Below are 57671 nucleotides of genomic sequence, written 5' to 3'. Positions count from 1 at the left end.
GGAATGGAGGTAATTTTACTAAAGGGTTTGTTTCCTCAAGCCTCATGTTTTGCGTAGGGGCGATGGCCATCATGGGTGCTTTAGAAAGCGGTCTCAAGGGAGTGCATGATATTCTCTATGCTAAATCCATGCTGGACGGGATTTCATCTATAGTGTTAGCATCATCCATGGGGATAGGGGTACTGGTATCTGCGATACCTGTTTTTCTATACCAAGGGGGAATAACGGTGTCTGCGACGCTTCTCCAAGGAGTTCTCTCCGAACCGGTTATAGCCGAAATGAGTGCAACGGGTGGATTGCTGATTGTTGGTATAGGGGTAAACTTACTTGAAATTAAAGAAATTAAAGTGGGCAATCTATTACCAGGAATATTTGTCGCTATTCCTTTGACTATGTTTTTCGCACAAGTGATGTAGAATAATTTGATACTGATTTGATTGAGGGGGAGACTATGAACTTAGAACAAATTATGCCGCTATCCTACTGGGCTATAGCTGTTGTGGGGTTTCTATGCATCATCGAGTTTATATTGATTTTTATGTTGAATAGTAAGATGAGAAAGTTTCAGAATGCATACCTTTCCTTACAAACCTTCGTCGATGGTAGCTCCTTAGATCAAGAGCTAAAAACGTATCGCGAAGAGGTAAAGGAAAATAGAACAGACATAAAGCAAATTCGGGAGAGGGTAGAAAGAACAGAAAGGAAACTTCGGATAGCTACAGATCGAGCTGAATTGGTCCGCTTTAGTGCCTTTGAAAATATGGGTAGCGATTTGAGCTTTTCCTTGGCGCTCCTCAATCAAGAAGGGAGTGGCGTTGTTATATCTTCGATCAACAATCGTGATGAATCCAGAGTCTATGCCAAACCCATTGTTCAAGGTGAATCAACGTACCATCTTTCTGAAGAAGAGCGACAAGCCATAAATAAAACCAAAGATACGCTAAAAGTATAAGAAGAGAATAGTATTAGAATAAGTAATTAGTATAAACACAAATAGAAATATAATAATAGGGCATAACAAGAAAAAATATGAGTGCCAAGTTTGTACAAAGTCGATATAATCAAAATATGAGGAGACGATTACTACTGTAAAAGTAGGCAATCGTCTCCTCATCTCATTTTAACAACGGTACAAAGAGAGGAAGGTGCTACTTGAGATTAAGAAACTCTCGTCTTAATATAGGCATTAGCCAACAGATCGCTAAGAGCCTCGGACATCTTCCAAACTAACCCGAGACGTGTGTTTTGTAAAACCATGTACTCCATAAAACCTCCAACATTAACAATGCCGGTTAAGTGGACCTCACCGACTGCAGGGAGCTCTTTATGGACCCCTGCCCCTGGCTTAAGCGGTCCGTTAGCTAAAGTAATATTACCAACAGAGTCCATCTTTCCAAGGCAAGCATCAATAGCAACAATAAAAGGGTTATGATAGGTACTCTGGATGTATTGAATATTCTCGTTTAGGTTAGTGGCATGCACTGGCTGTTCTAAAGTACCTAGGACAGTAAGCTTAGGTAGTCCCAATCGACTGAGATAGGTCCCGGTAAGTGGACCAAGGGCATCCCCGGTAGAACGGTCAGTACCGATGCAGAGGATAACTAATGGACGATGGCGTTCCCCGTAAAGAACATCGATAAGCCTAGCCTCCATTTTTTGCGTTCCTATCTTATCATCAAAATGTGCTTTGAATTTATGAGATTCTGTAAAAACAGAAAGAATGCTCATCACTTACCCCCCCGCAAATATAAAAAGATATACTCCATTATTCTTCCCCTAAAGGAGAGAATTTATGCATGGGACGAAGGAAGAAACCATATGCATGAGGCAGGAGGGGTGTATTCATGCATATAAAAATTGCTTTTCAAGTTGCAGCAACCTATATAGGGGCTGTGATGGGTGCTGGATTTGCCTCTGGACAAGAAATTCAGCAATTCTTCGCAAACTTTGGTGGTAAAGGAATATTTGGTATTTTGATTAGCGCTGCTCTATTCTCAATCTTGGGTTGGATGATGATCGACCTCCAAAGACGGTGGAAGGTGTCCTCCTATATGGAATTTTTTGCGCGGCTTTTTGGGGAAAAATGGGGAGCTCGCATGGAAATTTTGATTAGTCTTCTTTTATTTATAGGGATGACAGCAATGATGTCAGGGGCGGGGGCTGTATTTCAACAGTACTTTGAACTTTCTTCTTGGGTAGGAATAATACTGACTGCACTAGTTATTGCTATTGCTCTATGGTTTAGGGGTGAAGGAATCCTTTGGATTAATACGATGTTAATACCCCTCAAATTTATTTTTTGTCTGGGAATAGCTCTTTTGGCCATTCTCTTTGCTGAAGGAACCAAGGGTGTGAATGTTGAAATCGTATCGAATCCCATGATCCAAAGTTGGGTATTTTCAGGTGTCCTTTATGTGTCATTCAATTTAACCTTAGCTATGGTCGTTTTTGCTTCTTTAGGGAAAGAAATACAAAAGCCAGAAGCACGCATCGGTGCAGTTTTCGGTGGTATGGCACTGGGTGTCTTTGCTCTGGTTATTTATATGGCCCTTTTAAGGTTTCCGGAGGTTAGAGGCTACGAAATTCCCATGGTCGCAGTAGCAGGTAGGTTAGGATCTTGGGCGGCCTTCTTCTATGTGGTTGTCCTATGGCTGGCCATGTTGACAGCTGCCATCGGTAATGGCTTTAGTCTAGTCAACAATATTGAGAAGAAATATAAAATAAATTATAGGACTTCCATTATATTCCTTTTATTAATTATCATTCCCCTCTCGGGCGTGCAATTTTCATTTATCGTCAAGACGGTCTATCCCCTATTCGGTTATTTGGGTTTGATATTTATTCCCGTACTGATTTGGAAGTATAGAAAAACATAATCTCTCACTTGTCCAAGGGCAATATTTGGGATAAGATAGAAACAAATTATAGCTGGAAGGCAAGGAGTGATTAGGTGCACGAGATGTCTTTGATGGGGGGAGTATTCGAGGTCATAGAAAGGACTTTGGCTCAACATCATGTAAAAAAAGTGACCTTAGTGAAGCTGAAAATAGGGAAGCTCACCAATGCGGAGCCGGAAGCTCTCCAGATGGCCTTTGAGGCGTATGCTAAAGGAACGGTCAGTGAGGGTGCAGAGCTCCAGATTGAGTCAATCCCTGTTAAGGGCCGCTGTAAAGGCTGTGGCGATGAATTTCTGGTTGGCGGCCTTTTATTTGCTTGCCCCACCTGTCAACATATGGTTATTGACATCGTAGAGGGAGAGGAATTACTTCTGGAAAGTTTGGAGGTAGAAGAATGAGCTCGCAACGTGAAATAGCCGTGATGGCTAATTTGCTACAGAATAACGATATTCAGGCAGAAATCAATCGGAAGCATTTTCAGAAAAACAATTGCTTAGCTATTAATATTATGGGTTCCCCTGGAGCAGGAAAAACGACCCTCTTAGAACGCACACTCTCCAACTTGAAGAACAAACATCATGTGGCCGTCATAGAAGGAGATATTTTTACAAGCAAGGACGCAGATCGAATCGCACAACATGATATTCCGGTGATACAAATCAATACCGGTGGTGGATGTCATTTGGATTCTAAAATGGTCGAAAGAGTTTTGCCGGAGTTCCAATGGGATCAACTGAATCTCATGATCATCGAGAATGTTGGGAATTTAGTATGTCCCGCTGATTTTGATTTGGGGGAAGATTTCAAGGTAGTTGTTCTTAGCGTGGTGGAGGGGGATGACAAGCCTTCAAAATATCCGGTTATATTCCGCAGTTCGAAAGTTGCCATCTTAAATAAGATGGATTTATTACCTTTGGTTGAGACAGATCTCAAAATAATGAGGGAAGACATCCTGAAGATTAATCCAGAGATAATCATTTTTGAGGTTTCTTGTCGTACAGGGGAGGGACTCCAAGAGTGGGCGGATTGGCTTGATGAGCAAGTACAGCAAACAAAGGGAAAAACCAATGAGCAATAGCTATTTCCAACAAGGATTAGACCATCTTGAGGCTGAACGACTTCAAGAAGCCGAAGAGGACTTCCTACGCTATTTAGATGAATGTCCGGAGGATGCGATGGGACATAATAAGTTAGGCGTAGTTTATGGTAAATTTCATGACTTTACACGTGCCAAAGCTTGTTTTATGAATGCCATCGAGTTGGATGAGCACTGTACACATGCTTGGAATAACTTAGGCAACATTGCTCGACAGGATGGAGAGTTGGAGCAAGCCATTCGCTATTATCAAAGGGCTGTAGAGATCGACCCACTTAATCCTATTCCCGCTAAGAATCTAAAAACTGTACAACGCCAAGCGACGTGGTCCCCTTCGAGAATTAAGGGCTTTTTTCGTAGAAATAAAACGTAATAGGAATTATAATGGTGAATAGTAACGATACAAATCTAAAGGGCTCCCTCACTTGGTTTAGAGGAAGTTCAAGGGTGAAAGTCGAATACTCATAGCAGGACTAGAGTGTTAGGAAGAGGTGATTTTCATGTATGTAAAGCAATTTATGACATCTCGTGTATTCACAGTCAGCCCGGAGGATAATATTGCGGATACCATGGCTCTTATGAGAGAGCAAAAAATTAACCGTTTGCCTGTCGTAGAAAAAGGAAGACTGGTCGGTATTGTTACGGATGGAGATCTTCGTGAGGTCTCTCCCTCCCCGGCGACAACACTCAGTATTTTTGAACTCAATTATCTGGTGGGGAAAACCCCCATTCGAGAGGTAGCCGTTAAAAAGGTAATCACCTGTACTCCAGATACAAAAATAGAGGATGCGGCCCTTTTAATGAGGGAAAACGGGATTGGAGCCTTGCCGGTTATTGAGAACGGTAAATTAGTAGGAATCGTTACCGAGTCAGATATTTTTGATACGTTCTTGGATATTATGGGATTTAGAAGCCCCGGACATCGCTTCGTCATTGAGACTAAGGATGAAGTGGGTGTGATGGTAGATTTGGCGTCTACTATGCAAGAACATGATGTCAATATCACCAGCTTAGCTGTTTATCATCTTAGAGATAACCGTGTACAGATTCTTGCTCGTCTCAGTGGAGATCGGGTGGATGAAGTTAAAGCTAGCCTCATTGCCAAGGGATATGAGTTAAGCCATTAGCAGCATAATTGTGCAACCATGGAGTATAGTAGCTGATAGCAAGTTAGCACCCTCGGGGTGCTTTTTTCTTTCCTATCTTGTTTGAAGCTTATCGGAAGATACTGTTACGCAACTTAGTAGGTGGCATCGTCTATGACTCGACATCGACCAAGTTTTGTTTATTCTTTTAGGGCGCATGAAGTATAATAGAGGGAACCAAGGTTTTAGGAGGAGAATCATGAATAGCTTCGATATTCTCATTCTCGCAATTGTCCTTATTGGGGCAATTCAAGGGTATCGCAAGGGTCTCATTTCCGGGTTCATTAGTTTGGGTGGAAATCTGGTCGCCTTAATTCTTGCTGCGCAAAACTATCGGATTCTGTTGCAGTGGTTGGATCAGAATCTTCCTTTAAGGGGATGGCTAGAAGCTGCGATTTACAAGCGAATACTTCCGAACGTGGAGTCCAAAGCAGCACAAGTTGAGGAGCAGACCGTTGAAAAGTTTTTATCGATTTTCCCGGAGGAGTTCAGGAGCGTTTTAGGAGGATCGAACCTTCCAGATGTAGAGCTATATACGGATAGTGCTTTGCAGTCCATTACTCAAAATTTTGCCCAAGCCCTTTCGGATAACGCAATGAAAATTATCGCCTTTGGCTTGGTGTATTTTGGGGTAATCCTTGTCATAGAGATTATTTCAGCACTCCTGTTAGCTCCCTTAGGTTTTTTGTCGGGTACCATCAACGGCGGTGGGGGCTTGTTAGTGGGAGGACTGGCCACGTTTCTGGGTCTTGCAGTTTTTTTCGGGTTGTTCTCTCCGCTCTTTACTATTGCTAACGCGGGAGAGACGATTGGATTTATAGAGGGCTCTACTTTGCATCCCTATTTGCTACAGGCCTATAGCTTTCTTGGGGATATCCTTCGTTTGAATTTTGAACAAGGCTTTCGCTTACCAATAGACCTTGAAAATCTAACCTTACCTAATCCGAGCTTACCCGATCCGAACTCCATCAATCTATAAGGTAAAAGGATGTTTCCTAAAGTTGTAATCGAATAAAGTGACCCGGGAGGAGAAATCCTTATCATTAGATGATGTATGAGCATTGAGATTGGAGTAAGAGAAGTAGTAAAGGGGGTAAGTTCTATGATTCCTTTGCAAGTGGGAGATACTATCCGCCTGCGCAAGCCTCATCCCTGTGGGAGCCATGATTGGAAGGTTATGCGAACCGGCATGGATTTTCGTATTCAGTGCTTGGGCTGCCAACATCAGGCTTGGATTCCTCGAGTCAAGCTTGAACGACAGTTGAAGGAGATTCTGCAAAAAACGGATTCAGCGGAGTTGTAAGAAGGGAAAGCTTGCGGTTTGGCCAAGATTCCCATATAATCTTAAAGGTTAATACTATTGATAACCAAAGTACTATTTCCTGAAATAAGCTGGAGGTTTTTTTAAAATGACATTACATGCAGGGATTGTTGGTTTACCGAATGTAGGAAAATCAACCCTATTTAATGCTATAACACAAGCGGGTGCAGAGGCCGCCAATTATCCTTTCTGTACGATTGATCCCAACGTAGGAATTGTGCAGGTACCCGATTCCCGAATGCAGGTTCTTGCGGGAATGGTTAAACCTGATAAAATTGTCCCTGCTACAGTGGAATTTGTGGATATTGCCGGATTGGTCAAGGGAGCCAGCAAGGGTGAGGGATTGGGGAATAAGTTCTTATCCCACATTCGAGAAGTGGATGCCATTGTTCATGTGGTTCGTTGCTTTGAGGATAGCAATGTAGTTCATGTCGAAGGTAGTGTGGACCCCAAAAGAGACATCGACACCATCCAGCTGGAATTAGTTCTCGCGGATTTAGAGAGTGTCGAGAAACGCCTAGAACGTTCTGCAAAACTTTTAAAATCAGGAGAGAAGAAGGCTCAGCTTGAGGTTGCCCTTCTTAATCGCTTAAAAGAGGTCTTGGATGAGGGTCAGGCTGCGAGAAGTTTAGACTTCAGTGACGAGGAGCTGGAACTCTTAAAATCTTTCCCTCTCTTGAGTATGAAGCCAGTTCTCTACGCGGCTAATGTTAGTGAAGAGGACATTGCCCACCCGGATGATAATGCATATGTCCAGAAGGTTCGAGAGATTGCAGCATTTGAAAATTCCGAAGTGGTTGTGGTTTGCGCGAAGATCGAGGCTGAGATTTCAGAACTAGAAGAAGAAGAAAAAAAGGCCTTTCTTGAAGATCTAGGTCTTGTGGACTCGGGTTTGGATCGTCTGATTCGAGCGGCTTTCCACTTACTGGGGCTCATGACGTATTTTACTGCCGGACAGATCGAAGTAAGGGCTTGGGAAATTCGCCAAGGTACCAAAGCACCTCAAGCTGCCGGGGTTATTCATACTGATTTCGAACGGGGTTTTATCCGCGCTGAAGTGGTTGCTTACAAAGACTTTGTCGAACACGGGGGCCTGAGCGGGGCAAAAGAAAAGGGTTTGGTTCGTTTAGAAGGCAAAGAATATGTGATGAATGATGGGGATATTGTTCATTTCCGTTTTAACGTCTAATAATATTTTCCGTTAAGAATTTTCCGTTTGCATACCTTTTCAATACGTGCTATAATCTTAAATTGGTAGTCTTTAATAAATAGTCTTGCTAGACTATGTATCCCTGCCCCTGTCGTGGGGGCCGCAAGTCCGAGGGGAGGTGCAATTATGAAAGCGTACGAAGTACTTTATGTCATCCGTCCAGATTTGGATGATGAGGCTGTTGCCGCAGCAGTGGACAAGTTCTCCGAAGTTGTAACCAATAACGGTGGAGCAGATGTCGCTGTTGACAAATGGGGCAAACGCCGCCTAGCTTACGAGATTAATGATTATCGGGAAGGTTTTTACGTCCTGATGAACTTTAATGGCGAAGCTCGTACAGCACAAGAGGTTGAGCGGATCATGAAGATCTCCGATACCGTTGTGCGTTTCTTGACCACAAAGAAAGAAGATTAGTAGGGAGGGGTTACTATGTTGAATCGCGTCGTTTTAATAGGCCGTTTAACGAAAGACCCCGAGTTACGTTATACCCCGAATGGGGTTGCTGTAGCCAGCTTTACACTTGCTGTTGATCGCAACTTCAAGAATGCTAGCGGGGAACGGGAAGCGGATTTTATTCCATGTGTGGTATATAGACAGCTGGCTGAGCTGTGTGCGAATTATCTTTCCAAAGGGAAATTAGCAGCTGTCGACGGGCGGTTGCAGGTTCGTACCTATGATGGTCAAGATGGACAGCGTCGTTGGGTTTATGAGATTGTTGCTGAAAATGTACGATTCCTCAGCCCTAAAGACGGAAATTCCGGACATGGATCATCCTCAGGTTCCAGTGATGTTGGGACATATGGTCATGAAGTAAGCTTAGATGACGATATCCCATTTTAAACAAAAAAACTCCGAAGGAAATACCTTCTAAAACGGGAAGGGTGTGAATTGAATGAAGCGTGAGCGCGGACGCAGACCAAGGAAACGTGTATGTAGCTTCTGTGTTGATAAAGTAGAGTCCATCGATTATAAAGAGACTCATAAAGTTCGCAAATATATTACGGAACGCGGCAAGATTTTGCCTCGCCGTATTTCTGGCAACTGTGCAAAGCATCAACGTCAAGTGACTGTTGCGATTAAAAGAGCACGCCACATTGCGTTATTGCCTTATATCGTAGATTAAAGAAGGGGGAGCATGGCTCCCCTTTTTTGCACTCTTGCAGGAGATTGATGTTGGATTAGCGAACATTTTTTAGTATAGAGATGATCAAGGTATTATAAATATGACGGGAGGGGCCCCCGTGGTTGAAGTCGATGTTATCAAAGGGCTAAAGGCTATTGAAGAGCTTAAGGTAGAGATGTTAAAAGCACAGTGGGAGTTTCAGGAAGGGTCCATACATGGCTCGGAAGGTGAAATGCTACAGGGCTTAGCGGATCTTGTAGCTTTAAGCTATTTATTAACGCGCCGCATGGGATTTGATTATTCACGTCTGGACCGCACCCTGTTGCAGCGGTTAGAGGAATGGAAAGAAAACGACCACCATAAATTAGAAACCCAATGGGGTGACCTCGGATTATTGTTAAGCTATTTAGCCCCAGAAGATTGAACAAGACTAACCCTAACCTTCAGTGAGACCACTGAAGGTTAGTCAAGTCCATACTAGTCCAGTAATAGATTGGAGCATCAGAATGTACATCAGTGACCAAAAAACCACCAATATGTTAGCTATTCTCGTTTTAGTAGCCGGACCTTGGCTGGGGGTATCGAAGCAGGCTTGGGGTTGGACGTTGGATATCCTCTTGCTACTAGCACTTTTATGGGTGGGAAGAAGTGATCGAGAACATGGCTTGCGCTTTGGGACGATTTTTTTGTTTTCAGGATATGGACTTGCAGTGCTCCTTAACGGATTTCCCTCTTACACCTCGTTTAGCTTTGTTCCTTGGGCGGGATTAGTGACGATTTGGGGTATGAGAGCTCCCATTACTCATCGTGCTGTTGTTTTTTGGAGCTTAGTAGCAGCCGGTGTTACTGGAATAATTCCGACACTAGGTATGTTGTTACAGGGTGTAGCTCAAGACAGCGTTCAAGTTTTGGTTCAAAGTCTTATGGATCAATATACCCAAGCCGGAATGTTGGAGAATCTCAAATCTCAAGGAGTAACAGAGAGAGAACTTCTGACCTTATTTGAGCAGATCGCTAATACAATGATTACGTTGACTCCGGGCCTTGTCGCCCTTACGTCACTCGCCAAATGGGGGGCAGTTTATTATTTCTTTGTGCGCTGGTTTCCTTTCCCCGAGCGAGCTTATCAACCCTTTACCGAATGGCGCTTGCCTTGGTATGCAGTATGGGGGATGAACCTAGCTATAGCGAGTTACCTCGTGGGGGATCTATTGCAATGGTTAACCGTTAAACATATTGGTCTTAATTTGATGCTAGTCTATGGAGTTGTCGCTCTCATTTTAGGAAGTGCTATCTTTGTCTCCTTCCTGAAAAAACCAATGTTATCCGTCTTTGTTAAGTTCATTTTGCTCTTCGCGAGTTTTCTCTATATTCAAGTGACGGCTCCCGTATTGATTATCATGGGATTGCTGGATTTGGTGTTTGATTTTCGCCGGAGATCTACCCCTAAGAAAAAAGAATAGCGCCACTGGCAAGAAAGCAATTGAGTGCAGAATGGAGGATTTGGCATGAAAGTTATATTGAATCAAGATGTCAAAGCATTAGGAAAGAAAGGTCAGGTCTTTGAAGTTTCTGATGGATACGCTAGGAATTTTCTTTTCCCTAAAGGCTTAGCAGTTGAAGCGACCTCGGGCAACCTTAGTGATCTCGCTTCGAAAAAGGCGAATGAAGATAAGAAAAAGGAAAAAGAAAAAGAAGATGCGCAAGCGCTTGCGGCAAAGCTGAATTCTATAACTGTAGAAGTACAGACGAAGAGCGGAGAAGGCGGACGACTTTTTGGTTCAGTTACCAATAAAGAAGTCGCCGAAGCCTTAAAGGCAAAGTACAAAATTGAAGTGGATCGTCGTAAATTAGAGATTAAAGAACCGATTAAGGCTCTCGGCACCTTTAATGTGCAGGCTAAGCTGCATCCTGAAGTCATAGCACAATTTCAAGTTCTCGTAAAAGCAACATGATCAGGCAATCGTGAAAGGGGTCCCTTATGAAAGGGTTATATACAAAGTGGTTTACTCAAGTTAAGAATGAATCGAAAGACTCACGGACTGAGGAAAGCGACGAGCTAATCCAAGCCGAAGCACCAGATAACGGAGATTCTCTAGAAGAAAAAGAGGCGTTACGGGAATTAAATGAAAAATGGCATCATGAAGTGGATGCCCTCTATACTCTTCTTGCCAATTTTTATGGAAGTGACAAATTGGTCCTGAAGGCTACTCGTCTTGGGGCTATTCATCTTATTCAATCTGAAGACATTCAAGAGCGAACAGCTGGACTGCTCAAGCTTGTTTTAGATGACCCGACCGATCGAGCACTGCCCAATCGAGAAGGGATTTCACAAATTCTTTTGGAGATAGAAGATCATCTAGCAGAGCTGATTGCTCGGCGCGCTATGGAAGAGCGCTTGGACAAAGCTGTAGCCGATAAAATGCAGGAGCGACATGAAGACTATGTCAAAGAAATAAAAAGTCAACTTGTTAAAGAGAATTCCGGTCCGGATAATGCCCAAACATTAAAAAAGTTAGCCCATATTGAGAAGATGAATCAAGTAAAGCTGGCTAACTCTGTCTCGGAGGTTTTACGCCCCCTAACAGTGGAGGAAATAATCGGTCAACAGATTCCCATGCAGTTTCTTTTAGCTAAGTTGGCTACACCCTACCCACAACATCTTCTAATTTATGGCCCCCCTGGAGTGGGAAAGACCTCTGCTGCCCGAGTGGCTTTAGAAGCAGTAAAGAACACTACTCATACACCCTTTACAGAAAAGTCTCCTTTCATCGAAGTAGACGGGACGACCTTGCGTTGGGATCCACGGGATATTACGAACCCTTTATTGGGATCTGTTCATGACCCTATCTATCAGGGAGCTAAGCGAGATTTAGCAGAAACGGGGATACCCGAGCCGAAGATGGGGTTAGTCAGTGATGCCCATGGGGGGATATTATTTATCGACGAAATCGGTGAGATGGACTCTATACTTTTGAATAAACTTCTCAAAGTATTAGAGGATAAGCGTGTTTTTTTCGAATCCGCCTATTACGATCCCAATGACCCACAAGTTCCACTTTATATTAAGAAACTCTTTGAAGAAGGAGCTCCTGCAGACTTTGTGTTGATTGGAGCAACCACACGAGATCCGCGCGAAATCAATCCGGCTTTAAGGTCGCGCTGCGCTGAAATATATTTTAATCCTCTCGAGCCTAAGGATATTCGACACATTGTTGTCCAAGCCGCTCAGAAGTTAGGTGCAACCTTAGAGGAACAGGTTCCAGAGATTATCAGCGACTACGTTTTCGAAGGTCGCAAAGCAAATACAATCCTTAGTGATACTTATGGGCTTGCTCGCTATCGTCGCCCTCATCAAGAAGAAGTTATTGTAAAGGCTGAGGAAGTCTATGAGGTGTTGCGTTCAGCGCGACTTACCCCCTATATTTCTCATAAAGCCATTGAGGAGGGTGAGGTAGGGAGAATTCTAGGTCTCGGTGTCCTTGGTTTCGTGGGTTCCGTCCTGGAGATTGAGGCAATCGTCTTTCCGGGTAGAGAAGGAAAGGGAGCTATTCGCTTTAATGAAACAGCAGGAAGTATGGCGCGGGATGCCGTATTTAATGCCACAGCGGTCCTGCGAACCCTGACCGGAGCAGATCTGAAGGATTACGATGTCCATGTCAATGTAGTGGGCGGTGGAAATATTGATGGGCCTTCCGCAGGTTGTGCTACCACCTTAGCTATCTACAGTGCTCTGAAAAGTGCGCCTTTGCGCCAAGATGTCGCTGTGACCGGAGAAATATCCATTCAAGGGAGAGTACGTCCGGTCGGTGGTATTGCAGAAAAAATATTTGGTGCCAAGCAAGCCGGAGTCAAAACTGTGCTCATACCCAAAGCTAACCATGCAGATGTCCCATCCGATCTCCAAGGCATCGAAGTGATTGCGATCGAGACAATCCAGGAAGCATTGGAGCATGCGTTATTCATGAACAAAATTGAACGGCATTTAGGAGGAGAGAAACATGGAACTGACCAAAGTTCCACCCCATAATTTAGAGGCGGAACAATCGGTTTTAGGTGCTTTAATGCTAGAACCGGAAGTGGGAAGTTCCGTATTTGAAGTATTACAGCCTGAGGACTTTTATCGGGATAACCATCGACAGATTTTCCTAACCATACGGAATCTTTTTGAACAGGGAGACCCTGTGGATTTGGTGTCAGTCGCCGAGGGCCTCCGTCAAAGCGGACGGCTAGAGCAAATCGGCGGTATCGCTACCATATCGCAGATCGCTCGCTCGGTTCCATCGGCAGTGAATTGTGAGTATTATGCACGCATCGTGGCCGAGAAGTCATTATTGCGCCAGCTCATTCGAGCTACCGGCCAAATTTCTGAAAGAGGCTACGAACCGGGAGAAGAAGCCACCGCTTTGTTGGAAGAAGCGGAAAAGATGGTCATGGATCTTTCTCAGAGGCAAGTGAAAGATGGCTTTGAGTCCATACGCAATATTTTATTGCATACTTTTGAAAAAATCGAAACACTTTATGCTAATAAGGGGAACCTAACTGGGGTTCCTACCTATTTTTCGGAATTGGATAGGATGACCTCCGGTTGGCAGCCTTCTGATCTGATTATCATTGCAGCTCGTCCCTCTATGGGAAAAACGGCATTTGTTTTGAATATGGCTCAAAACGCTGCGATAAGAGCGAATGTCTCGGTGGCTTTGTTCAGCTTGGAAATGTCAAAGGAACAATTAGTCCAGCGGATGCTCTGTTCAGAAGCCATGGTGGACCAACAGCGGGTCCGTACGGGAGATCTATTAGATACGGACTGGCCTAAGCTCACCCGAGCGGTCGGCCCCCTCTCCGATGCTTCTATTTATATCGATGATACAGTAGGAATTACTTTAGCGGAGCTACGCTCAAAGGCAAGACGCCTTAAGATGGAAAATGGTTTAGGGTTAATTGTCATCGATTATCTACAATTGATGTCTTTGGGAAGACGGGCAGAAAGCCGTCAGCAAGAGGTTGCCCAGATCTCGCGGGGTTTAAAGGGGATTGCCCGGGAGTTGAAGGTTCCTGTCATAGCTCTTTCCCAGCTTAATCGAGGTGTTGAACAGCGTCAGGATAAGCACCCGATTATGTCTGACTTGTTAGAGTCTGGTTCGATCGAGGCCGATGCCGATGTCATTTCGTTTATTTACCGAGATGAGTACTATAATCCCGAATCAGATAAAAAGGGAATTGCGGAAATAATTATCGCCAAGCACCGGAATGGCCCGGTGGGCTCAGTAGAATTAGGGTATCTTAAGGAATTTACGAAATTTGTGAATCTAGATCGTCAACATATCTCTGCCTAAGGACAAATCGTCCTTAGGTCTTTTTTTATGGTTTCACACATAAGAACAAAGTGATTAAGTCGAATGATTTTAAAAAAAAAGTGCCCAACGTTCGTATTTTGCGTTGACAAGAATACTCACTGACTGCTAAGATAAATTGAATTTACGAATGTTTTTCTGGAGATAGGGCAAAAATAATGAAAATTACACAGATTTGGAATATTGCTGGGAACATTCGGATAAACCGCAATTATTAGCACTAATAAAAGGGCGATTTTTAAGCAATTCGCTTTACAGGTCACGAAGAAAGATCGGGGGAATTAGGAATGGCATCTGTTGTGTTGATTGGTACCCAATGGGGCGATGAAGGAAAAGGTAAGGTGACGGATTTTCTCGCCGAAAAGGCGGATTTAGTCGTTCGCTATCAAGGAGGAAACAATGCTGGTCACACTGTGGTGGTTAAGGGTGAGGAGTTTAAACTTCACTTGATTCCTTCAGGTATTCTCTATGAAGATAAGACCTGCGTAATCGGTAATGGAGTAGTGGTTGACCCCAAGGTATTGTTGGATGAGTTGGATTATCTTGCCGAGCGGCAGGTGAAGACAGGAAGACTCCTGATCAGTTCTAACGCTCATATCATCATGCCCTATCACCGTTTGCTGGATGCCTTGGAAGAGGATTCTCGAGGGGAGCATAAAATTGGCACTACCAAGCGAGGAATCGGCCCTGCCTATATGGATAAAACCAGTCGTATTGGAATTCGCATTTTGGATTTGATGGATGCAGAGGAATTTGCTCAAAAGCTTCGCCGTAACCTAATTGAAAAGAATAATATCTTAACCAAGATATATGGTGTTGAGCCACTAGATTATGAAGCTATTTACACTGAATACTCTGGCTATGCTCAGAGGATTCGGGGTTTAGTCGCAGATAGCTCCTTAGTTATTGATGAATCCTTAAAGGCCGGGGAAAAGGTTTTATTTGAAGGAGCTCAAGGGACCCTACTGGACTTGGATCACGGTACCTATCCTTATGTAACTTCATCCCATCCTATTGCTGGGGGCGCCTGTATCGGTGCTGGAGTGGGACCGACACGCATTAATCGTGTAGTGGGAGTCATTAAAGCCTATACTACAAGAGTCGGTGAAGGACCATTCCCTACCGAGCTTTTGGACGAAACCGGGGAACGCATGCGTCAAAATGGCCATGAATTCGGTACCACTACAGGCCGAGCTCGTCGTTGTGGTTGGTTTGATGCGGTAATCGCTCGCTATTCTGTTCGGGTGAGCGGAATCTCCGATTTTGCTTTGATGAAGCTGGATGTTTTATCTGGTTTTGAGAGGATAAAGATATGTGTTGGCTATCGAGTCAATAACGAAGTGATTTATGAATTCCCACAAAGTCAGAAAATATTCAAAGCCTGTGAACCCGTTTATGAGGAAGTTGAAGGTTGGCGGGAGGATATTACAGGCGTGACTCGCTTTGCTGATCTGCCTAGGGCGGCCCAAGACTACGTGAAACGCATTGAGCTTCTCACGGAAACCCAGGTTACCCTGATTGCTGTGGGGCCTGGTCGGGAGCAGACGATCGTTCGCGGAGAGATTTTCTAAGATCTTTTGTATGTTCAGAATGTAACTTCGTACAAAGCTCGACGTAGCAACAAGTGCGAAAACAGTTCTTTCGGGGTTTTCTTTATCAAAAATATTGACAAGTTGTCGATGTTCCTGTAAAATACGTATTCGTTAGTGAGTTTTGAGCCATTAGCTCAGTCGGTAGAGCACCTGACTTTTAATCAGGGTGTCCCGCGTTCGAGTCGCGGATGGCTCACCATTATTAATTAAAACGCTTGTGTTCTTAGGAATGCAAGTTTTTTTGTGTTTGTATAGGATAAGACACCATGAATTTCTAATAGACACCATGCATAGTATTTATCTACCACAATCTGTTACATAATAATATTTATCTGTTACATAATATTTACCTTGACAGCCAGACCCCTGAAGGCTAAAATTATTTTAATCTTGGTTATTTTGGGGGTCTAGAAGTGCTGACTGCTGTAGTCGCAAATCGCCTCAAGAGAGTATGCACTGTTTTTTTGCCGGCATATTCGCAGACTCGAAATAATCATAAAATTAAGTTATAAGGGGAATGTATAATGAAAAGAATGTTTAGTATCGCAGTCTCTCTCGTCTTGACCATTGGTCTTCTGACCGGTTGCGGAGGCACGGATAAAGCTCCTGCCGGGCAACCCGACGCAGGCGGCAAAGAACCGGCCGCATCCGCCTTTAAGATTGGCGGCACCGGTCCTCTGACCGGCGGTGCAGCCATATACGGCAACGCTGCCAAGCAGGGTGCCGAGATTGCTGTGGAAGAGATTAATGCCCTGGGCGGCATTCAGTTCGAACTCAAATATGAAGACGATGAGCATGACGCCGAGAAGGCCGTTAATGCTTACAATAAGCTCAAGGACTGGGGCATACAGATGTCCCTCGGCTCCGTGACCAGCACCCCCGGTGTGGCCACCAGTGCTGAAACCTTTAGCGACCGGATCTTTGCCCTGACTCCCTCCGCCTCCGCCCCCGCTGTCATTGAGGGTAAGGATAATGTGTATCAGATGTGCTTCTCCGACCCCAACCAGGGTTCAGCTTCCGCTCAGTATATCGTTGACAAAAAGCTTGGCACAAAAATTGCGATTATATACAAGAATGACGATGTATATTCCAAGGGAATCTATAATACTTTCGTCAGCAAAGCCAAAGAACTGAACCTAGCGGTCGTCTCCACAACCACCTTCACCGAGGACAGCCAGACCGACTTTTCCGTTCAATTGGCTGACGCCAAGAAAAATGGTGCCGACTTAATCTTCCTGCCTATGTATTATACCCCGGCCTCTCTGGTACTCCAGCAGGCTAAGTCTATGGACTACTCCCCCAAATACTTCGGTGTAGACGGTATGGACGGTATCCTGACTCTGGAGAACTTTGACGCATCTTTGGCCGAGGGCGTTATGCTGTTGACCCCCTTCAGTGCTGACGCTACCGATGAGCGCACTGTCAACTTCGTTAAAAAATACCAAGAACTCTATAAAGAGACTCCCAACCAATTCGCAGCCGACGGTTATGACGTCGTGTATGCCTACAAGAAAGCCATTGAGACTGCCGGCATCACCCCTGACATGAGCGCCGCAGATATCTGTGAGAAACTGGTCCAAGTATTCCCTACTATTTCTGTTGACGGACTTACCGGTGAGAAAATGACATGGGCTGCTACCGGTGAAGTTTCCAAGACCCCTAAGGGCATGGTCATTGAAAAGGGTACTTACGTCGGTATGGATTAAGAGTATAATGCCCTTTCGAATGGTTTGTTGAGAGGGCTGCCGAGCACAAACTCGGCAGCCCTTTATCCTATCTGTGCACTTCTCCGAATATGTTCAAACTAAATGAAGGTGTGTGAGTTATGACCTTTCTCTCCTTTCTGATCAGCGGACTCAGTCTTGGTAGCGTCTATGCCATCATTGCTCTGGGCTATACAATGGTCTACGGCATTGCAAAAATGCTGAACTTTGCCCATGGCGATGTTATCATGGTCGGTGCCTATATTTCATTCTTCGCTAGCACTCGGTGGAACCTGCCCCCGGTCGTCGGCGTACTCTTGGCCGTGGTGGTATGTACTATCCTAGGGGTGGTCATAGAGCGCCTGGCCTACAAGCCGCTGAGAGCAGCCACCTCCTTGGCTGTGCTTATCACTGCTATTGGTGTCAGCTATTTTCTGCAGAATGCGGCTCTGCTACTTTGGTCGTCTAACCCTAAGGTGTTCACTTCCGTAGTAGGAAATGCCTCCCTGAAGCTTTTCGATGGTCGGCTAACTATCTCCGTCATCGCTATCGTCACTGTAGTCGCCTGCCTGATTATTATGGCCGCCCTGACGTGGTTTACTGGAAAGACCAAAATGGGTAAGGCTATGCGGGCCTGCTCTGAGGACAAGGGAGCGGCTCAACTGATGGGCATCAACGTTAACTTCACCATCTCCGTCACCTTTGCCATCGGCTCTGCTCTAGCGGCGATTGCCGGTGTTCTTCTTTGCTCCGCTTATCCTACCTTGATGCCCACCACGGGCTCCATGCCTGGGATCAAGGCTTTTACTGCCGCCGTGCTTGGCGGAATCGGCTCCATACCTGGCGCTATGATCGGTGGTATACTGCTCGGCATCATAGAGATATTCGGTAAGGGTTATATCTCGACGCAGCTGTCCGATGCCATCGTGTTCTCCGTCCTTATTCTTACTTTGTTGGTCAAGCCCACCGGTCTTCTGGGCAAACAGATCAACGAGAAGGTATGAGGTAGATGTTATGATAATGAAAAAAACTACACGTAACAACCTCTATACGTACGCTTTAGTTATCGTGTCTTTTATTATCGTCCAATTGCTTATAAGCGGCGGCAATATCACCTCATCCCTTAAAGGGCAGCTAGTTCCAATCTGCGCCTATGTAATCTTGGCGATTTCACTCAACCTGACCGTAGGCATACTGGGTGAGTTGTCTTTAGGCCACGCGGGTTTCATGAGCATCGGTGCCTTTGCGGGTGTCGTGGCTGCTATAAGCTTGGAGCAGATTATACCCATCACGCTCCTGCGCTTGATTGTAGCTCTAATTATAGGTGCTTTTTTCGCCGGAGTAGCTGGTTTTCTTATTGGGATACCTGTACTACGTCTTAAAGGCGACTATTTGGCCATCGTCACTCTGGCTTTCGGGGAAATTATAAAGAATATTATCAACATCCTTTATGTAGGGAAAGATAAAGAAGGGCTTCACTTTAGCTTTCTTACCGACTCCAATGCTCTGAACCTTGGTGAAGGCGGCAGAGTCATTATCGACGGCCCCCTAGGAATCACGGGTATACCCAAGCTTGCCACTTTCACCATGGGCGTTGTCCTCATCCTGATTACTTTGTTTATCGTTCTTAATCTGATTGACAGCCGTTCGGGACGGGCAATTATGGCCTTACGAGACAACCGCATTGCAGCGGAGAGTGTGGGTATTCACATCACTAAGTATAAGCTTATGGCTTTTGTCACCTCCGCCGCCCTGGCCGGTGCCGCAGGTACGTTGTTCGCCATGAATTATTCCACCATCATTGCCTCTAAGTTCGGCTTCAATACCTCGATCCTGATTCTTGTTTTCGTGGTCTTGGGAGGTTTGGGTAATATTCGGGGCTCGATTATCGCCGCCACCCTACTTACCATACTTCCTGAGATGTTGCGTCAGTTCAACAGCTACCGCATGCTTTTATATGCAATCGTTCTTATCCTTATCATGCTGGCCACCAACAGCGATGAATTTAAGAACCATCTGCGTGGTTTAAAGGAAAGGTTGCTTCCCAGAAAAGGAAAGAGAGGTGCGGAAGATGGACAAAGCTAATAGTACTGAGACAAAGATGATTTCCGTGCCCTCCACCAACCCTGTTTCTGAGGGTGACGTGGATATGCTGCCGGTGCTGGAAGCCCGCAACCTAGGGATAAACTTTGGTGGACTTATGGCTGTTAATGGCTTTAACATGACCATCAACCGAACGGAGATAGCCGGACTCATTGGCCCCAACGGTGCAGGAAAGACGACTGTGTTTAACCTGCTTACCAAAGTCTATCAGCCTACCCACGGTAATATCTTGCTGGATGGCCATGACACGCAGAATATGACCACAGTACAAATTAACAAAGCCGGTATCGCCCGGACCTTTCAAAACATACGCCTTTTTTCGAATTTAACGGTTGAGGACAATGTAAAACTTGGCATGCATAATCATATCAACTATGGTATGTGGAATGGCATTCTTCGCCTTCCCGCTTACTGGAAAGGCGAGAAGCAGGCACATGAGAAGGCCATGGAGCTTTTGTCTATCTTCGATATGCAGAGCTTGGCGGGGAAACGGGCTGGATCGCTACCTTATGGCGCTCAACGCAGACTTGAGATAGTCCGTGCCTTAGCTACGAAACCCATGCTGCTGCTACTGGATGAACCTGCCGCCGGGATGAACCCTTCCGAGACAGCCGAATTAATGGATAATATCGTAAAAATCCGTGATACCTTCCAGATCGCAATTATGCTTATAGAGCACGACATGAATCTGGTCATGGGCATCTGCGAGAAAATAAGTGTGCTTAATTTTGGTAAAATCATCGCCAAAGGAACCCCCAGCGAGATCCGAAACAACCCTCAGGTCATCGAAGCTTATTTAGGCAAGAAGAGGGAGGGCTGACCACTATGTTGAAAGTCAATGACATAAACGTCTTTTATGGTGCTATACACGCCATAAAGGGTATCTCCCTGGAGGTCAACGAAGGTGAGATAGTGACTCTAATCGGGGCCAACGGAGCCGGAAAGAGTACTGTCCTGAAAACTATTTCCGGCTTGCTGCGCACCAAGACTGGCGGAATAAGCTTCTTAGGAGAGGACATTACTTCCACGGCACCCCACAAGATCGTGGAACGCGGTTTAGCTCATGTCCCTGAGGGACGGCGCATTTTTCTGCAGATGACCGTCCAGGAAAATCTGGATATGGGTGCTTACACTTGTCCTTCCGGCGGTATTGAGGCCGAAATGGATAAGGTCTACGCTCTTTTCCCACGGCTTTTGGAACGCCGCAAACAGATTGCGGGCACACTCTCCGGAGGCGAGCAGCAGATGCTGGCCATAGGCCGGGCGCTTATGAGCAAGCCCAAACTTCTGATGTTAGATGAGCCCTCCATGGGCCTTGCTCCTATACTGGTCGAGCAAATCTTCACTATTATCCAGGAGATGAACAAGGCTGGAACCACTGTACTTCTTGTCGAGCAGAATGCCCAGATGGCCCTATCCATCGCTGATAGAGCCTATGTGCTGGAGACTGGCTCCATCTCAATTTCCGGCACCGGACAGGAACTGTCAGAGAGCGATGAGATCCGCAAGGCCTATCTGGGAGGCTGAGCAGCTTCCCATTTCAGCAAGAGTGGTTGAATTTCAAAGTAAGTTCCACTTTATCGAGGTAAATTCCACTGAAAGTCACCCATTCTTGTTTGTAGAAAAGAAAAGGGTGACTTTTTTTCAGTTTTGGATTAAAATAGGGCCAAATCCGGTGTAAAAGCAGCTGAAAAAGGGCGCAGGTATCTGCGAGTGGAATTTAGTAGACTTTTTCGCATAGTAAATTCCACCCGGTTTAATGGGGTATGAAGCTGCTTCCCGGTAGTGTCATGACAGGAAGAAATTAACGGGTGAGGTTAATTTTTTTCTGTCATTTCTTTGCGTTGTTCTTCAATAGCCCGATAGGCATCAAGATAACTGGTCTCCCGTCCTGACTCATCGGTATAACCCCATGGATTGCCTAGACAATGGACGGCAGTCTCCTTAAAAAGAGAGGAATTCATGATGACCTCATTGGGCGGAATTTTGTGACACCCCAATGCCTTAAGAAGATCTTCCCCATAGAGGAAAGCCAACATGTCATAAGGGCATTTATTCCCCAAGCTTTGTCGACTGTAGGAATTGATGTTGTCCATCATGCGGCTGATGTCGACCTGGGTAAACTCATCCATACGGGTGCCTTTAGGAATAAAATAGCGGATCAGCTCGTGATTCCTCTCGGCAGAGCCTTTCTGCCCAGGTGAAGAGGCATCGCAGTAGAACAGATGAGTTCTGCGGTTTTGTTGTTGGTCAAACTCCAAGGCATTTGGGTTAGAGAACTCAGAACCATTGTCCGTCAGCAAAATCGGCATAACCCTCATAAAGATGTCTTGGCCAAGGTTGAGTTGAAGGTCTTCCAGGATAGTGATGACGGATTGAGAATCGTTGGTTTGCCGTAAAAAGGCAAGCATGAATTCTGCCTTCACGAAATGAAGGGTAAGAAGAACCTTGCCCCCTTTACGACCTTCTACGGTGTCCATTTCCACAAGAGGTAGGTGGGGATTCTCGTTGAGGAAATGCTGAAAGTCATTGTAGGTTCTACCGATTCGGCAAGCCTTGTCGACCTTGAGCTGTCTTTTTATCTTGCGCTTAGCATAGCGTACTTTCCGTGGCATATCGATGTTTCTTGCGGTGAAAATATTAAAGTCAATTAGACGATAGAGGGTGCTTTTGCTAACCATGAGGGAATCCTTATTGTTGGCACAGATATGATTCAGGGATTGCCCCTTTTTGATGAGAGGGGAAATGATGGAGTCGAGGTGTTTTACCTCATCTTCCGAGAGAGATATACCCTGTCTGGCTTCGGAAAGAACTGCCTGATATTCGGTATGGGCTGGTGCAGCATGGTAAAAGCGTTTCTCCAAAGTGCACTTATTAAGCTTATCGCATCCGTTGCAAACATAAGGCGGTTTGGCATGTCGTGGGCAGAGTTGACACTCAAAAGACGGGCACATAGCATTGCATAATTTGCAGCGGCGGCAAAAGCTGGGCCGGTGCGAATAATGACAGGGTGTGCAGAGCAGCCTATGATCGCAAGTATAGCGGTGGCGGCAAGCATTGTAAGCATTGCCTTGACAGCCTATCCGTTTGAAGATGATATGGCGGCGAACCTCTTTGGAGATGGTGGTGCAATCCTTATCTAATTCTTTAGCGATTGCCTTAAAAGAGTAGGTTTTATCCAAAAGCGAAGAGATGGTCACCCGTTCATCAAAGGTTAAATGTTTTTGGTTAGCCATGTCAGTCCCTCTTTCTTTCTACCGGGACACAGCTATCCCAATATAACCTATTTGTCTGAGTGAATTCCACCCTTTAATCTTTCCAAATTAAATTCCACTTTCCCAAGTGAAGGGGTGGAACTTAGTTTGGAAATTAAGTTTTCAGCAAGAGTATAATGATTTATAGAAAAACTATTTGACAAGTAAAGCTAGTCCATGTATTATAGTTATTGCGCTACGGCCCATTGGTCAAGCGGCCTAAGACACCGCCCTTTCACGGCGGTAACACGGGTTCGAATCCCGTATGGGTCACCAATATATTTGCCTTGGTAGCTCAGTCGGTAGAGCAGAGGACTGAAAATCCTCGTGTCGGCGGTTCGATTCCGTCCTAAGGCACCATTTCCGAATTTTAAGAAGACTCTTCTTTTGAGCTACACTGTCTTAGACAGTGTAGCTCTTCAGTTCTCTAGGTACCCCGAGCTCAAAGGTAAAGAGTAAAGAATAAAGAATTTTGTTGGAATTTGTATAGGACGTTGCTTTGCTGTCGTACTATTATTAAACTATTGTCAATAGACATAAAATAAGCTAAACTATAAAAGCTGATAAATTTACACGTTGCTCAGAACTCAGATATTTTTTGTTACTGGAGGAAACCCTGTGAAACTTAAAAAACTACTGGTTTACGCTATAATTTTAGCGACCATGTTAGTGAGTGGTTGTGGCTCCCTTGAAGAGGCTGTTCAAGAGGCTAAAAAGGTAGTTCCAGGTGATTGGGAGGTAATCCATACCCAAGAGGTTCAAAATGAGGCGAATATTGTCTTTTATATTAATAATGACGAACTCGGCTCAGGCCTGTTTCAAAAAGATGCTTTTGGCTGGAAATGGCTGGGAACTGAGGGAGGGTCATTAGTCACCCACCCGAAGGGATTATCATGGCGCTATGCAAGCTTAGGCGATAAAACGACAAAATACTATCTCTATTACGGTTTTGTCGAAGAACCTAAAATTAGTGAGATAGAAGTAAAGACCACCTGGGGTGAGGTTACTAAAGCAAAGATCGTACAATCAGGCGATTATCGCCTCTGGTATAGTTTGATTAGCAAGGATCAGGTTCCCTCAGTTGATGCGGATATTACCGGATACTCTAAAGAGGGAAAAGCGATCTATTTATTCAGTCAGCCCAAACAAGGAAGCAGCAAATGATTAATTACATTTTGCACTTCAACTCGTCCCCATGGTATAATAAGTGACGAATTCTGATGTGTTTGAGAGGAGGTTACGAGGATGGCAAAACATATTCAAACAGTTGTGAAAGCGAATCTAAGCGAAACCTTAAAGACAGGTGGTTGCGGAGAATGCCAAACTTCCTGTCAATCTGCCTGCAAAACATCCTGTACGGTAGGCAACCAAGTTTGCGTAAAGTAAATTTGTCAATCTGAGCGAAATAAGACATAGGCCAAGATGAAGTGAAGATTGAACATAGGTTATCAAGAACCCACCTGATTCAGGCGGGTTCTGTTTATATTTACTAGAGAGAAGGGAATAACCACGATGTTTCTTGAAGGATACGAGATTAGACGAAATGTCCACACTTATCGACAAGGTGACCTGAATATTGCTTATGATGTTAATTCAGGCTCTTTGCATATATTAGATGACTTGACATTTGCCATTGTGAAGGTTTTGGAAAAGCTACAAGAGAAAGGAAAGCCCTTAGATAATGAAGATGTCATGAATCAACTGCAGACAACTGAATTTAACCTATCTCATGAGGAAGTAAAGGAAATCCTCAGCGAAATGGAACAACTTCAAAAGGAAGGTATTCTGTTCTCTAAGGAAGCAGAAGAAAAAGGTCCTTCCTACCCAGCCAAGCCTATAGTCAAAGCCATCTGTCTTCATGTAGCCCATGACTGTAATCTGCGCTGCAATTATTGCTTCGCGGGTACAGGAGCTTTCGGAGGTCAGCGCGGGCTTATGGATTGGGAAACCGGCAAGAAGGCAATCGATTTTGTTTTAGAAGCCTCTGCTCACCGCAAGCATTGTGAGGTAGACTTTTTCGGTGGGGAACCTCTTCTGAATTTTCAAGTGGTGAAGGATCTTGTTGATTATGGCAAGAAAGCGGCTCAAGCTAAAGGCAAGACGATTAAGTTTACCCTAACTACCAATGCCGTACTATTAACTGAGGATATCCAAAACTTCCTTGAGGAAGAAGATATAAGTGTTGTGCTGAGCATTGACGGCCGGCCCGAGGTCCATGATCGCATGCGTCCTTATGCCAATGGTCGAGGTAGCTATGATCAGGTAGCCCCACGCCTACAGCAGTTCGCAAAGAAACGACCGGATAGCTCGCCCTATGCCGTGGGTACATATTATTATGCACGAGGAACCTATACCCATTATAATTTGGACTTCGATGAAGACGTGACCCATCTATTGGATTTGGGTATGAAGCAGATTTCTTTAGAGCCTGTGGTCGCTCAGCCCAGTGATCCTTATGCTTTTCAAGAAGGGGATTTACCAGAGATTTTAAAGACCTATGATCGGCTAGGGGAAGAGTTGCTTGAGCGGCGGAAAAAAGGTGAGGATTTTAGCTTTTTTCACTTTAATGTAGCTTTAGATAAAGGCCCTTGTCTGCCCAAACGGTTATCCGGCTGTGGAGCTGGTCATGAGTACGTGGCTATTTCACCCGAAGGAGATCTCTATCCTTGTCATCAATTCGTAGGCCAAGAGGAATTCAAAATGGGCTCCTTGAATGAAGAAAAGCCCAGTCTAAATCTAGGAATTGTCGATAAGTTTCGCTCGGCCCATGTCTATAGTAAATCCAGCTGTCGTCAGTGTTGGGCTCGTTTTTCCTGTAGTGGCGGCTGTCACTCGGCTAATCAGGCCTTTAGTGGTCATCTTAACGATATCTATGAATTAGGCTGTGAATTACAGAAGAAGCGTCTTGAAGTAGCTTTGTACATGAAGATTAAAGAGGCATCACTGATTGCCCAACAATAGTTATCTAGTGAGTATTATCTGCTAGGAGGGGATAAAGATGGCCATTCTGCGCTCGGCATGCCCGTTGAACTGTCCGGATAGCTGCGGCTTTATTGTTGAGTATAGTGAGGATAAGGGCTTACGGGTTCAAGGGGATAAGGAACATCCTCTTACCAAAGGATTTATCTGCTCAAAAGCCCAGGCCCAAGCTCAATGGGTCTTCTCGGCAGAAAGGCTTCGTTTTCCTCTTCTTAAAGATCAAGGAACATTTCGGCGGATCTCCTGGGATGAAGCCTACACCCTCTTAGTTGATAAAATCAGGGAGACTCTTAAGGAAGTGGGATCTTGGGGGATCCTTCATCATTATGATTATGGCCACAATGGGACCTTAAGAGAGCTGGATAGGCGTTTCTTTCAAGCTCTGGGAGGAGTCACGGAACCGAGAGGAAGTATGTGCTGGGGAGCAGGATTAAGGGCACAGGAGATTGACTTTGGTGGGGCTTATGCCAATGATTGGGCACAAGTGACCCAGGCCAAGCTCATTATTCTTTGGGGTAGGGATCCAGCAGTTACAAATTTGCATATGGTTCCTTTTCTGCTCGAGGCCAAGAAGGCTGGTGCCACTATCCTCGTGATCAATCCAGTGCGAGTGAAGAGTGGGGATTTTGCCCAGGATTACATTCAGGTTAACCCAGGTAGTGATGGGGTCCTCGCCATGGGTATCGCTCACATTATCTTGCGGGAGGGCTGGCTAAATTGGGAATTCGTTCGCCAGTCTGTCCATGGACTAGAGGCCTTTGCCTTACGGGCGAAGGAGTACGAGCCAGAAAGAGTTGCCCAGCTGACCGGTGTATCTGTGGAGAAACAAGAGGAATTAGCTTACAAAATAAGTCACATGGGACCGATGACTATTTTGTCTGGATACGGGTTGCAACGTTATAGCGGCGGGGGCAATACCTTGCGCGCTATCGACGCGCTGATAGCCCTTACAGGTAATATAGGCAAGCCCGGCGCGGGTATCCAGTACGGCTATCTATATCATCGAGGGTATCTAAATCACGTTAAGTTAGATTCCAGCCGTTATCAGTCCCGGACCTTCCCCCATTCCTTTTTCGCTGAAGAAATCGAAAAAGCGCATCCCCCTGTCCAGCTTGCCGTGGTGACTCGTTCTAATCCCTTGGTGCAGCAACCGAATTCTTTGCTCTGGCGGGAAGTCTGGCGGGAGATTCCCTTTAAAGTGACCTTCGATACCACCCTGACCGAGACTGCCCGTCAGTCGGATTTAGTCCTTCCCGTGACCACGGCCTTCGAAGACGAGGACTTAATTGCAACCTCCTGGAGTCCCATCCTTCAGCTTACTCAGAAGATTGTTGAGCCCCAGGGAGAAGCCAGATCGGAAGCCCTTGTTTTTACGGAGTTGGCACAACGCCTAGGCTTAGGAGACGACTTTTCTTATACCCCAGAGCAATGGCTGGACTATGTACTCTCCCCCCTTAATAGGTATGGCATCACTTTGGAGAGCTTAAGGCAAGGACCCATTCGAGCACCCTATATTCCGGAGGTGGCTTGGAGCGATTTACAGTTCAAGACTCCTAGTGGGAAGATCGAACTAGCTTCAGAGATAGCGCTGGCTGTGTATGGGGATGCTGTGGCAGATCCCTTGCTTAGCCACTCTAAGGAAGATCTGCAAAGGCATCAGGAGTTCTCCAAGACCCAAAATCAATCGGAATACCCCTGGTATCTTATTACTCCTCATCCTCATCATGCTCTACACTCCCAATTCCAGGAGACTGAGGATTTCCATCTCTATATACATCCTCAACTAGCTGAGAAGTATTATTTATCTACTGGGGATCGGGCCTTAGTCGAGACTGAACATGGACAGCTTCTAGCCTGGGTCTCTGTATCGGAAGATGTACACCCTCAAGCAGTGGTCATACCTGAAGGGGGTGCCGTGGACGGATTTGGGGTCAATCAGCTTCTCATCGGGAAACCTTCCGATTTTGGTGAAAGTACACCCTACTATGAAGCAAGATGTCAACTTCGCAAATGGCTGGTAGATTAACGACTATTCGTTTTGCAAATAAAAAACCCGTGTGGACTAACCTCCAACGAGATGATAAAATTAAATAGTTACTTTGGATTAGGGAGATGTGAGTCGGTGCGTAAAAAATCTCAAAAGGTTACCGTCTATGTGATAGTGGCATTATTAGTAATAAGCTTGGTGGGTTCTTCCTTTGTCATGTTCTTTGGGGATACAGGAAATGCCCCTGTAGCCGGGAGCAATGAAAGTCAAATTGATAGTCTTAACAAAGCGTTAGAGGCTAATCCACAGGATGCTCAAACCCGTTTAATTCTTGCTAATAGCTACTATGATTGGGCTTTCCAGACCTTAGGAGGAAACACTCCTGAGAAAGCGGGGGCTATTTTCCAACAGGCAGTAGTGGAATACCAAGAAGTTATTAAATCGGAAAAGAATGTGAATATCTTAGTTGATATGGCTACGGCAGCCTTTTATGGGGGTCAAGATGAGCTAGCAGAACAGACTTTCCAAGAGGCATTGCAGATGGATCCTAAGTTTCTTAATGGTCTGTATAATTACGGTATTTTCCTCATGTATGCCAAGGAAGATTACGGGGCAGCCATTGCCCAATGGGAAAAAGCCTTAACTATTGAAAATCTTTCTGAAGAGAATAAACAGCGTCTCGAAAGCAGTATTAAGCTGGCCCAGGATAAAATTATTGAGAACTTTGAGAAAACGGGTAGCGTAGATCAATCCGAATCGATCTCTGGGGCTAAATAGCCTCAGTTTTTTTCTTGTACTCTAGGTTGATTTCACTGTTATCAGCCTAGTTTTGTTTAAGAGAAGGATTTGGTATAATACACTTGTAAAAGGGAAGAGGGAATTGATGTGCATCTAGCAACCCTGGCAAGTGGGAGCTCCGGTAATGCGATTGTGGTTGGACAAGAGAAGAGGAATCTTCTTGTGGATTGCGGTATCAGCCTAAAGGCAACCCTACATAATCTATCTATGCTGGATATATCCCCCATGGAGGTTGAAGGAATCTTTATTACCCATGAACATTCGGATCATGTAAAGGGAGTTGGGGCAGTCGCTCGGAAACTTAAGATTCCCATCTATGCCTCAGCTAAGATCTGGGATGAGCTCAACCCCACGATTGGGAAGCTCAAGGACGAACAACGAGTGGTTGTCAAGGATTCCTTTACTTGTGCCGGTCTGCAAGTGCAAGTCTTTCCGACCTCTCATGACAGTAAGGAAAGCTTTGGTGTGCGCATCGAGGCGGAGCAGGCTACTTGTGGCCGTCAAGCAATTGGAATTGCTACGGACACAGGAATCATTACGGAAGATATGCACCGAGCCTTAAAAGGCTGCGATGCCCTAGTTGTTGAAGCTAATCATGATCAGGAAATGCTTTGGCAAGGTAGTTATCCTTGGTATCTTAAAAAACGAATCAGCGGTAATTTTGGGCACTTGGAGAATAGTCAGCTGGCGGAAGGGCTTCTCCAATGGATCGAAGGGAATACTAAGCGGATTGTTTTATCGCATTTAAGCGAAGAAAACAATACACCGGAACTAGCCCTATCGACCATTCTGCGCATCCTCAAGGAATCCCGAATAGCAAAAGAGAACCCGGACGTGAGATTAAGGGTAGCTCCCCGATACACACCGCATGAACTAATAGTTTTAGAAGAATACTAAAGCTGTGAGGAGGTAATTGCATGGGCTATTATGACCAAAATGACTATCAGAATTATCCAGATAAGAGACAAAGGCCGCGGTTTTTCTCAACGATTGCTTTGGCGTTGATTAGTGCCATCATCGGTGGCTTAATTTCCGTAGCCTTAGTCCCTTCTCTTTATGGAAATCAAGCACCCGTCCCCAAAGAGGTTATTTTAGGCCAGGGTTCATCCACCCCGCCTGTAAGCATTACGAATCCGACTGGCTTTCCGGTGGTGGAGGTGGCCAAAACGGTGGGACCTGCAGTTGTGGGCATAGCCAATTTTCAGTCTCGGGGCAGTATCTTCGGTGGTACGGGTTTGACGGAAGCGGGGACTGGATCAGGTTTTATCATCGATGCCGATTACGGCTATATTGTCACTAACTACCATGTGATTGCAGATGCCTCACGATTGATGGTTAGCTTAGCGGACGGAAGAAATGCGGAAGCCACTTTGGTCGGCCAAGACCCACGAACTGACTTAGCTGTAATTAAGATTGCTCCTGAGAAACTGACAGCGACACAACTCGGCAATTCCGATCAACTTCAAGTCGGAGAACCTGTAGTGGCCATCGGCAACCCTGGAGGAGAGGAATTTGCTCGTTCTGTCACCCAGGGTGTGGTTTCCGCCAAGAATCGGATTCTTTTGATCGAGGGAGAGTCCAGCTTTAATCTAATTCAGACCGATGCAGCGATCAACCCGGGGAACAGTGGCGGACCTTTGGTCAATTATAACGGTCAAGTCGTTGGGATTAACTCTGCTAAAAATGCTGAGATAGGCTTTGAAGGGATGGGCTTTGCGATTCCTATTACGGATGCCATTCCCGTCATCCAGCAACTGATTGAGAAGGGCTACTTTAGCCATCCCGGTCTCTTGGTCTCTATTGACACGCGCTATAGTCCGGAATGGGCTGCTCAAAAAGGTTGGCCGGCAGGTGCCTATGTCTCCGATATAGATGCCAGAGGACCAGCGGGTCAAGCCGGCATTCAGCCCGGAGATATCTTAGTGAAGATCAACGGTATAACCGTGAAGAGTTCCTTAGAATTAACCCATGAGTTGTTTAAGTTTAAACCCGGAGACACGGTCACGGTGACATATTTCCGTAATAGTAAAAACACGGATGTGCAAGTGAAGTTGGTTGAGATTAACCCATAACCCATAGTTGGAGTAAGGCTATAGGCGGTAATTACTGAACTGATTGTTATTAGAGGAGTCTATCAATGCTGCAGATCAAGGTTATTGCCGTAGGAAAAATCCGCGAAAAATTTCTTGTTGATGGTATTAAGGAATATACCAAGCGCCTAAACACCTCGATTCATTTGGAGATTGTCGAGATAGCCGATGAGCCCTGTCCGGAGCGGCTCTCTTTTGCCGATGAAGAACGGGTAAAGAGCAAAGAGGGAGAAAGGATCCTGAAAGGGATTGGCCCTCAGGAGCATGTCATTCTACTCGATTTGCAAGGGAAAGGGTTTTCTTCGACGGGACTATCTGAATATCTTGATCAGCTGGTCTTAAAAGGGCAGTATAGCAGTACCTTTATTATTGGCGGTTCATTGGGTGTTTCAGGCGAAGTACGACATAGAGCCGATTATCGCTGGTCTTTTTCACCCTTGACCTTTCCCCATCCTCTAATGCGACTGATGGTGCTGGAACAAATCTATCGTGCGGTTATAATAAACAAACCATAAATGAAAGAGGATGACTTCGAAAAGTCATCCTCTTTCATTTATGGTAAGGCTGATTATTAATAATGCGGTAGGATCGATAAATCTGTTCATAGAGAACGGTTGCTTGGAGTCCTAAGGCCATCTCCGCGGAGCTAAGGGCAAGCACTTCATCATGCGGAAGGGTAGTGCCAATAATGATGGCGATATCAGCTATGCCGGATAGTCCCCATTCACTTATTTTGCTCGCGAGCCCTTCAGAGGTTATTTTTTCGCCGTTCACTGAGATCAAGAGTCGATGTGCCTTGTCAGGAATGAGTTTAATCAGTTGCTCATCACTTTTATATCTCACAACCTGAATCTTACAGTACCGGCCCAAGCGCTTTTCATATTCTTTGATAGCATCTCGATAGAAATTCTCGATTTTATTATTAGGTAGATAGATTCTAAAGTTCATAAAAATCCCTTAATGAAATCCCCGATGAGCTTATTCACTTTCAAGGGCTTTTCGTTTGGAATCATATGCCCGGTTCCAAGAAGATGATAAAGAATCCCCCTCTTTACCTGCTTTTCCAGAAACTCCGCATATTTGGGAGGGGTCATCTTATCCTCCTGACCGGAGATAATTAATAAAGGATGTTCTATTTTTTCCACCCGTTGGAGCACGTCAAAGCTGTGGCAAGCTGTAAAATCTGCCGCAGTAACCTCCGGCGGACAGGACATGATAAGCTGGGATATTTCCTGAACAGCTTCAGGTTTAGCTGAAGGGGAAAAGGCCAGCCGTCCCATTAAAGCCACAAAACCAGCATAATCCTTAGCTATAGTTTGAAAGATCAACGGGGCCACATTTAAGCGAGCACCTGCCCCCATGGCAATTCCCGCCACTGCTGAATCAGGATAATCCAGTAAATATTGCAGGACAATAGCGCTACCCATGCTGAGTCCGCAGAGTATGGGTCTTGTGGCCTTAATTTCCTGCAGAAAAGCCCTCACCGCTTCTGCTAAAGCAGGAATACTATCTAGGGCAGGGCCTTCACTGCCGCCATGCCCCGGTAAATCGATAGCTATTGTATTGGCCACCGTAGCTAGCCCTGAAAGCTGCGGCTGCCAAGCTTTTGCTTGACAACCCGCTCCGTGCAAAAAAACCAAAGTCGGTAAATCTTCCTTTAGAGGCCAGTTTGCGCTTAAATAATTGATTATCTCAATCATCCTTAAACAATAAATACCGTTTACTTTGTATAATTATCAAAATACCCCTTAATATAGACGATGGGGGTTCCCTTATCGCCACTGCCGGAGGTCAAATCGGAGAGGGAACCGATGAGATCCGTAAGCTTGCGGGGGGTAGTCCCTTGTGCTTCCATGGCACCGACCAGATCATCGCATTTATTCTCAATATATTTCGATATGGCTTGATGCTGTTCTTCACCGCTTAGGTGACAGAAATTGTTATCTGCCAAATATTTCAGTTTCACTTCGTTAGGAATACCTTCGAGCCCGCCAGTGTAGGCCGGTGATACGACTGGGTCCGCCAATTCCCAAATCTTCCCGACGGGATCTTTGAAGGCCCCATCGCCGTAAACCATAACTTCAACGGTTTGGCCAGTTAATTCCTTGATTTTAGCTTGAATGCCATCAACGATGGGTTGACAGTTGTTGGGGAATAATTTCACGCTTTCTTCAGTGGCTTTATTTGAGCCGAGTAGACCATAGTTATCGTTAAAGCCGCTACCATTGATGGATTTCGCCAGTACATCGTCTAAGCCATAGATTTTATCCACTCCACTGCCCTTTAAGATGCGCTTGGTTCGAAAACGAGAGTGTATATCACAAGTCAACACGTTCTTGGTGTAGTCTAGAATAGTTTTGGGATTGTTAGAAAAAATGACTTGGCAGGTAACACCTTCAGCCTCGATTAGTTTTTTGTAGTAGTCGATATAGTCAACTCCAGTGAAGGGATGCTTGCAATCCCCGAAATGTTCGCGGAATTCATCCTCAGTCAAGACATCGGTCCATGGATTGATACCTTTGGCATCCAGTTCATCAATGCTCACAAGATGATTGCCTACTTCATCGGAAGGATAGTTCAACATCAGGACCACATTCTTAACACCTTTAGCAATACCCCGTAAACAGACTGCAAACCGATTGCGACTGAGAATCGGAAAGATAATGCCGACAGTCTCATCGCCGAATTTGGCTTTGATGTCCGTAGCAATATCGTTAATTGTTGCGTAATTGCCTTGGGCACGTGCTACAATGGATTCAGTGATCGATACTATATCGCGATCCTCAATAGAAAAGCTTTCGACCTTTGCAGCGTTTAAAACGGTATCAACGACTATTTGCTCTATGTTATCCCCATTATTAATTATCGGTCCACGAAGTCCACGTACTACGGTGCCAACGACTCTTTTCACTATAATCTCTCCTCTATAAGAGTATTTACTCGCCTAAGTTTTGCAAAATTACAACCACTCTATACTATACTATTTTATAATGATAGAAGTAAAGTTATTAATAATAATATCTCCTTAAAAAAGATCGATAGACTGAGCTAGTCGACTTATAGGGGATATTCAACATAGTTAATTGACCAGATAAAGGAGGCCTTTAATGAGCTATGCAATAAATCTATATTTTAATGAAGAGGCGGAAAAGTCCATTATCAATATCTGGGAAACCTTGTCCCTTTTAGGGATTGGCAAGTGCATGTCCTGTCTAAATGGCAGACCCCATATTACCTTAGCCATATTTGATGAGCTGGATTTAGCCCAAGCGAGAGAGCAGTTAATGCATCTTGCCGAGACAGTGCCAGTTTTTTCGCTAAAGCTACTGCAAGTGGGGATGTTTCCTCATAATAAGGGAGCGATCTTCTTGGCACCTAACTTACCGGATAAGCTTTTCCAGATCCACAGAGATTTACACAAAATGCTGGGGGCATGGGATGAGCATAGCTGGGATTATTATAAACCCCAAGACTGGTACCCCCATTGCACTCTTTCCTTAGAGACTCCAATAGGGGAGATTCCAGAGGTTCTGAGAGAGCTTCTCAAGATTTTTCAGCCTATTGATATAACCATCGAAGCGATTGGGATGGTATCCTTAGAACCCATCGACTACCTATGTGAGTTTTCTTTGCATCAACACATGGATAATTAAATTGTAAAAATCTGATTAGGTTGGGTTATGGTGAGGATATGGGTGGGTGAAGAGGCTAATTTTTGGGCGAAAATTTGAAGGGGTTCATACTGATCCCAAAAGTGCATGGGGACAAGAATGTGAGGCTTAAGCTCCTGAATAAAATACTCAGCACCAATGGAGTAATACTGCTCTAATCTGGGGTCGACCGGGAAGAAGGCTAAATCAATGGACTCACCTTTTATTTTGGCGATTTCTTCTTTGAATATCCTCTCGGCGTTTTCAATAGCTTCCGGAGGCTCTCCCCACCAATGCCACCAGTTGAGGTCCCCAGCATGAAAGATACGGAACCCCTCTGGGTCAACATGTTCCACGAGAAAAGAAATCCCTGCATCGGTGGAGCCATAGGCCTTAATTCTAAGATCATCTAAACGGGTCTCATCATAGGGTGAAAGGAAGGTAATGTTTTCGGTAGAGGGGGGAAGATTAGGATTCCCCTTGATGTCCGAGCTCAAAATATAGTGGATATGGGGATGCTCTTTCTGCCATAGGAATATTTCCGGATTGAAATGGTCCTGATGGACATGGGACGTAAAGACATAGATTTTTTTAGTCGCTGGGAATTGGATGGGACCTTCATAATAGTCAAAGACCAGAAGGGACTGGTCTGACTCCACTATGAAACCACTGTGACGGATATATTCAATGGTTAAGCCAAAGCTTTTTACAGGAGTTTTCATGAGACGCCTCCGTTCCTTAGATATTAAAAAGATGTTTGTGTTCTCTCTTAAAAATTACTACACTATGGATGAGGGTGCAATATGAAGATAAGTCAACATGAAAAAAGGGGGATTATGCTATGAAGTTTAAATTTACCCACAATAATTTTAATGTGCTGAATCTCGAGAAAAGCCTAGCTTTCTATCAAGAAGCCCTAGGATTCAAGGAAGTAAGGAGAATTGCCCCGGAAAGCGGTGAATTTATCCTCGTCTACTTAGGTGACGGAGTAAGTACCCATACCCTGGAACTTACTTGGCTAAGAGACCGGAATGAACCCTATAATCTTGGTGAAAATGAATTTCATCTCGCCCTCATGGTGGATGATTACGAAGCTGCTCATGAGCATCATCAAAAGATGGGCTGCATCTGTTACGAAAATGAAGCGATGGGGATATATTTTATTAACGATCCCGACAATTATTGGCTAGAGATTTTGCCGGGTTCCAAGACCTAATGAGCAATTGTCTGACCTCACCGATGGAGAATTAAAAGCGAAAGGGTCCTGATTTACACTAGGTAAATCAGGACCCTTCTTTGTTAGAATCAGAACTATTTTCAGTGATTATTTATTCTCGATGACAGGGATAGGCTCCTTTGAGATTTCATCCAAACAATCTTCCCAGAGATACTTCTTCGTCTCTGATACAATCACACCGCTTAAAAGCAAGAGGGCTATAAGGTTTGGAATGGCCATCATTGCGTTCATGGCATCAGCAAGATCCCAGACGAATTGGAGGGTGACAATCGAGCCCAGGAAGACGGCTAGTACCCAGAGAAGGCGATAAGGAAGAATACCCTTTTTGCCCAAGAGGTATTCAACGGCTCGTTCACCATAATAAGACCAACCGAGGATTGTCGAAAATACGAAGGTTAAGAGTCCAAAGGTTAAAACGATTGAACCAACGACAGGAATCTCATTAAAGGCCATCGTTGTTAAATCGCCACCCTTTAACCCTTCTGCAGCGGTTGGATTTTTGATGATACTGCTGACGACAACCAGACCGGTCATTAAGCACACGACAACGGTATCCCAAAAGGTTCCCGTAGCCGAGACGAGAGCTTGACGAACTGGGTTTCTCGTTTGAGCAGCTGCGGCCACGATGGGAGCGGAACCTAAACCGGATTCATTAGAGAAAAGACCGCGGGCGATACCATAACGAGCGGCCATGATGACACTGGCACCGACGAAGCCGCCGCCGGCAGCGGTCGGAGTAAAGGCGGATTCACAAATCAAAGTAACGGCAGGCCATACGTATTGGGAATTCATAATCAGAATGATGATACAACCTAGGACGTAGGCAATCGCCATAAAGGGGACGAACTTTTCACAGACGCGAGCGATGGATTTTACCCCGCCAATGATGACAATTCCTGTCAGGGAAGCTAAGAAAATGCCCGTAATAATGGGATTGATCTGGAATTGGTTATCCAGCATACCGGAGATAGAATTAGCTTGAGTCATATTACCAATACCAAAGGCAGCAATGGATGTAAAGATGCTGAACAGAACCGCGAGCCATTTCATGCCCAGGCCTCTTTCTAGGGCATACATAGGACCGCCGAGCATAGTGCCATCCGATGTTTTGACCCGATATTTTACAGCAAGTAAGGCCTCGCCATATTTGGTGGCAATACCGAATACCCCAGTCAGCCAGCACCAAAGCACAGCGCCGGGGCCACCCAGGGCAACTGCCGTTGCTACGCCGACGATATTACCGGTACCGATGGTTGCCGCCAGAGCAGTCGTCAGGGCCCCGAATTGGCTGACATCTCCAGCAGCATCTGGGTCCTTCGTGAGAGAAAGTTTAATCCCTTTGAAAATATACCTCTGTATGAAACGAGTACGGAAGGTGAGGAATAAGTGCGTACCAAACAGCAAAACAAGAATCGGTGGTCCCCAGAGGTAGCCGTTCAACCAGATGATAAAGTTATGCAAGGCCTCCATAGTTTTTTCTCCTCCTTTAATCTAGGTATCTGCCCCTGCAACCACCAAACGGGGTTGCGCTTTCTATATAAAAAAGAGCCAATCGTAGTGATTGACTCTGAGTAGGCGGATGATGGGTGCAAAATAGGAGAATGCTTAATAGCAATCCCTAGTTAACCTCTGTCCTTTTGCCTGAGAGATTTACAACACATCATTGTATTGCCCCTTCGGCGCCCTTAATTGAGTCTCTCCAGAGTGCTGTCAATTTCCGGTCTTCGACAGGTTCCTGTCACCTGAAAGTTTTGCTTCTTCGGCGGGCGTGAGCCCTTCTCCCGTAAATCTCATCCAGCAAATATTAAGTTAATGATTATCTGACTTTTCTGATTTGTTCAGCATCTTTAAGGAGATATTTATTATTATAAATAAACTATCCATTTTATTCAAGATATTTTAAGAAGAAGAGCTGTAAGTAAAAAATAATTTTTCGAGTGCATCCTAACTCGATGACTTGCCTGAAATCCACAGAAGGATGCCAATAAACCATGGAGGTAGCATAGAGGAAGTAGATATTGCGACTACAGATATTTACTTATTTTAGGAAATAGTATATACTAAGGACAGTGTGTAATCCCTTTTTTTCGAAATTCATAACCATTATTAGCGGCTATCTGGCGATAGTCGCTCTATATTTATCACAAGAAAAGGAAGGTTCAGGAGAAATGAGAAGGAAAATTAGTATCACAGCCGTTGATCAGGAGCGTCTCTTAAAACTTATCAATAAGGAGAGAGAGTTTGGCAGCGCTAAAAACCAGGATTACCTAAAAAATCTTGAGCAGGAATTGAATAATGCGGATGTGGTATCCTCTGCAGAAATTCCTCGTGATGCCATTACTATGAATACCCAAGTAATGCTTAAGGATATGGAGTCAGGAGAAGAAACTACATATACCTTGGTTTATCCTGAGGATGCTGATTTATTGGAGGATAAGATTTCCGTCCTTGCCCCTGTAGGGACAGCTATACTTGGTTATCGTCAAGGGGATACCATTGACTGGAAAGTCCCTGATGGCGTGGTTCGCCTCAAAGTCGAAAAGATTGTTTATCAACCTGAGGCTGCCGGAGACTATGATTTATAGGCCTTAGAACATTCTACAGGAAAGGTTGATATCCATGGACAACGAAAACAAATCTTCCAATTTTCTACGTCATATAATTCTTGAGGATCTGCGGTCAGGAAAAGTAGATCATATCTATACACGGTTCCCCCCCGAACCTAATGGGTATTTACATATTGGACATGCAAAATCCATCTGTTTAAATTTTGGCTTGGGTGACGAATTTAAAGGGAAAACAAACTTGCGTTTTGATGATACTAACCCGGTCAAGGAAGATACGGAATACGTCGAGTCAATTAAAGAAGATGTAAAGTGGCTGGGATTTGAATGGGATAATCTTTTCTTCGCCTCTGATTATTTTGAGGAGATGCATAAAAGGGCAGTGCTCTTGATTAAGAAGGGTAAGGCTTATGTTTGCGATTTAACAGCTGAAGAGATGCGTAAAAGCCGTGGTACCCTGACGGAAGCTGGTCAAGAAAGTCCTTATCGGAACCGAAGCGTGGAAGAGAACCTCGACCTATTTGCAAGAATGAGGCAAGGAGAATTTAAGGACGGAGAAAAGATTCTGCGGGCGAAAATTGATATGTCCTCACCGAATATCAACCTGCGTGATCCGGCGTTGTATCGGATTGCCCATGCAAGCCATCATAATACAGGGGATACCTGGTGTATTTATCCCATGTACGATTTTGCCCATCCTTTGGAAGACGCTATCGAAGGAATAACTCATTCCATTTGCACCTTAGAGTTTGAGGATCATCGTCCTCTCTATGACTGGGTGGTAAGGGAATGTGAGATGGAAAATACCCCGCATCAATATGAATTTGCCCGCTTGAATATGACCAATACAGTTATGAGCAAGCGTAAACTAAAACAGCTGGTGGATGAGAAAGTTGTGGATGGGTGGGATGATCCTAGGATGCCGACCATCTCAGGATTGCGACGTCGGGGCTATACCCCAGAGGCCATTCGTGCCTTTGCTCAAGCCATCGGTGTGGCCAGATCAGAAAGTTTAGTTGATTCAAAAATGTTGGAGCACTTTATTCGTGAGGACCTGAAGCTCAGAGTACCTCGACCCATGGCGGTGATCAGACCCTTGAAAATCGTCATCACCAATTACCCAGAGGGTCAAGTGGAGATGCTGGATGCCGATAATAATAAAGAGAATCCAGAGATGGGCAAACGCCAGATTCCTTTCTCTCGCGAAATCTTCATAGAACAAGATGATTTTATGGAAACACCTCCGCCAAAATACCATCGACTTTATCCGGGTAACGAGGTGCGCTTAATTGATGCTTACTTCATTAAGTGTGAAGAGGTCATTAAGGATGAAGTGGGTACTATTGTAGAGATTCATTGTACTTATGATCCGGAAACTAAAAGTGGCACCGGATTCACCGGGCGTAAGGTAAAGGGAACTATTCATTGGGTAGAAGCTACTCAGGCAGTTCCTGCTGAGTTTCGCCTTTATGATGCGTTAATCCTTGATGATAGGGAAGAAGAGGAAGGGAAAACCTTCTTGGATTATCTCAACCCCAACTCTTTGGAAATCTTACAAGGATTTGTCGAACCCCATATGAGAGCGGCAAGACCACAGGATAAGTTCCAATTCCCCCGTCATGGTTACTTTAACGTTGATCCAAAATATACGACTCCTGAAAAGTTAGTGTTTAACCTAATTGTTTCTCTGAAGAGCTCCTTTGTCATCAAATAAGGCGGCAATGTGAGCATTAATATGGGATAGTCGGTGTAACTCATTGAACTTCAATGGAAATAGAAGAGGCGTTGCCCACGAAGGATTCTTCGTGAGGCAACGCCTCTTTGTGCATTCTTATTTCTCTTTATAGAGGATCAGAACGTAATGCTCCAAGAAGGCTTTCCATTGAATCTCAAGAATTTCAATCTTGCCCTCATTCTCTTGCAAAAAGTGGTTTAGTTTCTTTTCCAGTCCACCTTGCCGAAAGGCTTGGATGATCTTAACCTTCATTGCACTATCCTCCCCTTAGGTACTGCTCTACAGCTTTTATTTAGTCTAAAGTAGCAAAATGCGCAATTGCACCTACTTGTCCTTGTGTGGCTTTAAGCAAATCTTGGGCGCGAACATAGATTTGCAGTCCCCGTGTCCCTGCGCTGATGGCGATTTTCTCGTGCATCAAGATATCTTCCTGAAAAAATACGGGATACTTCTTCTTGGTACCTAAGGGTGATACACCACCTCGGATATAACCGGTCAAAGGCTGTACTTCTTTGAGTGCAACAACTTCAACCTTTTTGTTGCCACTAACCTGCGCTAAAGCTTTAAGATTAAGCTCATAATGAGCAGGGATGCAAGCCACAAGAATACCTGTTTTATCCCCTCGTGTGACGAGTGTTTTATAGATTAGCTCTGGAGGCATGCCAACCTTCTGGGCAACAGTGGTGGCAGAGAGGTCCGCTTCATCCACTTCATAAGGCATCAGTTCATAAGGTATGCGGGCTTGGTCGAGAATCCGAGCGGCATTGGTTTTCTGGGCCATACATTTCACCTTTCTTTTAATGGAAAAAAATCTTCTGCACTTACTATAGGAAAAGCTGTGGATGGTTGTCAAGTGATGAGTGACCTTCGACTAGACAAGCTAACCATTTCTCGTTATGATAGCTACGATAATCAAAAAAGTTATCTGGGTTGAAGAAGGTGTTGATTTGGAGTTGTTATCCTTAGAATTATGGCTGATGATGTTCGGAATTGTTTTCTGTGCGACCTTCACTCAAGTCTTAACTGGTTTTGGCTTCGGACTGATTGCAGTTCCTCTTCTCTTATTTATCTTACCAAGTCAACAAGCACTCATAGCGGGAATGATCTTATCGATGCTATCGTCTGCCTTGCAAGGGGTTCAAATGCGTCACTTAGCTCGCTGGGATTTGATTTTCCGTCTATTATTTTTCAGTATTCCGGGTCTCGCCCTGGGTGTTATATTAAGTGAGTATATGAACGGGCTATATATTAAGGGAATCGTAGGTAGTGTCCTCATAGGCTATGTAGGGTGGCAGTGGTTTAGAATTAAAGCGTCTCCTTCGGAAGTTGTTGCTGTAGACGAATCGGAAGGAGTAGATCAAGGCCTCAAGACCTTTTCCATCTTATTTATACTCGTTGCCTTCTCTTCGGGACTTCTTAACGGCTTGGCAGCTATTCCCGGGCCTCCTATCGTAGCGCTGCTTATAAATCATCTGAAAAAGGATGCTTTCCAAGCCACGACTGTCAACTTTTTCTTTTTGCAATATGCCGTGACAACGGTCTCCAAGTCAGTTCTTTTTGATGGGAATTTTGATTTCCCCTTTGCTGTCTTGCTGTTTAGCATGATGCTGGCTATTGCCCTGGGCTATCTAATTGGGCAGCCTGTTAGAAAACGAATCAATGAAGATCAATTTAAGAAAGTTGTTTACGGACTGCTTCTGATCATCGGCTTAACATCGGTTAGCGAACCAATTCTCCTATTATTGAATTAACGCTGAATGCTATTGACAGTTGATGAGTCTTGTTCCATAATATAGAGATAATTCATAAATTAAATGATAGAGGTGCAGTGAATTAAGAGTAATTACCCCGAGCAGGCCAGGCTATGACGGGTAATGAAAGGAATCATTGCCGAAGCATAGGGTCAAGGATAAAGGACCTTTTGCTGGTCTTCCATTGAAAAAATGTAAGACTGTCACCGGAATCTCGGTGGAGTGCTATCTCGTGAAGTTAGAGGTGAAAGCGAATCCTTTTACCTTTAGAAACGGTTACGAGCGGACTCGTAACCTTTTTTTGCACTATCAGACTCCCATGCAGCTAAGGCTACACGACTTGATGAAGTGAAAAATCCTGTCTAGTTCGAGTAGCTCATCTATCATAGGTAACAATGTAGTAACGCCCATATACTAAGACTAGGAGGGTTGTCAGATGGCAGTGAAGAATTTGCCTTTTTCCCAAGAACAGTTAATGAAGATTATCCAGCAGTTTGGCACGCCTTTTCATATTTATGACGAGCAGGCCATTCGACTAAATGCCCGGAGACTACAGGCAGCTTTTGCTTGGGCTCCAGAGTTTAAAGAGTACTTTGCAGTGAAGGCTCTCCCCAATCCACATATCCTCAAAATTCTCCGGGAAGAAGGCTTTGGAGCAGATTGCAGTTCCATGGCTGAGCTGATTTTAGCTGAGGCGGCTAGAATTACTGAGGAGAATATCATGTTCACCTCCAATAACACTCCCGCTGAAGAATATATAAAGGCTAGGGAATTATGGGCGATTATTAACCTAGACGACATCACCCACATTGATTATCTGGAAAAGCATGCGGGTATACCGGAAGTGATTTCTTTCCGCTATAACCCCGGGTCATTACGAGCAGGTAATGCTATTATTGGGAATCCCGAGGACTCCAAGTATGGCTTGACGAAGGAGCAATTGTTCCAAGCTTATAAAATTGTTCGTGATAAGGGTGCGAAGCGTTTTGGCCTGCATACCATGATTATTTCGAACGAACTCAAGCCAGAATTTTTTATTGAGACAGCAGAAATGATGTTTGACTTAGCGATTGAATTGAAAGAGAAGTTGGGTATCCGTTTGGAGTTTGTAAACTTTGGTGGCGGTATTGGCATCCCCTATCGTCCTGAGCAAGAACCAGTTGATTTGGGGTATATCGGCGAGGGGGTACGGAAAGCTTACGAAGAAAGGATTATCCCCAATGACTTAGATCCCTTGCGCATTTGTTTGGAATGCGGGCGGATGGTGACAGGACCCTATGGTTATCTGGTAACACGGGTATTGCATAAGAAGCAGATTTATAAGGATTATGTGGGTGTGGATGCCAGCATGTCGGACCTTATGCGTCCAGGTATGTATGGAGCCTATCATCATATTTCCGTTGTGGGAAAAGAGGATCTACCCAGAGATCATATCTACGATGTGGCAGGTGCCCTATGTGAGAATAACGATAAGTTTGCTGTGGATCGTGAACTCCCTCGAGTGGATATTGGAGATATTATTGTCATCCATGATACAGGTGCCCACGGGCATGCGATGGGTTTTAACTATAACGGTAAGCTTCGTCATGCAGAATTGTTGCTGCAGCCTGACGGTAGTGTGAGAATAATTCGCCGGGCTGAGACTCTGGATGATTATTTTGCCACCTTGGACTTTAGCGATCTATAATAAAAGTACTGAGCATAAAATAGAAATAACCTGCTTCAAGGAGTTAGTACTCCTCATGAAGCAGGTTTTCTGTAAGGAACAACCACTGTGTTGTTTCTTTTTTGTAATTATTTATACAGCCCCTTGAGCCTTCATTGCTTCGGCGACCTTCAAAAAGCCTGCGATATTGGCTCCGGCCACTAAGTTACCTTCAAAGCCATATTCGGCAGCCGCTTTGCTGGCAGTATGGTAAATGTTGACCATAATGCCTTTCAATTTGGCATCCACTTCTTCAAAGGTCCAAGAATATCTCATGCTGTTTTGGGACATTTCCAGAGCGGACACAGCGACCCCACCGGCATTGGATGCTTTACCCGGCGCAAAGATAACTTTGTTTTCATGAAAAGCATCAACCGCTTCCGGAGTTGAAGGCATATTAGCCCCCTCGCCCACGGCATAGCAACCATTTTTAATCAGAAGCTGGGCAGCTTGTCCATCCAATTCATTCTGGGTGGCACAAGGTAGAGCCACATCACAAGGAATAGACCAGATGCCGGCACAACCCTCATGGTATTCTGCCGAAGGATGATGGGATACATAGTCTTTAATTCGCTTCCGGTCTACTTCTTTCAACTGGCGAACCGTATCAAGATGGATACCGTCTCGATCATAAATATAGCCGTTGGAATCACTCATGGCGATGACCTTAGCCCCGAGCTGGTTGAGCTTTTGCACGGCGTAGATGGCAACATTACCCGAACCGGAGACAACCACGGTGGTACCGGCAAAGGTTTTATGGACGGCTTTGAGGGCCTCTTCCATTAAATAGACTAAGCCATAGCCTGTTGCTTCTGTGCGGGCTAAGCTGCCGCCAAAGGTTAGCCCTTTGCCGGTGAGAACACCTTCGTATTTATTGGTAATCCGTTTATATTGTCCGAACATATAACCTACTTCGCGGCCGCCGACACCGATATCCCCGGCAGGTACGTCAGTATCTGCGCCGAGATAACGATAAAGCTCAGTCATGAAACTTTGGCAGAATCTCATGATTTCTCCTTCGGATTTCCCCTTCGGATCGAAATCACTACCTCCTTTACCTCCGCCAATAGGTAAACCAGTTAGGGAGTTTTTAAAGATTTGCTCAAAACCTAAGAATTTGATGATGCCTAGGTAAACTGAGGGATGAAAGCGGAGTCCACCCTTGTAAGGGCCGATAGCACTGTTAAACTCAACACGGAAACCACGATTTACTTGAATCTTGCCTTGGTCATCTAACCAAGGAACTCGGAATAAAATTTGACGCTCAGGCTCAACGATCCGTTCTAAAATGCCTGCTTCTTGAAGATCAGGGCGCTTTTCAAAAACGGGTTCGAGGGATTCTAGAACCTCTTTAAGAGCTTGGTGAAATTCAACTTCACCGGGGTTGCGTTTAATGGCTTGATTGAGAACTTCTTGTACGTAGGACATATTAAATTTTCCCCCTAAACATCTTTGTTTAGATTTTTCTTCTGTCTATTAATGTAACAGAAGTAATGTTGAAATATTCTCTGTGATCGAGTAAATCCCTTTTTGTTCTAAGCGTGTGTATTGTATTCATGAAGATAAAGGATTATCCTACAAATACGTAGAATAAATCGGGTATAATAATTGCTATGAAATCTCGTTGAGTTATCCACTGAGTGGATACGGGATAGCAGGATAGGAAGGGAGATTGTCCAGCAATGGAAAATGCCTTAGTCAAATCGATTTATCGTGACCCCGGCCCTTATCTCAAAAAAGAGATTCAGATTTCGGGATGGGTGCGAACACTCAGGGTATCTAAAACCTTTGGTTTTATCGAAATCAACGATGGTTCCTTTTTTAAGAATATCCAAGTGGTCTTTGAGGAAACCTTAAGTAACTTTGAAGAGATAGCCAAAGTTACCACGGGCAGTTCCCTGATCATAAAAGGGCAACTTGTAGAATCCCCCGGGGCCAAACAGCCTTTTGAACTCAAGGCACAAGCTATTGAGATTGAGGGAACCTGCGCGGCGGATTATCCTTTGCAGAAAAAACGTCACTCCTTTGAATATTTGCGGACAATCGCTCATTTGCGGCCACGGACCAATACCTTTTCTGCTGTATTTCGGGTTCGTTCTTTGGTTGCCTACGCGATTCATAGATTCTTCCAGGAGAAAGGCTTCGTGTATGTCCATACTCCTATCATCACCGGTAGTGATGCTGAAGGAGCCGGAGAAATGTTTCGGGTCACCACCCTTGATCTGGAGGCTTTGCCGCGAACTGAAGAAGGTCAGTTGGATTTCGCCAAGGACTTCTTTGGCAAAGAAACCAACCTAACCGTGAGTGGTCAGTTGAATGCAGAGACCTACAGCATGGCATTCCGTAATGTCTATACCTTCGGACCCACCTTTCGCGCTGAGAACTCCAATACCGCTCGCCATGCTGCCGAATTCTGGATGATTGAACCGGAGATTGCTTTTGCTGATTTAGAAGACGATATGGAACTTGCAGAAGAAATGATGAAGTATTTAGTCACCTATGTCTTGGAAAATGCGCCGGAAGAGATGGCTTTCTTCAATGAATTTGTCGATAAAACTCTCTTGAGTCGTTTGGAGAACATTGTAAATTCTGATTTCGGACGTGTGACCTACACAGAGGCTATTGAAATCCTGAAAAAGGAGCACGATCGGTTTGAATATCCTGTCGAGTGGGGAGCCGATCTACAAACGGAGCACGAACGATTCCTAACCGAGCATATTTATAAGAAGCCTGTCTTTGTCATCGATTATCCTAAAGATATCAAAGCCTTCTACATGCGCCTTAATGATGATCAAAAGACCGTAGCGGCCATGGACCTGCTCGTTCCCGGCGTTGGCGAAATCATCGGAGGCAGTCAGCGTGAAGAACGGTTAGAAGCTTTAGAAAAGAGAATGGTAGAGTTAGGCCTTCGTCAAGAGGACTATAGCTGGTACCTAGATTTGCGTAAATATGGAGGCACTCGTCATGCCGGCTATGGATTAGGCTTTGAACGGGTGATTATGTATCTTACGGGAGTTGCCAATATTCGTGATGTCATTGCCTTCCCGAGAACAGTGCATAATGCTGATTTTTAATGAGGAGGAGTGATTATAATGGAAGTATCCAAAAATGCAGGTGCTTACAATATGGCAGATGAGTCGGGCGTCCTTGCCAAAGCTAGTCTTGTAATAGACATGGACAAATGTGCCGCCAACTATAAAGTAAGACTTAATATGGGCGGGGATATTATTAAGCGGTTAATGTCAGCTGAAAATACAAGGAAATTGCTGGAATGGGCCTCTGATATGGACAATGAAAAGACTTACATGGTGCTAACAAGTGCAATGTACGGTAATTTCCAAATGATTAAGCACAGTGCAATTCTCGATATTTTAGTAACCGAAGAAGATGTAGTTTGAAAAACATAATTCAAATCCTTTAATAATTCATGGCGCTTTAAGGGGTAACCCATAGGGCGCCTTCCGTTTACCCGATTTCTTAATATTTTTTAGCAGTGGAATATATGGTATTTCTCATGTATACAATGTTTTTGGCTGGAAGAGGCAGGAGAATCGCCTCTGATATAGAACACTTATGGATTCACAGGGTATGTTCAATAGTTCTCAATAGTAGTTGCAATGATAATTTTCGATAGATTAGGAATAATACTGTCGTGAATAAAAGGAGGATGACCCCATGCCAAATCAAGAAATGCTTCTCATACCCGGACCGACACCGGTTGTGGATGAAATATATGAAGCATTAGCCCAAGAGACCTATGCCCACACTGATCCACGGTTGGTCAAACGATTCAAGAACAGTCTGGATATGCTCAAACGTCTTTTTAATACAAAGGGCGAGGCATTTATTGTGGCAGGTTCCGGAACTCTATCCATGGAGATGGCCATTGTTAATACGGTGGCACCGGGAGAGAAACTACTGGTAATTAGTCATGGTTTTTTTGGCGATCGCTTTATCCCCGTTGCCCAGGCCCATGGCATTCAGGTGGAAGTATTACAACCAGAATGGGGACAACACATCGAGATTTCTGCCGTAGAGGAAAAGCTTGCTCAAGGTGGTTATAAAGCAGTCACTGTAACTCATGTGGACACCTCTACCGGAGTTATCTCTAATCTGGAAAAGCTGGTCCCCGCAGTGAAAAAGCACGGCGTTCTTTTTATCCTAGACGGAGTATGTGCATCAGCTGCCGTTGAAGAGGATATGAGTAAGGAATATGGACATCCTGATTACACTATCGACTTGGTCTTGACAGGATCCCAAAAAGCCATTGGCGTTCCGCCGGGATTAGCGATAGTCGCCTTTGGACCTAAGGCCTTAAAAGCCAGGGAAGCAATGGACAAAGTGGCTGCATACTACATGGATATCCTCCGTTGGTTGCCGACGATGCAGGATCCGGGAAAATACTATGCTACTCACCCCGTCAACATGATTTATGCCTTAGAAAAAGGGATGGAAATAGTGATGGCTGAAGGTCTGGAAGCTCGGTACAAGCGCCATGCTTCTTTAGGAAGAGCGGTCCGGGCAGGGCTTGCCGAGTATGGCATGAAGGCTCTGGCTGCAGAAGAAGTTGCTGCTCCGACCTTAAGCTGCATACTTTATCCTGAAGGGGTCAATGACGCAGAATTCCGTTCCAAACTGGCGGCAAAAGGGATGGTCATTGCCGGCTCTCTAGCAGCTTTAGCCGGAAAGGCTTTCCGGATCGGCCATATGGGCAATGTGACCGAAGAAATGTTCGTGAAGGCCATGGAGCTTGTGGGTGAAACCCTTACCGAAATGGGCTTCAAGGCAGATACAGCGAAAGCGGTTGAGACATTTAAGACAGTCTATAGATTGGGCTTGGCTGAGTAAAGCAAAGATTATAAAGCAAGAGGCGGTTGATGGTCTGAGAATGATCATATCGCCTCTTTTTGTATTCTAATTATATTTCTATCCGGGAAAATCCACATTATCTGGATAATAATCCATTTCCTCAGACACACTAAGAAGGAAAATCTAGGTGTGAGGTGAGCGTGATGATCGCAAAAAAGAGAGTGTGGTTAGGGGTAATCACTTTAAGCATTGCCCTAATCCTTGCCGGCGTGGCCTATGGAGCCCTAGGTGATCGTACCCTAAGTCAGGGGTCGAGAGGTCCTGAAGTGACCGAGCTTCAAAAACGCTTGGCTTCCTTAGGGTATGTCGTCGGAAAGGTCGATGGTATCTATGGTACTAAAACCAAGGCTGCAGTCACTCGTTTCCAAAGGGAGCGTGGCTTAAAAGTGGATGGTATGGCCGGTGCTCAGACCATCAAGGAGCTCAAGTTAATGACCGGGAATAGTACCAATGCCTCCGGGAAATCCGTCGGGCCAAAAAATGTAGATGTCCAATTATTGGCCCGTTGTGTCAGTGCGGAGGCTAGAGGGGAGCCCTATGTAGGGCAGGTAGCGGTAGCCGCCGTTCTGCTCAATCGTTTGGAAGACCCGGCCTTTCCGAATACGATTGCGGATATCATTTATCAGCCCCTGGCCTTTTCGAGTGTCGCCGATGGTCAGATTAACATGGCACCCACTTCTTCAGCTGTGAAAGCAGCCCAGGAAGCGGTATCTGGGGTGGATCCCACTGGAGGGGCTATTTACTTCTTTAATCCCGCAAAGACCAAAAACAAATTCATTTGGTCGAGACCACAAATAATGCAAATCGGAAATCATATGTTTACTCGTTAGGAGGGGATTGCATGAGAAATCTCTGGATTGGTATTCTAGGAACCGCTTTCGTCCTCTCCCTGGCTTGGGGGTTTACTGAGTATCGACAAGCGGAACAATTTGAAAGAGTCAATGTCAATCAATATCAGCGTTCCCTAAGGGATTTGGCCAGTAACTTGGATCAGTTAGAAACGGATTTGGCCAAAGGTCGTGTAGCGGCTACCTCAAGTCAAAAGGTGCTCTACCTTGGCCAAGCGGGTACGATTAGTGAATCTGCAGTAAAGGATTTGGCACAGCTCCCGGCAGAGGAGAATGGCCTAAGCTATATTAGTGAGTTTTTAAATCGCACAGGAGATTTTACAAGGAGTCTGGCTTATCAAATATCCGTGGGACACATACCGACGACTGAAGAGGACAAGACCCTCACTGAAGTCCATGAGCGTCTTTTGACAGTCAATCAAAACGTTCAGGATATAGTTCAGCGTGTCGACACGGAAGGTTTGGCTTGGGTAGATAATCCATCCGTCTGGAATCGGGTGGCCGGACTTTGGCGGACAGAAACTGCGGAAGCCGCCGCGGCAGCCACTGATGGACCCTCAAGTTCGGTACGTTCCGGTCTCGACCAGCTCAATGCCAGCCTGCAAAAACTCCCGCCATTTTCCTATGTGGGAGAATATGATTCCCGTTCCGTAAGAGAACCCCTAGCTTTACCAAAGCAAGAGGTTGATAGGGATGTCGCCTTAAAAGCAGCCAAGAGTTTTTTAAGTAAAGTGGGTTATCCCTCCAGTGGTCTGGAGTTTAGTGGCGTCAGTCAAGGAGCTTTAGGGGTATATATTTTTAAGCAGGGCAATCTCTTTATGACCGTCAGTAAACGAGGGGGAAAGGTGATTAACTATCGGGATCAGCGGGAGTTTACTGAGAGAACCCTGAGTCCCGACCAGGCCAAGGATAAAGTAGCTCAGACCTTAAAAGCTTTGGAATGGGATCTCGTTCTGACTTCGACTGAGGACTATGGCGGTTATCTACAGCTCGAATACGTTCAAGATGAAAATGGCATTCGCTATTATCCCGATAAGCTGCGCATTACTGTAGCCTTAGATAATGGCCAGATTATCGGCTATGATTCTACTCCCTACTACGCCTATCATCAAAAACGCAACTTTACAAAAAAACTTACCCTCGAGCAAGCCAAGACCAAACTGAGAAAGGGCTTCCAAATCAAGGAGAACCGGATGGCTGTTATTCCCGTCATGGGAAATCGTGAGGTCATGGCCTACGAATTTCGAGGTAAGTATCAGGATGAGGAATATTTAGTATATATCAATGCTGTAAACGGTATTGAAGAAAGAATTCAACGGATTATTAAGACACCAAAGGGTGAGTACCTGCAGTAATAAAGTATCTATGACGACAGTGCTTCGTTGAAGTCATGCCAAAATAGGGTATACTAGAAGACAAGGTGATAATGATTAGGCATTATCACCTTGTTGATTTATCGGAAGTTTTAATCACACAGAGAGTAGAGATTAATATATAATAGAACTTATATATTATTGAGCTTAAGAAAATGTGTTTAAATGTCGAAGTACTAGTATGTCTTAGTACATTAAGATGGGCTAAGAAAGGAGATCCCCGTGACTGATAAGGTATTGATTCAGGTCAGTAGTACCCAACATTATCCGGAGGGTCATAATGATCACATGGAGTTCACCACAGTAGGCACTTTTCATCATCGTGCCGGAGCCTATTACATCATTTACCGTGATACTGAAATAACGGGGATGGACGGAGTGACAACTTCACTTAAAATTGAGCCTACCCGAGTGTCTCTGAACCGAATGGGGGCTATCGATCATAAGCAGATCTTTGAACGAGGGATACGCCATGGCTCATCTTACGTTACTCCTCAGGGGTCTTTGTTTTTGGAAGTGGAGACGAAGGAAATGGAGATTCACTTGACAGAGCTGGAAGGAAATATTACTCTAAAATATGATCTTTTTTCTGGCGACCAGTTAGTCAGTCACAATAGATTGCGAATTAATATAAAGGAGGACGCTCCTCAATGAGTTTGTTCATTACTATTAAAGACACCATCTACGCTAATTTAGCAAAGGCTGCAGAGACAGCTCGAAAAAATGGGGAACTTAACTTTGAAAGCCTACCTAGCTATGTTTTGGAAGAACCCCGAGAAAAGCAACATGGGGATTGGGCCACAAATCTAGCCATGGTTTTAACTAAGCAAGCCCGGAAGGCCCCCCGCGACATTGCTACTATTCTAATTAAGAATCTGGATACAGAAGGAACTTATATTACTTCATGTGAAATTGCCGGTCCGGGGTTCATTAATCTCCGTTTAGATCCTAATTGGTTGACAGGGGTCATTCCAGAGGTTCTTAACCAAGGTGTAGATTATGGAAGAGTCAACCTAGGTCAAGGGAAGAAAGTTCAAGTGGAATTCGTCAGTGCCAACCCCACAGGACTACTTCACATGGGCAACGCCCGGGGTGCAGCCTTAGGGGATAGTTTAGCTTCTCTGTTGAACATGGCTGGTTATGAAGTCAGCCGGGAATTTTATATTAACGATGCAGGGAACCAAATTCATAACTTTGCTTTATCTCTAGAAGCCCGCTATCTCCAACTTCTGGGTCATGACGTGCCCTTCCCTGAAGGGGGCTATCATGGGGAAGACTTAGTTGATACGGTCAAAGGACTAATTGATAAGGTCGGAGATAAATATGGCAATGTGGAAGAGGACCTCCGTCGGGAATTCCTAGTTCGCTATGCCTTGGAGGAGAAACTTACCGATATCCGGGAAACCCTCACCGATATGGGTGTTCATTATGACGTCTGGTTTAGTGAGCAATCCCTTCATGATTCTGGCTTTGTCAAAGATACAATGGAGAAGCTGGAGCAAAAAGGCTATATCTATGAAAAGGAAGGTGCCCAATGGCTAAAGTCCACCTTGTTCGGGGATGAGAAGGATGAGGTTGTGGTTCGTACCAATGGGACGCCCACTTATTTTGCTGCTGACATTGCCTATCATCGGAATAAATATGAGCGGGGATTTGACCAGGTTATCAATATATGGGGTGCTGACCATCACGGCCATGTCGCACGGATGAAAGGAGCTATGTCTGCTTTAGGGTATGATCCGGATAATCTCCAGATTATCCTTATGCAGCTGGTTCGTTTGATTCAAGAAGGCGAAGTCGTGCGTATGTCCAAACGCTCTGGACAATACATCACCTTAAGAGAATTGATGGATGAAGTGGGCAAGGACGCAGCTCGATTCTTCTTTATCATGCGGGATCCTGATTCTACCGTAGAGTTTGACTTGGATTTAGCAAAAGCAGAGTCCTCCGATAATCCAGTGTATTATGTCCAATACGCCCATGCCCGGCTTTGCAGCATTCTGCGCCAAGCAGCTGAGCTTGGCTACACTACTGAGGGAATGCCCCAAGCGAACAACCTTAAGAGTCTAGACAGCACAGAAGAGCGAGAGCTTTTAAAGAAGATTGCCGAACTCCCTAATGAAATAGAAGTAGCTGCCCGTTTGACCGAGCCCCATCGTTTGGCGCGCTATGTTTTAGACCTTGCAGCACTTTTCCACTCCTTTTACAACAGTCAAAGAGTCCTAGTGGAAGATGAAGGATTAAGAGAGGCCCGTTTGGGTCTGGTACATTCAACAAAGTACGTTATAGCCAATGTCTTGGGCATTCTCGGCGTGACGGCACCAGAAAGAATGTAATATAAATAAAGCTTAGCAGGAAATAATTAGGGGTGGGTCGAATATACTGTCTAACTATTCAGAGATTGAAGAAGGGCGGTGTTACATTGACCCATTCCCTACCACAGAAACTAAAGCCATCAGATGAAGATATAGCGGTCAAGATTCTTGCAGCACAAGGTCGTCCCATGTATTATCAAGACTTTATCGTCGAAGTATTGAGCCAACAAGAGCAACCTCAGCATCCAGCGGCAATCTCCAGGGTGTTAACTCAGATTAATTTGGATGCCCGGTTTACCTATGTTGGTAATGGAGAATGGGGACTAAAAGTATGGGCCCCCGGCAAGAGCACACGCAAAGTTCCGACGATTACCTTGTTAAACAAAAGAACAGCCGATGATTATGGAAATGATGAGGTAGACTTAGATGTCGAGTTAGATTTGGATAAGGAATTGCTTTTCGACGATGTAGAGGAAGATGTCGAAGAAATAGTGGATACAGAGGCGGAAGAGGTTTCATATCAAAAAGATAATTCTTGGCGATGACAATAAATGAGTGGAATTGGAATAAACTATGCTAAAACCTGTAGAATCGCCTTGACAGCCCTTTGAAATCTGGCTAGAATAAGTATAAATGGTAAAAATAAAGCTAGTGCGTCTTGCGGACTAGCTTTTTTTATGTGCATGCGTTCGGCTTATTCGATGATAATTCATCATTTTACTGCTGTGCGGAAACCTTCATAAACACTGAAAGAAGAATTTGGTCGAAGAAAGGATGGGGAAAAATGACGAAATTTATTTTTGTCACAGGTGGAGTTGTATCCTCCTTGGGGAAGGGAATCACGGCGTCCGCTTTGGGATGTTTGCTGAAAAATCGAGGTTTAAGTGTAGCAATACAAAAATTCGATCCTTATATTAACATTGACCCAGGAACCATGAGCCCTTACCAACATGGGGAAGTATTTGTAACAGATGACGGAGCAGAAACGGACTTAGACTTGGGGCACTATGAGCGTTTTATTGATGTGCCTGTCTCTAAAAATAGCAATGTGACTACGGGGAAAATCTATTGGTCTGTTTTAAATAAGGAAAGACGCGGGGATTACTTAGGTGGCACGGTACAAGTCATTCCCCATATTACCAATGAAATTAAGGAGCGGATTTACCGAGTAGCTCGGGAGAACCATCCGGACATTGTTATTACGGAAATCGGGGGAACAGTGGGTGATATTGAATCCCTGCCCTTCCTTGAAGCCATTCGCCAAATGCGTAGCGATATCGGCAAAGATAATGTTCTCTACCTTCATGTCACTCTGATTCCCTATCTCAAAGCCTCTGGGGAGTTGAAGACAAAGCCCACCCAACACTCAGTTAAGGAACTGCGGGGAATTGGGATTCAACCCAATATTTTAGTGTGTCGTACAGAACATGAGATATCGAATGATATGAAGGAAAAACTAGCCTTATTCTGCGATATTGACAAAGAAGCGATTATTCAGATGGTGGATGCCAAAAGCATTTATGAAGTACCCCTGAATATTCTGGAAGAAGGGCTGGACGATATTGCCCTGAAGATTTTGGGACTCGAAGCAAAGCCTGCCGATATGACAGAATGGAAGGCTATGGTCGATCGCATTAATAATCCCCTGAGTGAAACAGAGATTGCAATTGTCGGAAAATATGTGGAGCTTCCCGATGCTTATCTTAGTGTAGCAGAAGCACTGCGTCATGCTGGGATTGAACATCGCACAAAGATTAAGATTCGTTGGGTCAACTCCGAAGGGATTGAAGAGACCTCCGCGGAGGAACACCTAAAGGGAGTGGCTGGCATTCTTGTTCCCGGTGGCTTTGGTAATCGCGGAATTGAAGGGAAGATCGAAGCTATTCGCTATGCCAGGGAAAATAAAGTGCCTTTCTTAGGAATTTGTTTAGGTATGCAAACGGCAGTGATTGAGTTCGCTCGCAATGTTTGTGGCATGAAAAACGCCAATAGCTCTGAATTTGATGTGGATACACCCTACCCAGTTATCGACCTCCTACCTGAGCAAAAAGAAATTGAAGATAAGGGCGGTACTATGCGACTGGGGATTTCGCCTGTGAAGCTTATCGAGAATACCACGGTTAGCTCTGTTTATCAGGATGAAGTGATCTATGAACGTCATCGCCATCGCTATGAAGTGAATAACCAATACCGTGCTGAATTAGAGAAGGCGGGCTTAATGTTCTCGGGAACGTCTCCCGATGGACGTTTGGTCGAAATTACCGAATATCCTGACCATCCTTGGTTTGTAGCTTCTCAATTCCATCCAGAATTCAAATCCCGACCCAATCGTCCTCATCCGCTCTTTAGAGAGTTTGTCAAAGCTACATTGACGAAATAACGAATCTATTATTCCATGGCTATATATGGCCATGGAATAATTTTAGGTGGGCCTAAGCATAAAATTGAGTTTGCCCTTGCCTTTTTGTGGCAAAAATTAACATATGATGTAGAATAATAACGGGAGGCTGTTGGGATGCCTTATATAGCAAGAATAATTGACGACGCAGAAAAAGAGCGTTTTGATGAATTTATGGCTCGCCACCCCAAAGGCCATGTGTTGCAAACCTGGGGTTGGGGAGAGCTAAAAAGTAAAACCGGTTGGAAACCTTGGCGACTGGTCCTTGAGCGACAAGGGGAAATTATCGCGGCAATCTCCATCCTGGAACGGAAGATTCCGGTGATTGGGACCCCTATTTTCTATGCTTCACGGGGACCTGTGCTGGATTGGAAGGATGAGTCGTTGTTCGATGCTCTTCTTTTGGAAGTTAGGAAATTAGCCAAAAAGCGGGGGGCAATTTTCCTTAAGGTCGACCCGGATGTTCCATCTTCCGCACAAGAGTTGGAGAACTATTTTAAATCCCGTGGCTTTCGTTCCGCAGAAACAGGAAAGGGCTTTGAGGGTGTCCAACCTAAATACGTCTTTCGTCTCGATATTAGCCCCGCTGAAGAAACTCTCCTAGCCCAAATGCATCAGAAGACACGCTATAATGTCAAACTTGCAACGAAAAAGGGAGTTACCATTCGGATTGGTACAAAAGCTGATTTACCGGAATTTTATCGCGTCCTTAAGGAAACCACTGAGCGGGATAAATTCTTAGTTCGTTCGTACTCCTATTTTGAAGATATGTATAATGAGCTCAACCCAGTAGGAATGGCAGAGGTATTCGTTGCCGAATATGAAGGACAGATCATCGCCGGCACCTTAGCCCTAATTATTGGAGAGAAGGCCTGGTATCTCTACGGTGCCTCCTCTAACGCTCATCGCAACGTCATGCCCAACTATCTAATCCAATGGGAAATGATTCGCTGGGCCAAATCCAGAGGCTGCACCCTCTACGATTTTCGCGGCGTCCCTGGACATCTCACTGAAGATAATCCTCTCTACGGCCTATACCGTTTTAAAAAGGGCTTCAATGGTGAGTATACCGAGTTTATTGGCGAATGGGATCTGGTCTACCGCCCGGTGGTTTACTCGCTCTGGAATACTCTTGAGCCTATATACTCCGATGTGGTTAAGGGGATTATTGGGAAGCTGAGACGGAGAAATCGGGGGTAAAGTTATCAGGTTACTCAGGGTAGCTTCTCCAGGATTTTGCTATACACGTTCGCTAAGAAAGCTGCGCGCACCCGTTCTAATCGCTCAAGCTCTCCGCTCCATCGGGACACCGGCTAAATCGGCTCCTGCCTCGTAGCCGGTTGGAAACGTCCTGTTTCCAACCCGACTCCGCTGCAAGCTTTTCGCGAAGAACGGGTAGCTGCTCGCTTTGAGGTCGCTCTCTTCCGTATATCAAAATCCTTGGGTAGTCCTATCCTGAACCAAAAGTTTCACGAAGAATTCTTCTGTGTAAAACTAGAGCTTCTTATGGCTCAGCTAAAGCAGAGCACACTGAGTGCCTCTTACAAAAAAGACCCATAAGCGTAGCTTCACGCACAGGAACGAACGATTTTAGTGGAGGGGTGGTCAGGCGAACGAGGCTTTCGTTGCATAACGGAGCCGCAGGTTCACATCAGGTACTACCCTGTGGTTTGGCGGAGTTGCGACGAAAGCGAGTTTGCCAGCCCTGGAGCTACTGAGTGAGTGTTGTGCGTGAAGCTACACGACCCGACTTTTCATAAAAGCGGACCTGAGCAGTCTGATAACCTTATAAGCATACCCCAGAAATAACGCGACTTAACAAAGCAAACTTCACCAAAGGTGGCGATCACAATGAGTAACGCTTGGATCGATATTAACCTAGACGCCATAGCCCATAACTACCGTGAAATTACCCAACACCTTAGCCAAGGTGCCCGAGTCATGGCCGTCGTGAAGGCTGATGCCTATGGCTTAGGGGCAGTTCCCATCGCTCAGACACTGCAGAAATTAGGCTGCGAAGCCTTTGCCGTAACCACCGTCGAAGAAGGTTTGATTTTGCGCCAGCAGGGGATTCAAGGCATCATTTTGGTACTAGGGCCCGTATCTTCAAAGCAGATAGAAGGGGCTCTCGAGGCCGACCTCCAGCTGACTATAGGGGACTTCAGTATACTTACTCAATGTGCAACCGTGGCAGCTCAATTGGGGAAGGAAGCTCAAGTTCACCTCAAATTAGAGACGGGGATGGGCAGGACCGGCTTTTTCGAGAAGGACTGGGAAGATCTTGCTGAATCCTTAAAAGCAGCGGACTCTATTAATCCCGTCGGCATCTATACTCATCTGGCACGGGCTGCTCTGCTTGATCGGACCTATACTCAACAGCAGTATGATACCTTTCAGCGAGGGGTCAAGAAAATGGAGCAGCATGGATTTGTAGGCTTATGGAAGCATATCTGCAACAGTGCTGCTTTTTTGGATTATCCGGAGTGGCATCTTGATTTTATCAGGACTGGAACCCTTCTTGTGGGTCATTTTCCTTCGACCTCCTTTGCCGGTATGCTAAAGCTTCAGGATCCT

At 45.0% G+C, this 57671-nt stretch carries 59 protein-coding genes, 3 tRNA genes and 3 riboswitches (2 of these 65 cut by a window edge); of the genes, 52 read left to right on the top strand and 10 right to left on the bottom strand.

Annotation, left to right across the window (positions count from 1 at the left end; all coding sequences use genetic code 11):
- Positions 1-416 carry the 3' portion of a DUF554 domain-containing protein gene (locus DESDI_RS17110; protein WP_015263863.1) on the top strand. Its footprint begins 277 nt before the window's first position, so only the last 416 of its 693 coding nucleotides appear in the window; its start codon lies off the left edge, out of view; it ends in the stop codon at positions 414-416.
- A gap of 35 nt (positions 417-451) precedes the next feature.
- The gene (locus tag DESDI_RS17105) at positions 452-952 is read left to right on the top strand and encodes a DUF4446 family protein (RefSeq protein ID WP_015263862.1); all 501 of its coding nucleotides are present in this window, start codon (positions 452-454) and stop codon (positions 950-952) included.
- Between the two features lie 206 nt (positions 953-1158).
- Here DESDI_RS17105 and yyaC read toward each other — a convergent pair whose 3' ends face one another.
- Positions 1159-1728, bottom strand: coding sequence for a spore protease YyaC (gene yyaC / locus DESDI_RS17100; protein ID WP_015263861.1), 570 nt, complete (start codon positions 1726-1728; stop codon positions 1159-1161).
- A 116-nt stretch (positions 1729-1844) separates the two neighbouring features.
- Between yyaC and DESDI_RS17095 the strand changes: the two genes are divergently transcribed.
- The 23 genes from DESDI_RS17095 to DESDI_RS16985 all read left to right on the top strand — a co-directional run bounded on the left by DESDI_RS17095 (position 1845) and on the right by DESDI_RS16985 (position 21071).
- Positions 1845-2876: a YkvI family membrane protein gene (locus DESDI_RS17095; protein WP_015263860.1), complete on the top strand. Its 1032-nt coding sequence runs from the start codon at positions 1845-1847 to the stop codon at positions 2874-2876.
- A gap of 74 nt (positions 2877-2950) precedes the next feature.
- A complete protein-coding gene (gene hypA, locus DESDI_RS17090; RefSeq protein ID WP_015263859.1) occupies positions 2951-3295 on the top strand; it encodes a hydrogenase maturation nickel metallochaperone HypA in 345 nt (114 codons plus the stop codon).
- Positions 3292-3975: a hydrogenase nickel incorporation protein HypB gene (hypB, locus tag DESDI_RS17085; protein ID WP_015263858.1), complete on the top strand. Its 684-nt coding sequence runs from the start codon at positions 3292-3294 to the stop codon at positions 3973-3975. Before hypA ends, hypB begins: the two co-directional genes overlap by 4 nt.
- Positions 3965-4366 carry a tetratricopeptide repeat protein gene (locus DESDI_RS17080; protein WP_041219577.1) on the top strand — a complete coding sequence of 134 codons (402 nt, stop codon included), beginning with the start codon at positions 3965-3967 and terminating at the stop codon, positions 4364-4366. Before hypB ends, DESDI_RS17080 begins: the two co-directional genes overlap by 11 nt.
- Positions 4367-4493: 127 nt before the next feature.
- Positions 4494-5120: a CBS and ACT domain-containing protein gene (locus DESDI_RS17075; protein ID WP_015263856.1), complete on the top strand. Its 627-nt coding sequence runs from the start codon at positions 4494-4496 to the stop codon at positions 5118-5120.
- A gap of 217 nt (positions 5121-5337) precedes the next feature.
- Positions 5338-6117, top strand: coding sequence for a CvpA family protein (locus tag DESDI_RS17070; RefSeq protein WP_015263855.1), 780 nt, complete (start codon positions 5338-5340; stop codon positions 6115-6117).
- Positions 6118-6240: 123 nt separating this feature from the next.
- Positions 6241-6441, top strand: coding sequence for a DUF951 domain-containing protein (locus DESDI_RS17065; protein ID WP_015263854.1), 201 nt, complete (start codon positions 6241-6243; stop codon positions 6439-6441).
- 106 nt (positions 6442-6547) lie between these two features.
- Positions 6548-7648, top strand: a complete 1101-nt coding sequence (gene ychF / locus DESDI_RS17060; RefSeq protein ID WP_015263853.1) for a redox-regulated ATPase YchF — start codon at positions 6548-6550, stop codon at positions 7646-7648.
- A gap of 147 nt (positions 7649-7795) precedes the next feature.
- On the top strand, positions 7796-8083 hold the full coding sequence (rpsF, locus tag DESDI_RS17055) for a 30S ribosomal protein S6 (protein ID WP_015263852.1): 288 nt from the start codon (positions 7796-7798) through the stop codon (positions 8081-8083).
- A 15-nt stretch (positions 8084-8098) separates the two neighbouring features.
- Positions 8099-8509 carry a single-stranded DNA-binding protein gene (locus DESDI_RS17050; RefSeq protein ID WP_015263851.1) on the top strand — a complete coding sequence of 137 codons (411 nt, stop codon included), beginning with the start codon at positions 8099-8101 and terminating at the stop codon, positions 8507-8509.
- A 52-nt stretch (positions 8510-8561) separates the two neighbouring features.
- Positions 8562-8792 (top strand): 30S ribosomal protein S18, encoded by a 231-nt coding sequence (rpsR, locus tag DESDI_RS17045; protein ID WP_015263850.1) that lies wholly within the window; start codon positions 8562-8564, stop codon positions 8790-8792.
- Between the two features lie 100 nt (positions 8793-8892).
- Complete coding sequence (locus DESDI_RS17040) at positions 8893-9216, top strand: MazG-like family protein (RefSeq protein ID WP_041219575.1); 324 nt, start codon at positions 8893-8895, stop codon at positions 9214-9216.
- An 82-nt stretch (positions 9217-9298) separates the two neighbouring features.
- The gene (locus DESDI_RS17035) at positions 9299-10255 is read left to right on the top strand and encodes a DUF2232 domain-containing protein (protein WP_015263848.1); all 957 of its coding nucleotides are present in this window, start codon (positions 9299-9301) and stop codon (positions 10253-10255) included.
- Between the two features lie 45 nt (positions 10256-10300).
- Positions 10301-10747, top strand: a complete 447-nt coding sequence (rplI, locus tag DESDI_RS17030; protein WP_015263847.1) for a 50S ribosomal protein L9 — start codon at positions 10301-10303, stop codon at positions 10745-10747.
- A gap of 26 nt (positions 10748-10773) precedes the next feature.
- Positions 10774-12822, top strand: a complete 2049-nt coding sequence (gene lonC, locus DESDI_RS17025) for a Lon family ATP-dependent protease (protein ID WP_015263846.1) — start codon at positions 10774-10776, stop codon at positions 12820-12822.
- A complete protein-coding gene (dnaB, locus tag DESDI_RS17020; protein ID WP_015263845.1) occupies positions 12794-14128 on the top strand; it encodes a replicative DNA helicase in 1335 nt (444 codons plus the stop codon). The genes lonC and dnaB overlap by 29 nt, the downstream gene beginning before the upstream one ends.
- Positions 14129-14433: 305 nt before the next feature.
- Positions 14434-15717: an adenylosuccinate synthase gene (locus DESDI_RS17015; RefSeq protein WP_015263844.1), complete on the top strand. Its 1284-nt coding sequence runs from the start codon at positions 14434-14436 to the stop codon at positions 15715-15717.
- 144 nt (positions 15718-15861) lie between these two features.
- Positions 15862-15937, top strand: a tRNA-Lys gene (locus DESDI_RS17010).
- A gap of 325 nt (positions 15938-16262) precedes the next feature.
- A complete protein-coding gene (locus DESDI_RS17005) occupies positions 16263-17444 on the top strand; it encodes an ABC transporter substrate-binding protein (protein ID WP_015263843.1) in 1182 nt (393 codons plus the stop codon).
- Positions 17445-17563: 119 nt separating this feature from the next.
- A complete protein-coding gene (locus DESDI_RS17000; protein ID WP_015263842.1) occupies positions 17564-18445 on the top strand; it encodes a branched-chain amino acid ABC transporter permease in 882 nt (293 codons plus the stop codon).
- Between the two features lie 10 nt (positions 18446-18455).
- Entirely contained in the window at positions 18456-19526 is a 1071-nt protein-coding gene (locus DESDI_RS16995; RefSeq protein WP_015263841.1) for a branched-chain amino acid ABC transporter permease, read from the top strand.
- Positions 19527-19542: 16 nt separating this feature from the next.
- A complete protein-coding gene (locus DESDI_RS16990; protein ID WP_172635947.1) occupies positions 19543-20364 on the top strand; it encodes an ATP-binding cassette domain-containing protein in 822 nt (273 codons plus the stop codon).
- Positions 20365-20369: 5 nt separating this feature from the next.
- Positions 20370-21071, top strand: a complete 702-nt coding sequence (locus DESDI_RS16985; RefSeq protein WP_015263839.1) for an ABC transporter ATP-binding protein — start codon at positions 20370-20372, stop codon at positions 21069-21071.
- A 290-nt stretch (positions 21072-21361) separates the two neighbouring features.
- On the opposite strand, the gene DESDI_RS16980 is transcribed toward DESDI_RS16985, so the two are convergent.
- Positions 21362-22780 carry an IS30 family transposase gene (locus tag DESDI_RS16980; protein WP_015261079.1) on the bottom strand — a complete coding sequence of 473 codons (1419 nt, stop codon included), beginning with the start codon at positions 22778-22780 and terminating at the stop codon, positions 21362-21364.
- A 218-nt stretch (positions 22781-22998) separates the two neighbouring features.
- On the opposite strand from DESDI_RS16980, the gene DESDI_RS16975 reads away from it, so the two are divergent.
- The 10 genes from DESDI_RS16975 (at position 22999) to rlmH (ending at position 31167) form a co-directional block, all read left to right on the top strand.
- A tRNA-Glu gene (locus DESDI_RS16975) sits at positions 22999-23074 on the top strand.
- Positions 23075-23082: 8 nt separating this feature from the next.
- Positions 23083-23158: transfer RNA gene (locus tag DESDI_RS16970), tRNA-Phe, on the top strand.
- A gap of 258 nt (positions 23159-23416) precedes the next feature.
- Positions 23417-23962, top strand: coding sequence for a hypothetical protein (locus tag DESDI_RS16965; protein ID WP_015263838.1), 546 nt, complete (start codon positions 23417-23419; stop codon positions 23960-23962).
- A gap of 81 nt (positions 23963-24043) precedes the next feature.
- Positions 24044-24184, top strand: coding sequence for a six-cysteine ranthipeptide SCIFF (gene scfA / locus DESDI_RS17725; RefSeq protein WP_014795945.1), 141 nt, complete (start codon positions 24044-24046; stop codon positions 24182-24184).
- A gap of 126 nt (positions 24185-24310) precedes the next feature.
- On the top strand, positions 24311-25759 hold the full coding sequence (scfB, locus tag DESDI_RS16960; RefSeq protein WP_015263837.1) for a thioether cross-link-forming SCIFF peptide maturase: 1449 nt from the start codon (positions 24311-24313) through the stop codon (positions 25757-25759).
- Positions 25760-25796: 37 nt separating this feature from the next.
- On the top strand, positions 25797-27803 hold the full coding sequence (locus DESDI_RS16955; RefSeq protein WP_015263836.1) for a molybdopterin-containing oxidoreductase family protein: 2007 nt from the start codon (positions 25797-25799) through the stop codon (positions 27801-27803).
- 96 nt (positions 27804-27899) lie between these two features.
- Positions 27900-28541: a tetratricopeptide repeat protein gene (locus tag DESDI_RS16950; protein ID WP_015263835.1), complete on the top strand. Its 642-nt coding sequence runs from the start codon at positions 27900-27902 to the stop codon at positions 28539-28541.
- Positions 28542-28649: 108 nt separating this feature from the next.
- Complete coding sequence (locus tag DESDI_RS16945; protein ID WP_015263834.1) at positions 28650-29459, top strand: MBL fold metallo-hydrolase; 810 nt, start codon at positions 28650-28652, stop codon at positions 29457-29459.
- Between the two features lie 20 nt (positions 29460-29479).
- Positions 29480-30634: a S1C family serine protease gene (locus DESDI_RS16940; RefSeq protein WP_015263833.1), complete on the top strand. Its 1155-nt coding sequence runs from the start codon at positions 29480-29482 to the stop codon at positions 30632-30634.
- Positions 30635-30699: 65 nt separating this feature from the next.
- The gene (gene rlmH, locus DESDI_RS16935; RefSeq protein WP_015263832.1) at positions 30700-31167 is read left to right on the top strand and encodes a 23S rRNA (pseudouridine(1915)-N(3))-methyltransferase RlmH; all 468 of its coding nucleotides are present in this window, start codon (positions 30700-30702) and stop codon (positions 31165-31167) included.
- A 34-nt stretch (positions 31168-31201) separates the two neighbouring features.
- Here rlmH and DESDI_RS16930 read toward each other — a convergent pair whose 3' ends face one another.
- Genes DESDI_RS16930 through DESDI_RS16920 form a run of 3 tightly spaced genes read right to left on the bottom strand, consistent with a single transcriptional unit; the run spans position 31202 to position 33563 of the window.
- Positions 31202-31600, bottom strand: a complete 399-nt coding sequence (locus DESDI_RS16930) for a 23S rRNA (pseudouridine(1915)-N(3))-methyltransferase RlmH (protein ID WP_015263831.1) — start codon at positions 31598-31600, stop codon at positions 31202-31204.
- Positions 31597-32352, bottom strand: a complete 756-nt coding sequence (locus DESDI_RS16925; protein WP_015263830.1) for an alpha/beta fold hydrolase — start codon at positions 32350-32352, stop codon at positions 31597-31599. The genes DESDI_RS16930 and DESDI_RS16925 overlap by 4 nt, the downstream gene beginning before the upstream one ends.
- A 20-nt stretch (positions 32353-32372) precedes the next feature.
- Complete coding sequence (locus tag DESDI_RS16920) at positions 32373-33563, bottom strand: coenzyme F420-0:L-glutamate ligase (RefSeq protein ID WP_015263829.1); 1191 nt, start codon at positions 33561-33563, stop codon at positions 32373-32375.
- Between the two features lie 196 nt (positions 33564-33759).
- Between DESDI_RS16920 and DESDI_RS16915 the strand changes: the two genes are divergently transcribed.
- On the top strand, positions 33760-34305 hold the full coding sequence (locus DESDI_RS16915) for a 2'-5' RNA ligase family protein (protein WP_015263828.1): 546 nt from the start codon (positions 33760-33762) through the stop codon (positions 34303-34305).
- On the opposite strand, the gene DESDI_RS16910 is transcribed toward DESDI_RS16915, so the two are convergent.
- Positions 34302-35024: an MBL fold metallo-hydrolase gene (locus tag DESDI_RS16910; protein ID WP_015263827.1), complete on the bottom strand. Its 723-nt coding sequence runs from the start codon at positions 35022-35024 to the stop codon at positions 34302-34304. The two genes, DESDI_RS16915 and DESDI_RS16910, sit on opposite strands and share 4 nt — an antisense overlap.
- 119 nt (positions 35025-35143) lie before the next feature.
- Here DESDI_RS16910 and DESDI_RS16905 point away from each other — a divergent pair, with 119 nt between their 5' ends.
- On the top strand, positions 35144-35518 hold the full coding sequence (locus tag DESDI_RS16905) for a VOC family protein (RefSeq protein WP_015263826.1): 375 nt from the start codon (positions 35144-35146) through the stop codon (positions 35516-35518).
- A gap of 108 nt (positions 35519-35626) precedes the next feature.
- Here the strand turns inward: DESDI_RS16905 and DESDI_RS16900 are convergent, their stop codons facing one another.
- The gene (locus tag DESDI_RS16900) at positions 35627-37009 is read right to left on the bottom strand and encodes an alanine/glycine:cation symporter family protein (RefSeq protein WP_015263825.1); all 1383 of its coding nucleotides are present in this window, start codon (positions 37007-37009) and stop codon (positions 35627-35629) included.
- A gap of 149 nt (positions 37010-37158) precedes the next feature.
- Positions 37159-37252, bottom strand: a riboswitch (glycine riboswitch).
- A gap of 5 nt (positions 37253-37257) precedes the next feature.
- A riboswitch (glycine riboswitch) is annotated at positions 37258-37333 on the bottom strand.
- A 374-nt stretch (positions 37334-37707) separates the two neighbouring features.
- On the opposite strand from DESDI_RS16900, the gene rnk reads away from it, so the two are divergent.
- Together rnk and DESDI_RS16890 are read left to right on the top strand one after the other, a co-directional pair.
- Positions 37708-38124, top strand: a complete 417-nt coding sequence (gene rnk, locus DESDI_RS16895; protein WP_015263824.1) for a nucleoside diphosphate kinase regulator — start codon at positions 37708-37710, stop codon at positions 38122-38124.
- A gap of 34 nt (positions 38125-38158) precedes the next feature.
- Complete coding sequence (locus DESDI_RS16890; protein WP_015263823.1) at positions 38159-39817, top strand: glutamine--tRNA ligase/YqeY domain fusion protein; 1659 nt, start codon at positions 38159-38161, stop codon at positions 39815-39817.
- A gap of 117 nt (positions 39818-39934) precedes the next feature.
- On the opposite strand, the gene DESDI_RS18150 is transcribed toward DESDI_RS16890, so the two are convergent.
- Positions 39935-40090, bottom strand: coding sequence for a hypothetical protein (locus DESDI_RS18150; protein ID WP_015263822.1), 156 nt, complete (start codon positions 40088-40090; stop codon positions 39935-39937).
- 40 nt (positions 40091-40130) lie between these two features.
- Positions 40131-40619, bottom strand: coding sequence for a Cys-tRNA(Pro) deacylase (ybaK, locus tag DESDI_RS16885; protein ID WP_015263821.1), 489 nt, complete (start codon positions 40617-40619; stop codon positions 40131-40133).
- 115 nt (positions 40620-40734) lie between these two features.
- On the opposite strand from ybaK, the gene DESDI_RS16880 reads away from it, so the two are divergent.
- Both DESDI_RS16880 and lysA read left to right on the top strand, forming a co-directional pair.
- Positions 40735-41589 carry a sulfite exporter TauE/SafE family protein gene (locus DESDI_RS16880; protein WP_242825418.1) on the top strand — a complete coding sequence of 285 codons (855 nt, stop codon included), beginning with the start codon at positions 40735-40737 and terminating at the stop codon, positions 41587-41589.
- A 59-nt stretch (positions 41590-41648) separates the two neighbouring features.
- A riboswitch (Lysine riboswitch) is annotated at positions 41649-41825 on the top strand.
- A gap of 200 nt (positions 41826-42025) precedes the next feature.
- Positions 42026-43276 (top strand): diaminopimelate decarboxylase, encoded by a 1251-nt coding sequence (lysA, locus tag DESDI_RS16875; protein ID WP_015263819.1) that lies wholly within the window; start codon positions 42026-42028, stop codon positions 43274-43276.
- 111 nt (positions 43277-43387) lie between these two features.
- Here lysA and gdhA read toward each other — a convergent pair whose 3' ends face one another.
- Positions 43388-44722 (bottom strand): NADP-specific glutamate dehydrogenase, encoded by a 1335-nt coding sequence (gdhA, locus tag DESDI_RS16870; RefSeq protein WP_015263818.1) that lies wholly within the window; start codon positions 44720-44722, stop codon positions 43388-43390.
- A gap of 254 nt (positions 44723-44976) precedes the next feature.
- Between gdhA and asnS the strand changes: the two genes are divergently transcribed.
- From asnS to alr, 11 genes are all read left to right on the top strand, one after another.
- Positions 44977-46368, top strand: coding sequence for an asparagine--tRNA ligase (gene asnS, locus DESDI_RS16865; RefSeq protein ID WP_015263817.1), 1392 nt, complete (start codon positions 44977-44979; stop codon positions 46366-46368).
- An 18-nt stretch (positions 46369-46386) separates the two neighbouring features.
- Positions 46387-46692 (top strand): hypothetical protein, encoded by a 306-nt coding sequence (locus DESDI_RS16860; protein ID WP_015263816.1) that lies wholly within the window; start codon positions 46387-46389, stop codon positions 46690-46692.
- 277 nt (positions 46693-46969) lie between these two features.
- Complete coding sequence (locus DESDI_RS16855) at positions 46970-48142, top strand: pyridoxal-phosphate-dependent aminotransferase family protein (RefSeq protein WP_015263815.1); 1173 nt, start codon at positions 46970-46972, stop codon at positions 48140-48142.
- A gap of 164 nt (positions 48143-48306) precedes the next feature.
- On the top strand, positions 48307-48993 hold the full coding sequence (gene sleB, locus DESDI_RS16850; protein ID WP_015263814.1) for a spore cortex-lytic enzyme: 687 nt from the start codon (positions 48307-48309) through the stop codon (positions 48991-48993).
- An 11-nt stretch (positions 48994-49004) separates the two neighbouring features.
- Entirely contained in the window at positions 49005-50366 is a 1362-nt protein-coding gene (locus DESDI_RS16845) for a PepSY1/2 domain-containing protein (protein WP_015263813.1), read from the top strand.
- Between the two features lie 240 nt (positions 50367-50606).
- The gene (locus DESDI_RS16840) at positions 50607-51038 is read left to right on the top strand and encodes a YwiB family protein (RefSeq protein WP_015263812.1); all 432 of its coding nucleotides are present in this window, start codon (positions 50607-50609) and stop codon (positions 51036-51038) included.
- Complete coding sequence (argS, locus tag DESDI_RS16835; RefSeq protein WP_015263811.1) at positions 51035-52720, top strand: arginine--tRNA ligase; 1686 nt, start codon at positions 51035-51037, stop codon at positions 52718-52720. Before DESDI_RS16840 ends, argS begins: the two co-directional genes overlap by 4 nt.
- 65 nt (positions 52721-52785) lie before the next feature.
- A complete protein-coding gene (gene rpoE, locus DESDI_RS16830; RefSeq protein ID WP_041219572.1) occupies positions 52786-53244 on the top strand; it encodes a DNA-directed RNA polymerase subunit delta in 459 nt (152 codons plus the stop codon).
- A gap of 239 nt (positions 53245-53483) precedes the next feature.
- Entirely contained in the window at positions 53484-55079 is a 1596-nt protein-coding gene (gene pyrG, locus DESDI_RS16825; protein WP_015263809.1) for a CTP synthase, read from the top strand.
- A gap of 135 nt (positions 55080-55214) precedes the next feature.
- Positions 55215-56297 carry a lipid II:glycine glycyltransferase FemX gene (locus tag DESDI_RS16820; RefSeq protein ID WP_015263808.1) on the top strand — a complete coding sequence of 361 codons (1083 nt, stop codon included), beginning with the start codon at positions 55215-55217 and terminating at the stop codon, positions 56295-56297.
- A 651-nt stretch (positions 56298-56948) separates the two neighbouring features.
- A protein-coding gene (gene alr, locus DESDI_RS16815) for an alanine racemase (protein ID WP_015263807.1) crosses the window boundary here: on the top strand, positions 56949-57671 show its 5' portion. It continues 456 nt past the right edge of the window; the window shows 723 of its 1179 coding nt (coding positions 1-723); it begins with the start codon at positions 56949-56951; its stop codon lies off the right edge, out of view.

The sequence above is a fragment of the Desulfitobacterium dichloroeliminans LMG P-21439 genome, assembly GCF_000243135.2.
Lineage (GTDB): Bacteria > Bacillota > Desulfitobacteriia > Desulfitobacteriales > Desulfitobacteriaceae > Desulfitobacterium > Desulfitobacterium dichloroeliminans.
The sequence above is the reverse complement of the archived record's forward strand: the minus strand, read 5'-3'. Positions and strand labels throughout refer to the sequence as shown.

Bases quoted from the DNA above. Each gene is read 5' to 3' on its own strand.
- DESDI_RS17065 (WP_015263854.1), top strand. From the start codon at position 6,241: ATGATTCCTTTGCAAGTGGGAGATACTATCCGCCTGCGCAAGCCTCAT.
- DESDI_RS16995 (WP_015263841.1), top strand. From the start codon at position 18,456: ATGATAATGAAAAAAACTACACGTAACAACCTCTATACGTACGCTTTA.
- lysA (WP_015263819.1), top strand. From the start codon at position 42,026: ATGGCAGTGAAGAATTTGCCTTTTTCCCAAGAACAGTTAATGAAGATT.
- pyrG (WP_015263809.1), top strand. From the start codon at position 53,484: ATGACGAAATTTATTTTTGTCACAGGTGGAGTTGTATCCTCCTTGGGG.
- DESDI_RS16990 (WP_172635947.1), top strand. From the start codon at position 19,543: ATGATTTCCGTGCCCTCCACCAACCCTGTTTCTGAGGGTGACGTGGAT.
- DESDI_RS18150 (WP_015263822.1), bottom strand. From the start codon at position 40,090: ATGAAGGTTAAGATCATCCAAGCCTTTCGGCAAGGTGGACTGGAAAAG.
- ychF (WP_015263853.1), top strand. From the start codon at position 6,548: ATGACATTACATGCAGGGATTGTTGGTTTACCGAATGTAGGAAAATCA.
- scfA (WP_014795945.1), top strand. From the start codon at position 24,044: ATGGCAAAACATATTCAAACAGTTGTGAAAGCGAATCTAAGCGAAACC.
- DESDI_RS16985 (WP_015263839.1), top strand. From the start codon at position 20,370: ATGTTGAAAGTCAATGACATAAACGTCTTTTATGGTGCTATACACGCC.
- DESDI_RS17000 (WP_015263842.1), top strand. From the start codon at position 17,564: ATGACCTTTCTCTCCTTTCTGATCAGCGGACTCAGTCTTGGTAGCGTC.
- DESDI_RS16900 (WP_015263825.1), bottom strand. From the start codon at position 37,009: ATGGAGGCCTTGCATAACTTTATCATCTGGTTGAACGGCTACCTCTGG.
- DESDI_RS16855 (WP_015263815.1), top strand. From the start codon at position 46,970: ATGCCAAATCAAGAAATGCTTCTCATACCCGGACCGACACCGGTTGTG.
- lonC (WP_015263846.1), top strand. From the start codon at position 10,774: ATGAAAGGGTTATATACAAAGTGGTTTACTCAAGTTAAGAATGAATCG.
- rpsR (WP_015263850.1), top strand. From the start codon at position 8,562: ATGAAGCGTGAGCGCGGACGCAGACCAAGGAAACGTGTATGTAGCTTC.
- DESDI_RS16890 (WP_015263823.1), top strand. From the start codon at position 38,159: ATGGACAACGAAAACAAATCTTCCAATTTTCTACGTCATATAATTCTT.
- DESDI_RS17075 (WP_015263856.1), top strand. From the start codon at position 4,494: ATGTATGTAAAGCAATTTATGACATCTCGTGTATTCACAGTCAGCCCG.
- DESDI_RS16910 (WP_015263827.1), bottom strand. From the start codon at position 35,024: ATGAAAACTCCTGTAAAAAGCTTTGGCTTAACCATTGAATATATCCGT.
- DESDI_RS17015 (WP_015263844.1), top strand. From the start codon at position 14,434: ATGGCATCTGTTGTGTTGATTGGTACCCAATGGGGCGATGAAGGAAAA.
- DESDI_RS16860 (WP_015263816.1), top strand. From the start codon at position 46,387: ATGGAAGTATCCAAAAATGCAGGTGCTTACAATATGGCAGATGAGTCG.
- ybaK (WP_015263821.1), bottom strand. From the start codon at position 40,619: ATGGCCCAGAAAACCAATGCCGCTCGGATTCTCGACCAAGCCCGCATA.
- DESDI_RS17095 (WP_015263860.1), top strand. From the start codon at position 1,845: ATGCATATAAAAATTGCTTTTCAAGTTGCAGCAACCTATATAGGGGCT.
- DESDI_RS17050 (WP_015263851.1), top strand. From the start codon at position 8,099: ATGTTGAATCGCGTCGTTTTAATAGGCCGTTTAACGAAAGACCCCGAG.
- DESDI_RS16845 (WP_015263813.1), top strand. From the start codon at position 49,005: ATGAGAAATCTCTGGATTGGTATTCTAGGAACCGCTTTCGTCCTCTCC.
- DESDI_RS17035 (WP_015263848.1), top strand. From the start codon at position 9,299: ATGTACATCAGTGACCAAAAAACCACCAATATGTTAGCTATTCTCGTT.
- gdhA (WP_015263818.1), bottom strand. From the start codon at position 44,722: ATGTCCTACGTACAAGAAGTTCTCAATCAAGCCATTAAACGCAACCCC.
- DESDI_RS17040 (WP_041219575.1), top strand. From the start codon at position 8,893: ATGACGGGAGGGGCCCCCGTGGTTGAAGTCGATGTTATCAAAGGGCTA.
- DESDI_RS16940 (WP_015263833.1), top strand. From the start codon at position 29,480: ATGGGCTATTATGACCAAAATGACTATCAGAATTATCCAGATAAGAGA.
- DESDI_RS17005 (WP_015263843.1), top strand. From the start codon at position 16,263: ATGAAAAGAATGTTTAGTATCGCAGTCTCTCTCGTCTTGACCATTGGT.
- sleB (WP_015263814.1), top strand. From the start codon at position 48,307: ATGATCGCAAAAAAGAGAGTGTGGTTAGGGGTAATCACTTTAAGCATT.
- DESDI_RS17080 (WP_041219577.1), top strand. From the start codon at position 3,965: ATGAGCAATAGCTATTTCCAACAAGGATTAGACCATCTTGAGGCTGAA.
- DESDI_RS16955 (WP_015263836.1), top strand. From the start codon at position 25,797: ATGGCCATTCTGCGCTCGGCATGCCCGTTGAACTGTCCGGATAGCTGC.
- scfB (WP_015263837.1), top strand. From the start codon at position 24,311: ATGTTTCTTGAAGGATACGAGATTAGACGAAATGTCCACACTTATCGA.
- rlmH (WP_015263832.1), top strand. From the start codon at position 30,700: ATGCTGCAGATCAAGGTTATTGCCGTAGGAAAAATCCGCGAAAAATTT.
- DESDI_RS16915 (WP_015263828.1), top strand. From the start codon at position 33,760: ATGAGCTATGCAATAAATCTATATTTTAATGAAGAGGCGGAAAAGTCC.
- DESDI_RS16930 (WP_015263831.1), bottom strand. From the start codon at position 31,600: ATGAACTTTAGAATCTATCTACCTAATAATAAAATCGAGAATTTCTAT.
- DESDI_RS16905 (WP_015263826.1), top strand. From the start codon at position 35,144: ATGAAGTTTAAATTTACCCACAATAATTTTAATGTGCTGAATCTCGAG.
- rpsF (WP_015263852.1), top strand. From the start codon at position 7,796: ATGAAAGCGTACGAAGTACTTTATGTCATCCGTCCAGATTTGGATGAT.
- DESDI_RS16820 (WP_015263808.1), top strand. From the start codon at position 55,215: ATGCCTTATATAGCAAGAATAATTGACGACGCAGAAAAAGAGCGTTTT.
- DESDI_RS16925 (WP_015263830.1), bottom strand. From the start codon at position 32,352: ATGATTGAGATAATCAATTATTTAAGCGCAAACTGGCCTCTAAAGGAA.
- DESDI_RS17105 (WP_015263862.1), top strand. From the start codon at position 452: ATGAACTTAGAACAAATTATGCCGCTATCCTACTGGGCTATAGCTGTT.
- rplI (WP_015263847.1), top strand. From the start codon at position 10,301: ATGAAAGTTATATTGAATCAAGATGTCAAAGCATTAGGAAAGAAAGGT.
- asnS (WP_015263817.1), top strand. From the start codon at position 44,977: ATGGAAAATGCCTTAGTCAAATCGATTTATCGTGACCCCGGCCCTTAT.
- argS (WP_015263811.1), top strand. From the start codon at position 51,035: ATGAGTTTGTTCATTACTATTAAAGACACCATCTACGCTAATTTAGCA.
- DESDI_RS16980 (WP_015261079.1), bottom strand. From the start codon at position 22,780: ATGGCTAACCAAAAACATTTAACCTTTGATGAACGGGTGACCATCTCT.
- DESDI_RS16880 (WP_242825418.1), top strand. From the start codon at position 40,735: ATGATAGCTACGATAATCAAAAAAGTTATCTGGGTTGAAGAAGGTGTT.
- dnaB (WP_015263845.1), top strand. From the start codon at position 12,794: ATGGAACTGACCAAAGTTCCACCCCATAATTTAGAGGCGGAACAATCG.
- rnk (WP_015263824.1), top strand. From the start codon at position 37,708: ATGAGAAGGAAAATTAGTATCACAGCCGTTGATCAGGAGCGTCTCTTA.
- hypB (WP_015263858.1), top strand. From the start codon at position 3,292: ATGAGCTCGCAACGTGAAATAGCCGTGATGGCTAATTTGCTACAGAAT.
- DESDI_RS17070 (WP_015263855.1), top strand. From the start codon at position 5,338: ATGAATAGCTTCGATATTCTCATTCTCGCAATTGTCCTTATTGGGGCA.
- yyaC (WP_015263861.1), bottom strand. From the start codon at position 1,728: ATGAGCATTCTTTCTGTTTTTACAGAATCTCATAAATTCAAAGCACAT.